General features: G+C 36.3%; 42 protein-coding genes (1 of these 42 running past the window's edge). 27 read left to right on the top strand and 15 right to left on the bottom strand.

Annotation, left to right across the window (positions count from 1 at the left end):
* Positions 1-397: 397 nt before the first annotated feature.
* From FBT53_RS01005 to FBT53_RS00990, 4 genes are all read right to left on the bottom strand, one after another.
* Complete coding sequence (locus tag FBT53_RS01005; protein WP_240729731.1) at positions 398-1,015, bottom strand: flavin reductase family protein; 618 nt, start codon at positions 1,013-1,015, stop codon at positions 398-400.
* A gap of 362 nt (positions 1,016-1,377) precedes the next feature.
* Positions 1,378-3,357 (bottom strand): DUF3352 domain-containing protein, encoded by a 1,980-nt coding sequence (locus FBT53_RS01000; protein ID WP_136949310.1) that lies wholly within the window; start codon positions 3,355-3,357, stop codon positions 1,378-1,380.
* A gap of 47 nt (positions 3,358-3,404) precedes the next feature.
* Entirely contained in the window at positions 3,405-4,064 is a 660-nt protein-coding gene (locus tag FBT53_RS00995; protein WP_136949309.1) for an aspartate kinase, read from the bottom strand.
* A 52-nt stretch (positions 4,065-4,116) separates the two neighbouring features.
* Positions 4,117-4,476: a YraN family protein gene (locus FBT53_RS00990; protein ID WP_136949308.1), complete on the bottom strand. Its 360-nt coding sequence runs from the start codon at positions 4,474-4,476 to the stop codon at positions 4,117-4,119.
* A 166-nt stretch (positions 4,477-4,642) separates the two neighbouring features.
* Here FBT53_RS00990 and FBT53_RS00985 point away from each other — a divergent pair, with 166 nt between their 5' ends.
* Both FBT53_RS00985 and FBT53_RS00980 read left to right on the top strand, forming a co-directional pair.
* On the top strand, positions 4,643-6,142 hold the full coding sequence (locus FBT53_RS00985) for a DUF1800 domain-containing protein (RefSeq protein ID WP_136949307.1): 1,500 nt from the start codon (positions 4,643-4,645) through the stop codon (positions 6,140-6,142).
* 10 nt (positions 6,143-6,152) lie between these two features.
* A complete protein-coding gene (locus FBT53_RS00980) occupies positions 6,153-7,859 on the top strand; it encodes a DUF1501 domain-containing protein (protein WP_136949306.1) in 1,707 nt (568 codons plus the stop codon).
* Between the two features lie 81 nt (positions 7,860-7,940).
* On the opposite strand, the gene FBT53_RS16025 is transcribed toward FBT53_RS00980, so the two are convergent.
* Positions 7,941-8,117, bottom strand: coding sequence for a hypothetical protein (locus FBT53_RS16025; protein ID WP_169630298.1), 177 nt, complete (start codon positions 8,115-8,117; stop codon positions 7,941-7,943).
* Positions 8,118-8,283: 166 nt separating this feature from the next.
* Here FBT53_RS16025 and metG point away from each other — a divergent pair, with 166 nt between their 5' ends.
* The 8 genes from metG (at position 8,284) to FBT53_RS16020 (ending at position 17,273) form a co-directional block, all read left to right on the top strand.
* Positions 8,284-10,356 (top strand): methionine--tRNA ligase, encoded by a 2,073-nt coding sequence (metG, locus tag FBT53_RS00975; RefSeq protein WP_136949305.1) that lies wholly within the window; start codon positions 8,284-8,286, stop codon positions 10,354-10,356.
* A gap of 250 nt (positions 10,357-10,606) precedes the next feature.
* A complete protein-coding gene (locus FBT53_RS00970; RefSeq protein WP_136949304.1) occupies positions 10,607-12,064 on the top strand; it encodes a hypothetical protein in 1,458 nt (485 codons plus the stop codon).
* Positions 12,065-12,111: 47 nt separating this feature from the next.
* Positions 12,112-14,244, top strand: coding sequence for a Tex family protein (locus FBT53_RS00965; RefSeq protein ID WP_136949303.1), 2,133 nt, complete (start codon positions 12,112-12,114; stop codon positions 14,242-14,244).
* Positions 14,245-14,328: 84 nt separating this feature from the next.
* Complete coding sequence (locus FBT53_RS00960) at positions 14,329-14,703, top strand: response regulator (protein WP_136949302.1); 375 nt, start codon at positions 14,329-14,331, stop codon at positions 14,701-14,703.
* A gap of 7 nt (positions 14,704-14,710) precedes the next feature.
* Positions 14,711-15,613 carry a histone deacetylase gene (locus tag FBT53_RS00955; protein ID WP_136949301.1) on the top strand — a complete coding sequence of 301 codons (903 nt, stop codon included), beginning with the start codon at positions 14,711-14,713 and terminating at the stop codon, positions 15,611-15,613.
* Positions 15,614-15,632: 19 nt separating this feature from the next.
* Positions 15,633-16,475, top strand: a complete 843-nt coding sequence (locus tag FBT53_RS00950) for a phosphatase PAP2 family protein (protein WP_136949300.1) — start codon at positions 15,633-15,635, stop codon at positions 16,473-16,475.
* Positions 16,476-16,523: 48 nt separating this feature from the next.
* A complete protein-coding gene (locus tag FBT53_RS00945) occupies positions 16,524-17,045 on the top strand; it encodes a ferritin (RefSeq protein ID WP_136949299.1) in 522 nt (173 codons plus the stop codon).
* A 66-nt stretch (positions 17,046-17,111) separates the two neighbouring features.
* On the top strand, positions 17,112-17,273 hold the full coding sequence (locus FBT53_RS16020) for a hypothetical protein (RefSeq protein ID WP_169630297.1): 162 nt from the start codon (positions 17,112-17,114) through the stop codon (positions 17,271-17,273).
* Position 17,274: 1 nt separating this feature from the next.
* Here FBT53_RS16020 and FBT53_RS00940 read toward each other — a convergent pair whose 3' ends face one another.
* Positions 17,275-17,655 (bottom strand): hypothetical protein, encoded by a 381-nt coding sequence (locus FBT53_RS00940; protein WP_136949298.1) that lies wholly within the window; start codon positions 17,653-17,655, stop codon positions 17,275-17,277.
* A 140-nt stretch (positions 17,656-17,795) separates the two neighbouring features.
* A complete protein-coding gene (locus tag FBT53_RS00935) occupies positions 17,796-18,128 on the bottom strand; it encodes a single-stranded DNA-binding protein (protein ID WP_136949297.1) in 333 nt (110 codons plus the stop codon).
* A 238-nt stretch (positions 18,129-18,366) separates the two neighbouring features.
* Between FBT53_RS00935 and FBT53_RS00930 the strand changes: the two genes are divergently transcribed.
* From FBT53_RS00930 to FBT53_RS00880, 11 genes are all read left to right on the top strand, one after another.
* Positions 18,367-18,729, top strand: coding sequence for a DUF2200 domain-containing protein (locus FBT53_RS00930; protein WP_136949296.1), 363 nt, complete (start codon positions 18,367-18,369; stop codon positions 18,727-18,729).
* 80 nt (positions 18,730-18,809) lie between these two features.
* Positions 18,810-19,814, top strand: coding sequence for an ATP-binding protein (locus FBT53_RS00925; RefSeq protein WP_136949295.1), 1,005 nt, complete (start codon positions 18,810-18,812; stop codon positions 19,812-19,814).
* Between the two features lie 67 nt (positions 19,815-19,881).
* On the top strand, positions 19,882-20,445 hold the full coding sequence (locus FBT53_RS00920; RefSeq protein ID WP_136949294.1) for a TetR/AcrR family transcriptional regulator: 564 nt from the start codon (positions 19,882-19,884) through the stop codon (positions 20,443-20,445).
* 50 nt (positions 20,446-20,495) lie between these two features.
* Positions 20,496-20,906 carry a nuclear transport factor 2 family protein gene (locus FBT53_RS00915; protein WP_169630296.1) on the top strand — a complete coding sequence of 137 codons (411 nt, stop codon included), beginning with the start codon at positions 20,496-20,498 and terminating at the stop codon, positions 20,904-20,906.
* A gap of 4 nt (positions 20,907-20,910) precedes the next feature.
* On the top strand, positions 20,911-21,879 hold the full coding sequence (locus FBT53_RS00910; RefSeq protein ID WP_136949293.1) for an alpha/beta fold hydrolase: 969 nt from the start codon (positions 20,911-20,913) through the stop codon (positions 21,877-21,879).
* 105 nt (positions 21,880-21,984) lie between these two features.
* Positions 21,985-23,652 (top strand): amidohydrolase, encoded by a 1,668-nt coding sequence (locus tag FBT53_RS00905; RefSeq protein WP_136949292.1) that lies wholly within the window; start codon positions 21,985-21,987, stop codon positions 23,650-23,652.
* Between the two features lie 36 nt (positions 23,653-23,688).
* Positions 23,689-24,750: an FAD-dependent oxidoreductase gene (locus FBT53_RS00900; RefSeq protein ID WP_136949291.1), complete on the top strand. Its 1,062-nt coding sequence runs from the start codon at positions 23,689-23,691 to the stop codon at positions 24,748-24,750.
* Between the two features lie 239 nt (positions 24,751-24,989).
* Complete coding sequence (locus tag FBT53_RS00895; RefSeq protein WP_136949290.1) at positions 24,990-25,676, top strand: SIMPL domain-containing protein; 687 nt, start codon at positions 24,990-24,992, stop codon at positions 25,674-25,676.
* 12 nt (positions 25,677-25,688) lie between these two features.
* Positions 25,689-26,198: a DUF6265 family protein gene (locus FBT53_RS00890; RefSeq protein WP_169630295.1), complete on the top strand. Its 510-nt coding sequence runs from the start codon at positions 25,689-25,691 to the stop codon at positions 26,196-26,198.
* On the top strand, positions 26,195-26,770 hold the full coding sequence (locus FBT53_RS00885) for a pentapeptide repeat-containing protein (RefSeq protein WP_136949289.1): 576 nt from the start codon (positions 26,195-26,197) through the stop codon (positions 26,768-26,770). The genes FBT53_RS00890 and FBT53_RS00885 overlap by 4 nt, the downstream gene beginning before the upstream one ends.
* A 3-nt stretch (positions 26,771-26,773) precedes the next feature.
* Positions 26,774-27,130: a hypothetical protein gene (locus tag FBT53_RS00880; protein ID WP_136949288.1), complete on the top strand. Its 357-nt coding sequence runs from the start codon at positions 26,774-26,776 to the stop codon at positions 27,128-27,130.
* Between the two features lie 43 nt (positions 27,131-27,173).
* Here FBT53_RS00880 and FBT53_RS00875 read toward each other — a convergent pair whose 3' ends face one another.
* Positions 27,174-27,656 (bottom strand): CBS domain-containing protein, encoded by a 483-nt coding sequence (locus tag FBT53_RS00875; RefSeq protein WP_136949287.1) that lies wholly within the window; start codon positions 27,654-27,656, stop codon positions 27,174-27,176.
* A 123-nt stretch (positions 27,657-27,779) separates the two neighbouring features.
* Here FBT53_RS00875 and FBT53_RS00870 point away from each other — a divergent pair, with 123 nt between their 5' ends.
* The 4 genes from FBT53_RS00870 to FBT53_RS00855 all read left to right on the top strand — a co-directional run bounded on the left by FBT53_RS00870 (position 27,780) and on the right by FBT53_RS00855 (position 32,177).
* Positions 27,780-30,062 carry a M20/M25/M40 family metallo-hydrolase gene (locus tag FBT53_RS00870; RefSeq protein ID WP_136949286.1) on the top strand — a complete coding sequence of 761 codons (2,283 nt, stop codon included), beginning with the start codon at positions 27,780-27,782 and terminating at the stop codon, positions 30,060-30,062.
* A complete protein-coding gene (locus tag FBT53_RS00865; RefSeq protein ID WP_136949285.1) occupies positions 30,055-30,864 on the top strand; it encodes an SDR family NAD(P)-dependent oxidoreductase in 810 nt (269 codons plus the stop codon). The genes FBT53_RS00870 and FBT53_RS00865 overlap by 8 nt, the downstream gene beginning before the upstream one ends.
* A gap of 119 nt (positions 30,865-30,983) precedes the next feature.
* Positions 30,984-31,358, top strand: coding sequence for a hypothetical protein (locus FBT53_RS00860; protein ID WP_136949284.1), 375 nt, complete (start codon positions 30,984-30,986; stop codon positions 31,356-31,358).
* A 120-nt stretch (positions 31,359-31,478) separates the two neighbouring features.
* Complete coding sequence (locus tag FBT53_RS00855) at positions 31,479-32,177, top strand: hypothetical protein (protein ID WP_136949283.1); 699 nt, start codon at positions 31,479-31,481, stop codon at positions 32,175-32,177.
* Between the two features lie 3 nt (positions 32,178-32,180).
* Here the strand turns inward: FBT53_RS00855 and FBT53_RS00850 are convergent, their stop codons facing one another.
* The gene (locus FBT53_RS00850; RefSeq protein WP_136949282.1) at positions 32,181-32,681 is read right to left on the bottom strand and encodes a nuclear transport factor 2 family protein; all 501 of its coding nucleotides are present in this window, start codon (positions 32,679-32,681) and stop codon (positions 32,181-32,183) included.
* The gene (locus tag FBT53_RS00845; protein WP_136949281.1) at positions 32,678-33,169 is read right to left on the bottom strand and encodes a hypothetical protein; all 492 of its coding nucleotides are present in this window, start codon (positions 33,167-33,169) and stop codon (positions 32,678-32,680) included. The genes FBT53_RS00850 and FBT53_RS00845 overlap by 4 nt, the downstream gene beginning before the upstream one ends.
* 63 nt (positions 33,170-33,232) lie before the next feature.
* Between FBT53_RS00845 and FBT53_RS00840 the strand changes: the two genes are divergently transcribed.
* The gene (locus FBT53_RS00840) at positions 33,233-34,171 is read left to right on the top strand and encodes an NAD-dependent epimerase/dehydratase family protein (protein WP_136949280.1); all 939 of its coding nucleotides are present in this window, start codon (positions 33,233-33,235) and stop codon (positions 34,169-34,171) included.
* Positions 34,172-34,174: 3 nt separating this feature from the next.
* On the opposite strand, the gene FBT53_RS00835 is transcribed toward FBT53_RS00840, so the two are convergent.
* From FBT53_RS00835 to FBT53_RS00825, 3 genes are all read right to left on the bottom strand, one after another.
* The gene (locus tag FBT53_RS00835; RefSeq protein ID WP_136949279.1) at positions 34,175-34,489 is read right to left on the bottom strand and encodes a hypothetical protein; all 315 of its coding nucleotides are present in this window, start codon (positions 34,487-34,489) and stop codon (positions 34,175-34,177) included.
* 61 nt (positions 34,490-34,550) lie between these two features.
* Positions 34,551-34,976: a cyclic pyranopterin monophosphate synthase MoaC gene (locus FBT53_RS00830; protein WP_136949278.1), complete on the bottom strand. Its 426-nt coding sequence runs from the start codon at positions 34,974-34,976 to the stop codon at positions 34,551-34,553.
* A gap of 4 nt (positions 34,977-34,980) precedes the next feature.
* Positions 34,981-35,421 carry a molybdenum cofactor biosynthesis protein MoaE gene (locus FBT53_RS00825; RefSeq protein ID WP_136949277.1) on the bottom strand — a complete coding sequence of 147 codons (441 nt, stop codon included), beginning with the start codon at positions 35,419-35,421 and terminating at the stop codon, positions 34,981-34,983.
* Positions 35,422-35,536: 115 nt separating this feature from the next.
* Here FBT53_RS00825 and FBT53_RS00820 point away from each other — a divergent pair, with 115 nt between their 5' ends.
* Entirely contained in the window at positions 35,537-36,472 is a 936-nt protein-coding gene (locus FBT53_RS00820) for a YeiH family protein (protein ID WP_136949276.1), read from the top strand.
* Here FBT53_RS00820 and FBT53_RS00815 read toward each other — a convergent pair.
* Together FBT53_RS00815 and FBT53_RS00810 are read right to left on the bottom strand one after the other, a co-directional pair.
* Positions 36,469-39,711 (bottom strand): VCBS repeat-containing protein, encoded by a 3,243-nt coding sequence (locus FBT53_RS00815; protein WP_169630294.1) that lies wholly within the window; start codon positions 39,709-39,711, stop codon positions 36,469-36,471. The genes FBT53_RS00820 and FBT53_RS00815 overlap by 4 nt on opposite strands.
* A 104-nt stretch (positions 39,712-39,815) precedes the next feature.
* Positions 39,816-40,540: the 3' portion of a RagB/SusD family nutrient uptake outer membrane protein gene (locus FBT53_RS00810; RefSeq protein ID WP_136949274.1), read on the bottom strand. The gene runs 946 nt beyond the window's last position; only the last 725 of its 1,671 coding nucleotides appear in the window; its start codon lies beyond the right edge, outside the window — the gene reads right to left on this strand; it ends in the stop codon at positions 39,816-39,818.

Genomic DNA, 40,540 nt, shown 5'->3' with positions numbered 1-40,540 from the left:
TGATGGTTGATGGTTGATGGTTGATGGTTGATGGTTGATGGTTGATGGTTGATGGTTGATGGTTGATGGTTGATGGTTGATGGTAAGGTGTGCTTTTTGTGCATTGAAAAAAATACAACATACTCAAAGTTATCAGATAAAAAGTAAAATTGGTTTTGGTTCACATCATTTCGATAGTTGTAGCGAAGCTACTACTGAGAAATCTTTCTAAAGTAGAAAGCATAAAGTACTTGGCACATAGATTTATACATCCTGTCATGCTGAACTTGTTTCAGCATCTTCTCCACTTTTCATAAAATCTCCAATAAACTACAGCATTTCCCTTGAGTTAAGGGAACTGTTCGCAGGACTGAGGGGTCTAAAGTCTACCGTATTAAATTTTTTTTCGACATGAACCCTATTCCGGTTCGGCATAACCATAGCGCCCTAACTTATCTACAGCATAATAACTATCTAAACCGCCAATAGCAACACTACCCAAGCGTTCTAAAGCGATATCCCCCCCTTCTAATAGCACATCTTCTGGTAAAATTAAATGTTCTACTTTACCAATAATCAGCCGGGTATTATTAACCTTTATTAGTTGTTCTTCTACAAAAGAAAGACCAATTTTTATAGGGCTTTCGTAGACAAAAGGCGCCATAAAATCTTCATGATGGTAGGGAATTAAACCCACCGCATCAAACTCAGACACACCCTTGTCGTACTTAGCAGAAGTTTGGTGCCCTTGCTTGTGCATGGATTCTGTAATCTGATTGATGGTAAAAACTCCTGTCTCTTTTATGTTTTCGTATGTATGCCTTGCCACGGTAGTTGGTCTAAGAATAAAACCTATGTAAGGTGGATTGGCCCCTATGTGCACCACACTATTAAAAATAGCTAAGTTGGCATCGCCATTACTGGCTTGTGTGCCAATTAAATTTGCAGGTTTAAGGCCAGAAACCTTATTCATTAAGCGACCGCGATACCTACTCGGGAACGCCATAATATCATCAAAAGTAAATGTCTTTTCCATGTTACTAGAGAAAACGGTATTTGTAAGATTCTATTGCTATAAATTATAAAATGTAATTAAAGATTTATGGATTAGATTCCAGGGCAATGCCTTATAAAATCCACTATATCAATTTAACTGTAATTCATCGAAAAACAACCGTTACCAAAAAATAATTGTAATACTTTTCTTACTATTTCGTTGATTATAGTAAACCATCGCCATGATAACTAAAGCCAATACGAGTTCCATAAAATATAAAAGAAGAAAAAAATCGATTAAGTTCTTTCTAATTTTTCTATGTCTGTTTGCATTGCTTCGTACGCTATTATACTTACTTACTGAGTACAATTTAATGGTACATTTTAGATTAGAACAGTAGTTTAAAATCGTTTTTTGAGCACTAATTGTCCATCTGTATTGTAATAGCGCCAAGTACCCGCCTGTCTATCTTCTTTAAATTTACCCGTCATTTTACGGGTACCATCTGGATAGTACGCTTTATACCTACCATTTTTTTTGCCATCTGTTAAGCCCACCTGCATCTTAAGGGCCCCAGAAGCATATTTTATTTGGTAACTTTTTGCGTTTAGGTCTTTTGGGTACATGGGTTTTAAATTAAATACAGCTTCCGTAATTTCTTTTTCTACTTTACTTATAGGTTGATGTCTTTTGTTTACTTCTGGTTTACCATAATACTGGTTTTGTGCCACCATCCCTACGGGTTGGTAGGCGGTAACCAAGGTACTTTTAAAAAGTTCTTCTTCTGGTGTTAGCTGTATCCCTAATTGCGGAAAGCAAATAAAATAATCTTTATTGGTTGTTAATAATTTTTTTGTAGCATAGTCTGCTTCTTGGTAAATACCTTTATACAGCAATGGCACATTTGCATAAACATAGACACTAGATTCTTGCTCAAAGCGATTATTGAATGTGGTAAAATCTTGACTATTCTCCAAGGTACTCCCATCCAATACATCGGTTATTATGGATTTTAATGTATTTGGATTATCACTAAACACAACATAATCTTCAATTTGAGTAAAATAAGGTTTGTCAAACGCATTAAACCGATTTCCTAATAACAATTTAAAAAAACCTTTGATGGATAAAAAATGGATATAGTGATTTTTATAGTCAACTGATTTAAACTTAACGGGAGTTTTTTTTCGTATTTGCTGTAAAACAAAATCCAATTGTTCCTTAGCTAAAGCTGCATCTTTGGTTTTAATAAGCAGTGCCGTCTCATCCTTATCTTGCGTAAGATTAGAAGTCAATTGCAGCACAGCAATTTCATTCCCTATCCAACTTACAAACTGTTCTTGTACGTTAATTTTTAAAAAACGTTCTACCCTTTCAAGATTGTTTTTATACGATTGAAATTGCGTACTATCCGCCTTTAAAATATCTTCAAAATTGGCATAGAAGGTGGCAAAATCTTTAAATCCGTACCCAACGTATAAAGAAGTAGTTTTAGGAGCAATACTAGGTACGTTTCGTTCAGAAGTTCCAGAGGCCCTCAAAGCATTAAGGTATACTTCATTGGCTTCTGTAATATTAGAGAAACCTTCTGCGGTGAGTACTTCGTTTTCTAAATCTAAACTAAAGCCGGTGAACTTTAAATTCTTGTTTAATCGTTCTAAAGCATCTGGCACAGTGCTAAAATACTGCCCTAAATAATCGTCTAAATATTTATATTGAATGTATAATCTAAAATCATCTGCATAACCCACCTCTTCATTAACTCTTAAAAAATCTAAATTTCTACCAAGAAAAGGTTCTTTGTGTTGATCAATACTTGCCTCTACTAAAGTGTGCGTGTAAGAGGCAATGAGCTGATTTTTAATAAAACTGATATACATGGTTTTCTTGGTTCTTTTATCCAAAAGTTCCAAAATTTCTTGCCCGTGGTAATTTCTTTTACTCAACACATAATCGTCATTGAGTAGGGTATTTAAATAAGATTTAACTAATTTTAATTTTGCTAATTTCTTTAAATCTAGTACGTAAAATATTCCATAATCCTTTTTAGAAATCATGTGAATAGATATGTAAAGAGAGCGACCATCAAACTGCTTAAACAGGCGTTGCTGGTCTTTAAAAACCGTGTCTATTTTTTGAATACTTTCAGTTAGTTCAGAAAAATAACTGTTACTAGTTAAATGTTCCCATGCATCACTATCACTAACTTTTTGCCAACCTTCAACAGGTTTATCCGATTCAATTATAAAAACAGCATCCTTTGGAATAAGGTATATGGGTTGTAAATTGTTTTTAGGAGATAAAACAAACACATATAATAAATAACAAGCATAAAACCCCATAAGGGTAAAAATGGTCCAAAGAATTCGTTTTTTGGTCATGGATAACTACTATAACAACCAAACGAAAAAATTAGAAGCTTAGTCTTCTATAAGGTTTTTAAATCTTTAATAGTTCTAAACGCCACATCTACCTGCTCATCATTTACCAAAATGGTAAATTCGTTTGTAGTAGAAATAACCTCATATAGTACAATACCCTCCCAAGCCAAACGCTGAAAGATAAAATAGTATATTCCAGGAACAGAGACGTTTTCTGCTGGTAATTTTACCGTTACAGAAGAAAGATTAGTTGCCTTTTGTGTACAACGCTCGTTCTGAAACAACTCCTCTACCGTCTTATCTAAAATATTGCTTACTACGATATTTATCTCGTTTACTCCACGGCTAGAAGTATAAAAAATGTCTTGATTCTCGTGCACCTTTTCTAATAAATTGGCTTGTTTGGCCAAAATAGTTTCTGAATTTAAAAAAGTATAATCGGTGAGGTTAGATCGCACGGTAATTTCACCAATATTCTTTAGGACCTTAACAATTTTATGGGTTGCCCTAAACTCCAAATCGTCAGATAAGCGCTTTAAAGCCATAACAATAGCACCATTACGCACGTCTTTACCCAATTCTTCCTCTATTTCTGGTTTAACTATTCTAGATAAAGAGGTAAGGTTGATGATACCCTGCGCTAATGCACTTTGTAAAAATGGTTTCTTTTTAATGTAATGCTCTACAACAGACGATATTGTTTTCATGTTATTGGTATTTATGCCAAAATTAACACATTGTTACAAATAAAACAAATAGTTAAAAATGATAAAATGCATTTTCTAAATGCTCCAAAACATATTTATTCTGATTTTTAAGTATGGTAACGATATCAAATTGTACCTCTACATCCAAATCTAAACTTGTCACATAATAATCCGCAGCCTGTACCAAAAGTCGTTTTTTCTTTTCGTTTACCGTCTCTATTATTTCTTGTAAATAATTGGAAGAACGAGACTTAACCTCTACGATTACCAGTAAATTATTCACCTGAGCAATAATATCAATCTCTGCTTTAAGATATCTATAGTTTCGTTCTAGAATCTGATACCCCTTTTCTTGTAAAAAATTAACTGCCAGTTGCTCTCCAAGCTTTCCAAACTCGTTATGTTGCCCCATATTTTTTAAATGTAGCAAAAATTGTTTTGCATTTCGTCGAAAAATTTGGTAGTTCAACCTTAAAATTGCGTTAAGATTGTAATTTACGGGCTCAAAAGAACCACGCCTACCTAAAACACATAGTTTACCCAAAAGACTATGAGAAATTATAACGCCAAACAACGCTATGGAATTCTTTGTAAATTGTAATTCTGCAACCCTAGCGCCGTATACCACTCCCCTAGACAAGGAGAAGGCTGCGCATTTGTACAGAAGATTAGGCTTTAGTGCCTCTAACACAACTATTGAATCGGCCATTGGTCAAAATGCAAGTACTCTTGTAGATACCTTAGTTGACCAAGCCCTTGCTGCTGCTCCCCTTGCTGCTCCCCTTTGGGCCAATTGGACCAATGCAGACTATCCTGAGGATGATGATGCCAGAAGACAGGTACGCAGAGAGCAACTGCGTGAAATACGCGCTGCTTATGGCAACCAAATGTTGACCAACAACCTTAGAGAACGTCTTAGTTTTTTCTGGAGCAACCACGTGGTTACCCAATTGAGTGTGTACGATTGTAACACTTTTTTGTTTGAATATTTAGAGTGCCTACAACGCAATGCTATTGGCAACTTTAGAACTTTAATAAGTGAAGTTGGCCTTACCAGTGCCATGTTGTACTATTTAGATGGTGCTTTTAACAATGGCAATAACCCTAATGAAAATTACGCTCGTGAGCTGTATGAGCTATTTACCCTGGGTGATGGTAATGGCTATACAGAAGAAGATATTGTAGAAACCGCCAAGGCCTTAACAGGTTATGTAGAACGGGGTGAAGTTGGTTGTACTAAGGTTACTTTTAGAGCAGACCGCTTTGACCCGGGTCCCAAGACCATTCTTGGTCAAACGGGCAATTGGGGTTATGATGATGTTATTGAAATCTTATTTACCCAAAGGCAGAATGAGATTGCTACTTTTATCTGCACCAAACTCTACGAATATTTTGTGCATCCAGATAGTAATGACGCTTCAGGCAATGCACAAACTATAATTAGCGGCTTAGCTGCTACGTTTGTGAGTAGCAATTTTGAACTTGCTCCTGTACTAAGACAGTTATTTAAAAGTCAACACTTTTTTGACGATACCGCCATTGGTGTAATTATAAAATCACCTTTTGATTTATATCTGAATTTTACTAAGGAGACAGATTTTGGGTATACAGACGACTTAATCATTAACATGCTAGATGCCTGCGAGATGATTGGGCAAGAAGTTTTTGAGCCCGTAGATGTAGCCGGTTGGCAACGCGATAGACAATGGATAAACACCAACTATATTATTGGCAGGTGGTTAACTATGGAGGTTTTTATAGACTTGCATTTTCAAGAAGACGATGAAAAGTTTAGAGCCTTAGCCATGGATCTAGTTGGTGGCGATACCGGGAATCCGGAAGTGGTTACTCGGGCATTCGTAGATAAATTCACCCCAAAAGGACTCCTTACGGAACAAGATTTTCTGAATGCCGTTGATGCTTTTAAAACAGACGATGTGCCAAATGAGTATTACTCCCCAGACTATGTCGCTGGCGGATTAGGCTATTGGTCTTTATCCGTAAGTATGGAAGCCCCAAACCAAGTAAGACAGTTATTACGTTACTTAAGCAGACAACCAGAATTTCAACTAAAATAAACCTACCCTTATGTGCGATCATCACAACCACGATAATTCCCCTTTTAAAGGCTTACAGCACGAGGGGCACGACCAAGAACATAAAAATTGGAGTAGAAGGTCTTTTCTACAGGCCTTAGGTATAGCTGGCTCCGGGAGCATGCTATTAGGTGGCAATATGCTTTCTGCCTCCGCACCTTCTCCTTTAACTGCAGCTATTGCTGCTGCAGAAACAGATAACATTTTAATTTTAATTAGACTTAACGGTGGTAATGACGGTTTAAGCACCGTAATACCCATTCAACAATACGATACCTACGCAAATGCTAGACCTAACATTTACATTCCAGAAAGTAAGGTCTTAAAACTTACAGACGATTTTGGCATACCGTCTTATATGAATGCTTTGGAACCCTTGTGGGGTAACGGGCAGTTTAAAGCTGTACATGGTGTTGGGTATCAGAACCAGAGTTTGTCCCACTTTACAGGTTCTGATATCTACGCTAATACGGATTTAGCTACTACTGGCTTTAGTGGCTTAAATACCGGATGGATGGGGCGCTATTTTGAGGATATTTATCCGGACTATTTAGTAAACCCGCCTGCCTCCCCTGCTGCCATACAAATTGGAAGTATCTCTAACCTTGTTTTTCAGGGAGATGAAACTAACTATGCATTTGTCACCAACAATGTAGACCAGTTAGAAGAAATTGCAGAGACAGGCCAGTTTTACGATTTAGAAAATGCGCTGTTTGATGAGTGTATGTATGGCGACCAATTACGTTTTTTACGTGGCGTAGCTAATACTACTTATGAATATTCTGGAAAAATACACGAAGCCTATATGCGTGGTCAAAACCAGGTAGAATACCAAGACAATGGTTTTGCTAGACAATTGGCACTTCTAGCGCGTTTAATAAAAGGTAATCTAGGCACTAAAGTTTATATGATTTCTATGGGAGGTTTTGATACCCACGGCAATCAACCTTTGGCCCATGAGCGATTAATGTCTACTTTATCTATCGCCATAAATAATTTTTATGAGGACATTGCTTTTACCCAACAAGACGACAAGGTATTGAGCATGACTTTCTCCGAGTTTGGTCGCCGTATTTATGAGAATGGCTCTAATGGTACAGACCACGGAAAAGCAGCTCCTACTTTATTTTTTGGTTCTGGCCTTAGTGGTAGTGCTTTTGTTGGGGAACACCCTAGATTAGATGAACCTAATAATCGTGGTAATTTGGAGTACACCATGGATTTTAGAGACTTATATGCTACTGTTTTAGCAGAATGGATGTGTGTGCCTGTAGACAAAGTAGAAACACATTTACTAGACCACCCTTACAAACCGGTGAATCTTGGTTTTAATTGTAGTGGCGTAGATTTTGATGATATTGCCTATAGCGACGAACCACCGACACCACCAACACCAACGGACCCTGATAGCGAAACACCAGAAGAGGAAATACGCACAGAGGTAGTACACACGCCGTATTATCCCACAGAAAACAATCCACATATTCACTTAGAAATGCCATTCAGCGCCCATGTAGACATACAATTGTACAATATATTGGGGCAAAAGGTTGGCACTGTTTTCAACGAAATGGTTATGGAAGGATCGGCAGAAATCAACATACGAGAGCGCGTTAGAGGAAGCTTATCCACCGGAAAATACATTTATAGAATACAGGTTGCAGACCAGTTTATGAGTAAGTCTGTTATGATAATGTAACCAACCCCCGATTTTTCTAATCCTTCAATGGTACTCTTCTCACCCCATTCCAAAGAATAGTACCACTTGGGGGATTATTTTTTAAGCCCATTTGGGCTTATCTGCATCAGTTTTAAAGGTAAGCTCCTTTTTGGTTAAGTGATTTTTATCTATATACAGCTTAGCACTATCTCCACTCTCCTCCACGATTTCTGCATTCTTGGTGATTTTCTCTAGCTTTTTTAAGGCTTCAAACTTTTTTGGATTACCTATACTCATATCTCGCACTTGTAAGATTATACTTTCATTTTAATGCTTCACTATTAAAAACTTTCCTAAGCTTAATTTATTGTTAGCTTGTAAAGCTTTTACACCAATTGTTTGTGACAGTTTGTTCGCATGCTTGCGGTTAAATTCTTTATTTTTGACGCCTAAATTTGAATCCATGTCGCAGAACAATCCTTCTAGATATACCATAACAGCTGCTTTGCCTTATACCAACGGCCCTATCCACATTGGGCATTTAGCAGGCGTATATGTACCCGCAGATATTTACGCACGTTATCAGCGCTTGCAAGGCAAAGATGTTGCCTTTATTTGCGGTAGTGATGAGCATGGTGTGGCCATACCCATGAAAGCCAAAAAAGAAGGTGTTTCGCCACAAGAAATTATAGATAAGTATCATACCATTATCAAAGATTCTTTTGCAGAATTTGGGATTAGCTTTGATAACTATTCCAGAACTTCTGCGCCAATTCACCATCAAACCGCATCTGATTTCTTTAAAAAACTATACGAACAAGACGATTTTATAGAAGAAACTACAGAGCAGTTGTATGATGCGGAGGCCAACCAGTTTTTAGCAGACCGTTTTGTTACTGGTACTTGCCCAAAATGTGGTAATCCAGAAGCGTACGGCGATCAGTGCGAAAATTGTGGTACATCTTTAAACGCTACGGATTTAATCAATCCAAAATCTACCATTACTGGTGCAGTACCCACTCTTAAAGAAACCAAACATTGGTTTTTACCTTTAGACCGCTATGAAGACTTTTTAAAAGAATGGATTCTTAAAGGGCATAAGAACGATTGGAAACCTAATGTGTACGGGCAATGTAAATCTTGGATAGACGATGGTTTAAAACCACGTGCCGTTACCAGAGATTTAGACTGGGGTATTCCCGTTCCTGTAGCTGGTGCAGACGGAAAAGTATTGTATGTTTGGTTTGATGCTCCTATCGGTTACATATCTTCTACCAAAGAATGGGCCGCTAGAGAAAATAAAGATTGGGAGCCTTACTGGAAAGACCAAGACACCAAAATGTTGCACTTTATTGGTAAAGACAATATTGTTTTTCACTGTATTATTTTCCCAAGTATGCTTAAAGCGCATGGCGATTTTATATTACCAGAAAATGTACCTGCAAACGAGTTTCTAAATTTGGAAGGCAACAAATTATCCACTTCTAAAAACTGGGCAGTTTGGTTGCACGAATATTTGCAAGAATTTCCAGACATGCAAGATGTATTGCGCTATACATTAACGGCAAACGCACCAGAGACCAAGGATAACGATTTTACGTGGAAAGATTTTCAAGCGCGCAATAACAACGAGTTGGTAGCCATTTTTGGCAACTTTATCAACCGCGTTGCCGTATTAACGCACAAATATTACAACGGCGTGGTGCCTAGCCCTTCAGAATTTACTGAATTAGATTCGCAAACCTTAAAAACCATGCGTACCTATCCTCAAATCTTAACCGATTCTTTGGAACGTTACCGTTTTAGGGAAGCGAGTCAAGAATTGATGAATTTAGCCCGCTTAGGGAACAAATATTTGGCAGATGAGGAACCTTGGAAATTAATAAAGACCGATGAAGCCCGTACCCAAACCGTAATGTATGTTGCCCTACAGATAGCTTCTGCCCTTGCGGTGTTAAGTGAGCCTTTCCTACCTTTTACTTCCGCTAAATTAAAAGGCATTCTTGATATTAGTTCAAGCGATAGCGCATTAGATTGGAAAGCTATTAGCTCTAAAGAAGTGTTACTGGCTGCCGGCCACACTATCAATAAAAGTGAACTCCTTTTCCGCAAAATAGAAGACAAAGAAATAGAAGCACAATTGGAAAAATTAGAAGCCACCAAGCTAAGTAATGCCAGTACCAATGCAGATGCTGCGCCTCAAAAAGAGACCATTACGTACGAAGATTTCACCAAGTTAGACATTCGTGTAGGTACCATTTTAGAAGCAGAAAAAATGCCGAAGGCAGATAAATTGTTGGTGCTTAAAGTAGATACAGGTATAGACGTGCGTACCATTGTTTCTGGTATTGCACAAAGTTTTAAACCAGAAGATATCGTTGGCAAAAAAGTAACCGTATTGGTGAACTTAGCACCCAGAAAATTAAGAGGTGTAGAAAGCCAAGGCATGATTTTGATGACGGAAAACTCCGATAACAAATTGGTTTTCGTTAACCCTGATGAAGATAGGGTTGCAAATGGGGAGGGAATTAGTTAAATTCATCGCTTACACGTAAGCGATATGAAAAAACACCACCTGTAGTAGTCCTTGTTTATATTGTTGGTCATAACAACTGTTTTGGACAAGAAGAGATTCTTCGTTTCCCTACAAAGTACCCCAATATCATTTCTAACATGAAAATTCATTTATTGAAGTGAATGAATATAGCGGAAATTCATTTTTCCAATAATTATCACTTTTTAAAAAAGTAAAACTACAATAGTACAAACCATATAAATAATTAGAATTGAAACATTTATTAATCACTATTTCTGTTTGCCTACCGTTTCTGTGCAATGCACAAAAAGAAATACTAAAACTAAACAACCATTTAAAAACGAATAAAAAAAAGATGCAAGGAACTTTTCCTGTAGTTGATAAAAATACTGGGGAGTACACGCTTTTTTTTGATGATAAAAAAAACTTCTATGCCTACCACATAGACAGTCAAAATAATGTAGAAAACAGCTTTTTGTCCGAAGGTTTACCGAAAAAATACAATGAAGTCATTGGACATTACAAGAATGGAGATAAAACAATGCTTTTCTTAAAAGACAAGGGTAACAAAAAATTTGGCAGTATTCTTTTTGATTTTGATAAACAAACCTCTAAAGAAATTGTTTATGATTTTAAATTACAAAAAGAAAGCTACGTTACTAGTTACTCTAATGAAGATAACTTTTATTTAGTAACAATAGTAAATAAATCTAGTGTACTTAACTTATATACCTTTGATTTTGAGGGGCAATACAAAAAAGAATCAATTGATTTACAAGGTGAAACTTTTTTAAGCACACAAGGGAAAGCAATAGACTTACATAAATTAATGTTATCTGAAGGGCCTAAAGGAACAGGTACCTACACATCAAATTTAGATGTCGTAGAAATTTCACCAGAATCTCCAAACACTATTGAAATTACTTCTGAATCTACCAAAATGTATTCAAAAGACTCCTCATTTATAATTTCCTTAGATGGTGGCTTAGACACCTACCTATTGCAAATAGACCCAAAAGCCATTTCCTATAAGCTTACTGCAATAGCGAGACCAAGTCTAACAGGAGAGAAAATTAATAGCAACTCTTTCATTCTTGATGATAACATACACCTTATTGCTGCAACTGTCGATGCTTTGAAATATGAAGTAAAGGCGTTAAACACAAAAAAAATTATTAAAAGCTACACTGTTAAAGAAGATGAAGAAATTTCTTTTAAAAACACACCCATAATTCAAGAAGGCGGTAGGATTAAGGATTATAGAGAAATGGAAAAAACGGCAAAGCTGCTACGTAGATTAGGAAAAGAATATATTGGTATAGCTGTAGAAAAACTAGATGACAATTATGTGGTTACAATTGGTTCTAAAAAAGAAATATCTACAGGCGGCGGCCCAGGAGTTTCCTTTGTAGGGGTTGGTGGAGCTGCAGGCGCGTTCACTGTTGGTGTGATAGTTCCCTCATATAATCCAGTTTTTAACTCCTTTAACTCTTACACAAAAACCAAGGCAACTAGAATAGAATGTCTTTTTGATGCTAATTTCAATCATCTAGATGGAAATATAAAGAATAATGTTTTTGAGAAAATCAACCAAGATTCAGAAGAAATAAAATCTAAAAGTGGAGAAACTATTTTTATTTTGAATAATAAGTTTATTTGGGGTTACTATGACAAGGCATCCAATAATTACTTACTTTATGAATATTGATTTTTACTAAAACACAATATTTAAAAAATCCTGAAGCAATAATTTCTATGAATTCCCTTTTACAATTCATCACCCAAAACACGCAGCTAGACAGCAAAAGTGTGGCCAACACGGTTAGTCTTTTAGAAGAAGATTGCACCGTACCTTTTATTGCCCGTTACCGTAAAGAACGCACAGGCAATTTAGATGAGCTGCAAATTGGTGAAATTGTAAAGTTCAAAGAAGCTTTTGAGACCTTAGAGATACGCAAGGCTACCATTTTAAAAGCTATTGAAGAGCAAGATGCTTTAACGCCAGAACTAAAAAGCAAAATAGAACAAACGGTAGACGCTACCGTCTTAGAAGATATTTACCTTCCTTTTAAGAAAAGTAGAAAGACCAAAGCTGAAAAAGCACGCAAAAATGGATTAGAGCCTTTGGCTAAAATTATCATGGCACAGCGTACTACAGATTTGGATTTCACCGCGGGTAAATACGCCAACGCCAATGTCCCTGATGAAGCTGCAGCACTAGAAGGTGCCAGACATATTATTGCGGAATGGATTAATGAGCGTACAGATATTCGAAACCAGATTAGAACGCAATTAGAAAGATACGCCCAGTTAGAAACCAAAGTAATTGGCACCAAAAAAGACGATGAAAAGGCACAGAAATATCAAGATTATTTTGATTGGAACGAGTCCCTTTCCCGCTGTCCGTCCCACCGATTATTAGCTATATTACGTGCAGAGAGCGAAGGATTTATTCGTGTAAAAATTAGTATTGATGACGACCGCGCTTTAGACCGAATAGATCAAAAAGTGATAAAGAGCAATAATGCTTGTGCAGACCAAATTGCTATGGCTGTAGAAGATGCATATAAAAGATTGCTGCTACCCTCTTTATCTAACGAAATTTTAAAGCAAGCTAAAGAAAAAGCAGATGAGGCGGCCATTGCCGTATTCACCAAAAATTTAAGGCAATTACTATTAGCACCACCCCTAGGGGAGAAACGAATTTTGGCCATTGACCCTGGCTTCCGAACAGGTTGCAAATTGGTTTGTTTAGATGCCAATGGCAATTTGTTACATAACGAAACTATTTATCCACACCCGCCACAGAAACAGTTTAGAGAAGCTAGTAAAAAGATAGCTTCTTTAGTAGATGCCTATAAAATTGAAGCCATAGCCATTGGTAACGGCACGGCATCTAGAGAGACCGAAAATCTGGTAAAAAACACGCCATTTAAACGCGATTTGGAAGTGTTTGTGGTAAGCGAAGCCGGAGCCAGTATATATTCTGCGTCTAAAATTGCCCGGGACGAGTTTCCAAATTATGATGTTACCGTACGTGGCGCTGTTTCTATAGGCAGACGTTTAGCAGACCCCTTGGCAGAATTGGTTAAGATTGATGCTAAAAGTATTGGCGTTGGGCAATACCAACACGATGTTGACCAAACCAAATTAAAAACGGCTTTAGATACCGTAGTAGAAAGCTGTGTGAACTCCGTTGGTGTAAACGTGAATACGGCGAGTGAATCGCTTTTGAGTTATGTATCTGGCATTGGTCCCAAACTAGCGGAAAATATTGTAAACCATAGAGCAGAAAATGGTGCTTTCACCTCTAGAGAAGCCATAAAAAAAGTGCCTCGATTAGGTGGTAAAGCTTTTGAGCAAGCAGCTGGATTTTTACGTATTCGTGATGCGGAGAACCCACTAGACGATTCGGCCGTGCATCCAGAGAGTTATGGTATAGTAAAGCAAATGGCAAAAGACCAAGGTATACCACTAACCAAGATTGTTCGTAATACCACAGTGTTAAAGAACATCGACCTTAAAAAATACCAAACAGAAACTATAGGTTTGCCCACCCTGCAAGATATTTTAGAAGAACTAGAAAAACCAGGGCTAGACCGTAGGGAAAAGGCCAAAGCCTTTACGTTTGACCAAAATATTAGAACTATAGAAGATTTGAGGTCAGGCCAATTACTACCAGGTATTGTTAACAACATTACTAACTTTGGTTGTTTTGTAGATGTAGGTATCAAAGAAAGTGGGTTGATTCATGTATCTAATTTATCGGACAGTTACGTGAGTGATGTCAATAGTATTGTGAGTTTACATCAGCAGGTAATTGTAAAAGTTTTAGAGGTTGATGCAAAACGAAAACGGATACAATTAGCTCTTCACAGTAAAGCATAAGAAAAAATAACACTACTTAACAAATTGTTGTGTGTATATTTTTGTTCTACACCTCTAAATTAAATAGCTTAGAGCCGTTTAGCTATGGAGGAAAAAAAATATACCCTATTGGTTGCAGATGATGAACAAGTAAATTTTTACTTGTTAGAAATGTGGCTTAAAGAAAAATACAATCTAGCACATGTTACAGATGGTACAGAAGTACTTTCTTATCTTAAAAAATACCCTAACCAAGTAGACTTAATTGTGATGGATTTAAATATGCCTATTTTAAACGGTAAAGCTACAATAGCACAACTAAGAAAGGAGGGTTTCACCTTACCAATTATAGTACAATCTGCCTTTATATTGGAAGAGGAATTAGAGGAATTAAAAGCTTTAGGTTGCGATGATGTCATAGAAAAACCTTTACATCAAAAGGAATTAGAGCGTTTATTAGTTACTATCTTAAAAAAGTAGATGAGTAATGCTAAAAATAGCCTATCACCCTATTTACAAACATCCGTTGCCAGATGGGCATCGTTTTCCTATGATAAAGTACGAGCTCCTTCCACAACAATTACAACTAGAGGGTATTTGTACAGCGGCTAACTTTTTTGCACCTACACTAGCGTCTAAAGTAGATATTATTCGAGCACATGAGGAAACCTATTACAATAGGCTCATCAATTTAGAGTTGACCCCCAAAGAAATAAGAAAAAGTGGATTTCCACTATCTGATGTTTTAGTAAAACGAGAGCGTATTATTGCTCAAGGTACTATAAACAACTGCCATTATGCGCTAGAATATGGTGTTAGTATAAATATTGCTGGTGGAACCCACCATGCCTACACCAATAGAGCGGAAGCATTTTGTTTACTAAATGACCAAGCCATAGCTGCTCATTATTTACTTTTTCATCAACTAGCTAAAAAAATACTCATAATAGATTTAGATGTGCACCAAGGCAATGGTACTGCAGAAATATTCAGCAATGAGCCGCGCGTTTTCACTTTCTCAATGCATGGTGAAGGTAACTACCCTTTTAAAAAAGAAACATCGGACTTAGATATTGCGTTAGCCAAAAACACAGATGATGCTACTTATTTAAAGCTACTTTCAAATATTCTTCCTAATTTGATAGAAGAAGAACAACCAGATTTTATTTTTTATCTATCTGGTGTAGATGTATTGGCTACAGATAAATTAGGCACCCTAGGGATGAGTATAGAGGGTTGTGCAAAAAGAGATGCCTTAGTATTTAAAATTGCTAAGGAAAATAATATCCCAATACAATGTAGTATGGGCGGCGGTTACTCCCCAGATATTAAGATTATCTTAAAAGCCCATGTAAATACTTATAAGCTAGCTCAAGAGTTCTATTTTTGACGGCTAAAAAAAATTGAATATGGAAAAGTTGGCATCAATACTAGTATTACTTTGTTTTAGTTTTAATGCATTGGCTCAGGACGTTCCCGGACCTAAGAAGGACAAACTTTGGAATGAATTTACCTATGACATGGGCAACGTATTTAATGGCATGGGTTATAGCTACAGTAGACCTGCACATTGGCAAGGGGAGCAATGGGGTAATTTTGGCATGTTAACCGCCGGAACCCTAGCCTTGTTTTTAGTAGATGATGAAGTATATAATTGGACCCAAGAGTGGGAAGAAGATGTGCCGCAATCAATTAAAGACTATGGTCATAAATACGGTAATCCAAACAACAATTATATGTTCACTGGGGCTGTTTACTTAACTGGCCTATTCACCAAAAATGAAAAATTAAGAAGAACTGGTGTTCTTTTAATCTCCTCTGCCACTGCAGGTGGGCTACTGCAACAAGTTAGCAAACGTATTGTGGGTAGAGCAAGACCAAAAAGCGGCGATTCCTCGGGAACGTTTGACCCCATACATTTAGACCGTGTATTTAATTACGATTCTTTCCCTTCTGGCCATGCTATGTTAGCTTTCAGCAATGCTTACGCCATTGGCAAACAATTTAAAAGCCCTTGGATTAAAGCTGGTTTGTATACCGTAGGTATGATTCCCGGAATGGTACGTGTTTTAGATGGTTTTCACTGGATTTCTGACGTGGCCTTTAGTACTGCACTTAGTATTTTTATTGTAGAATCTATAGATAAATATTTAGATAAAAAATATAGCGAAAAATACAATGACACCCGTAAAGAAGTTGATTGGAGCTTACAATTTGGTTTAAATACGGTAGGTGTTAGCGTAAGTTTTTAACTTTATTCTTAATTATCCGATTTGTAACTTTAGTTTAAAATAAAACCTATGTTATCTAAAAAATTAGAAGAAGCATTAAATACGCAAATCCGTATAGAAGCAGAATCTAGCCAAGTATATTTATCTATGGCTTGCTGGGCAGAAGTTAAAGGCTTAGAAGGTGTTGCAAAATTTATGTATGGCCATTCTGATGAAGAGCGAATGCATATGCTTAAATTGATTAAATATGTAAACGAGCGTGGTGGTCATGCGCATATCTCTGACCTAAAGGCACCAGATACCGAGTTTGGAAGTTTTCAAAAAATGTTTGAGCAATTGTACCAGCACGAAATTTATGTAAGTAAGAGTATTAATGAGTTAGTGCACATAACTTTAGAAGAAAAGGACTATGCTACCCATAACTTTTTACAATGGTATGTGGCAGAACAATTAGAAGAAGAGGCGCTGGCGAGAACAGTATTAGATAAGATAAATTTAATTGGTAATGATAAAGGCGGCTTGTATTTGTTTGATAGAGATATACAGCAACTTACCGTAGAGAGTGCTGCATCAGAAACAGGCCAGTTATAATATTTAACTTATAGTTTATTTAGATTTATTTAAAATAATATATTTTTGCCCATATTCATTCGCAGTATGGGCAAGAAAAAATCGGCTGTTAAAGAACTTAAACAAGCGCATTTAGAAAAGCTAAATCCTAAAAAGTGTAAGACTAAATGTTGTGATAAGTTTAAAAAAGGAGAACACAAACGCTGCAAACGTTGTCCTTGTTTTGATTTATTACAAAAAGTTGCCTAATCTATTGAGCCACAAGTTCGCTCCCTTTGGTATCGTGTAATATGTAAATACTAGCTTGTTTTAGATATAATTCGGTATGGTCACAAGCATTATCCTCACAATATTTTTGATGTGCTAGATACTCCGTACGTTTCTGCCTCATATACACAGCATATAAATCTGGACGTTGTTTTTCTAAGATAGCCTCGTAACTTTTCTGGTCGCTCCAGAAATCTTGTTCATCTTCTAATTTATTGTAAGAAAGTTGATGCTCATTATTGGCATCTTTAACCGCTAAGTGGGTATAAAAATTTACTTCTTTGGTGGTCGCCTCTTGTTGTGCCATTAATCCAATGGGTGTTCCTAAAAGGAATATAGCGATATAACAAGATAGCTTTTTCATTACTTTAATATACGTAAAGTTAGACGATATGGATGCTAGTTAATAACCCCATTACTATTAAGCTATTGTTAAAGTTTAAAAAACACAAAAAAAGAGGGTAAATAACCCTCTTTCCTAGTTAAATTTATCAATTTAATGTGCTATTTTCCAAGAAGTAATAACTCATTACACCTTACTTCCGTAATGTATCTTTTCTCTCCGTTACTCGTTTCATAGTTTCTATGAGTTAATTTGCCCTCAATAGCTACCTGTTTTCCTTTAACTAAATAACTTTCTACTAAATCTGCCAGCTTACCCCATGCCACGATATTGTGCCATTGTACATCTTCTACACGTTCTCCTTTATTGTTTTTATAACTTTCGCTTGTAGCGATAGAAAAGCGGGCTAATTTGCCGCCGCCATCTAAATTTAGAACTTCTGGATCTGTTCCTAAATTACCAATCAACTGTACTTTGTTTTTTAATGCGTTCATTTTACTAATTTTTATATGTTAAACAGTTAATACTAGTGCTGTACCTATCAACACCGAGGCAAACTTAGGGGCTGGTTCCATAAGTAATCGGTAACAAAGTATTTAATTTCGATTGTAGTCGTTTGTAATCATTTATAAATGAATAAAAAAAGGAATACCAACTTAAAAAAATGCTATACCATTGTCATTCTGGGTATTTAAAAAGAATTCAATATCTTAAACAGACAAACCTATGTCTATGAAAGCTACACCTGAACATAATGAACGTATTGCCAAACTTACATTTAGCGCCGTTTATCCTCATTACCGAACTAAAGTTGTTAAAAAAGGGCGCACAGAAGAAGAATTACAGCAAGTCATTACATGGTTAACGGGGTATAGTTCAGAAGAAATTAGACAATTACTCCGAGATAAAATCACCTTTAAAACATTTTTTGAAAAAGCAACCCTGCATCCGAATGCACATTTGATTAAAGGAGTCATATGCGGCTATCGCATTGAAGAACTAGAAAACCCTATTACAAGACAAACTCGATATTTAGACAAATTAGTGGATGAATTAGCTAAGGGGAGAAAGATGGAAAAAATATTAAGACAATAATTATAACATAATAAGCATTTAAGAATTTTCGTTTTATGTCCGTCGTTTAGAAAGTAATTCTAATAACTGAACAATTATAAATGGTACTAACCAATTACATAATTGCCATACTTATTTTGCTAGGAGCATTTATTCTGTTCTTAAGTGCGCGGTACACCACTAAAATCTTTAGGATACTCCCAGATAATAAACTTAAAACAAATTGGAAAAAATTACGCCTACTCATGATTCTATTTTTAGTAGGTTATTTAGGCGTTGCGCTTGCCGTTATTTTAGGGAACACCAACCTACTCACCTACCTATCTGGTGGCATTTTTTTTATGGGTTCTCTTTTTGTTTTTATAGTAGTGGGCACAGGTTTAGATAGTTTTAAAAAATTGAATGAGCTACACCAAAATTTAGATGACACCGAACTTAAGAATAAGGAATTAGAACAATTTGCTTACATTACCTCTCATGACTTAAAAGCACCACTCAGGGGTATTTCTAGCTTAACTACATTTGCTAAGGAAGATTTAAAAGCTGGTAATACCGCTAGCTTACTAAACCACCTTATTTTAATGGAGGGCCGTATTGAGCGTTTAGAAGATTTAATTAATGGCATTTTACTCTATTCTAAAATAGGTAAAATAAAGGCAGAACAGTTAGACTTGCATGCCCTAGTAGAAGATGAATTTAAGAACTACAAAAATCAGAAACACATTCATTTTAAAATAATAGGTAGGTTACCCATTATTAAAGGTGATAAAACCCAAATAAGTCAGGTGATAGCAAACCTTATTAGCAACGCCATTAAATACAACGATAAAGAATTTTGCCAAGTAACTATAGCGAGCATTGAACGGTCTGATTATTATGAAATAAGCTTTGAAGATAATGGCCCTGGCATTGCACCCCAATACCATGAGAAGATTTTTGATGTTTTCCAAACCCTTACTGAAGACCAAACCATGGAAAGCACAGGACTAGGATTGTCCATCGTAAAAAAAATAATTGAAAAACATGAAGGAGGAATACACTTGCACTCTGATGGCGAATTGGGAAGCAAATTTGTCTTGAGCTATCCCAAACGGCTTAGCCGGTAAATCATAATTCTAATTTAGTTTTTTACCGAATGTTTGGTTATTAGTAATTTTTTTGTACATTTGCTTCATGAGACCACAAAAAGTATCTGAAGAAGAAATATTAATTAGCCTAACTAAAGTATTTAGAGCAAAAGGATATGAAGGTGCTAGTTTACAAGACTTAGCAGCAGCTACTGGCTTAAAAAAGGCAAGCCTATATCACAGGTTTCCAGAAGGTAAAAAAGAAATGGCAGAAGCCGTACTCCAGTATATAAATGATTGGGTAGACCTGCATGTATTTAAGCCTTTGGATGACACAAATGATACCCCAACACAACGATTAACTAAAGCTCTTTCCGGTATACGACAGCTTTATGATGGTGGCAAAGAAACTTGCCTTTTTAGAGCATTGTCTATGCAAGCAAGTCTTGCCCTTTTTGAACAACAAATAGTAGCTGGTTTACATACCTGGCGTACTAAATTTGCCAGCTTAGCTAGTGCTTTTGGGTTTGATTCAGACAAGGCTTCTCAATTGGGTTTAGAAACATTAATAGCCATTCAAGGTAGTCTTATTGTGGCTAAAGGTCTTAATGACATTACCGTTTTTGAGCAAACACTAACTAAAATTGAAAATTCATTTATAACAGATTAAAAAAATTTAAATTATTAATTTACCGAATGTTCGGTTTTTTATTAAGAATTATGGAAAAAAAATACCCATTACCTCCTTTTAACAAGGAAACCGCTTTAGAAAAAATACAATTAGCCGAAGACGCATGGAATAGTCAAGACCCTATAAGAGTATCCATGGCATATGCTACAGATACCGAATGGCGTAACAGAAATCAATTTATCAATGGCCGAGCCGAAGTGCAAGCCTTCTTAGCCGACAAATGGAAAAAGGAGCTTAACTATAAGCTTAAAAAAGAATTATGGGCCTATCAAGACAATAGGATTGCGGTGCGCTTTGAGTATGAATACCGCACCAAAGAAGGACAGTGGTTCAGAGCTTATGGCAATGAAAATTGGGAATTTGACGCTGATGGTTATATGATAAAACGCTACGCCAGCATCAACGACTTAGCCATTAACGAAACAGACAGAAAATTATAATACAATGAAAAAAATAATCGGTATTGCTCTTGGGATTACCTTAGTAATGGGTGCTTGCAAGAATGGAAAAACTATTCCTGAAAATGAAAAAACAACAGAAAATAAAGTAACTATGAATCCTATTTATTACAAAAAATTAGACGTTAACGGAGTACACATTGCATACAGAGAAGCTGGGAATCCAGAAAATCCTGCTATAGTATTACTCCATGGATTTCCCTCTTCATCACATCAATATAGAAAAGTATTAAACGCCTTAGCAGACAACTATTACTTAATTGCCCCGGATTATCCAGGATTTGGCAATAGTGATTTTCCTTCTACAGACACTTACACTTATACCTTTGACAATCTTGCAAAAACTATAGACCAGTTTTTAGAACTTAAAGGACTCTCTGAATATGCACTAATGATACAAGATTATGGAGCTCCAGTTGGTTTTAGGATTGCCACAGCCCATCCAGAACGCATAACAGCAATAGTAAACCAAAATGGCAATGCCTATGAAGAAGGCCTAGGAGAAGCTTGGGCAACCACAAAAGAATTATGGAAAAATAGAAATGCAGAAACCGAAAAAGCAATGCTACCTGTCTTTTCCTTAGAAGGATTAGAATGGCAATACACCCATGGTGTACGTAATCCAGAAGTGGTAAATCCAGATACATGGCATTTAGATTATTTGCGTTTATCTAGACCTAATGCCCATAAGGTAAATTTAGATTTATTCTATGATTACCAGAATAATGTAAAACTCTACCCAAAATGGCAGCAGTATTTAAGAGAACATCAGCCCCCTATGCTGATAGTTTGGGGTAAAAACGATGCTTTCTTCCCCGCAAGTGGTGCAGAAGCCTACAAAAAAGATGTAAAAGACATCGACTTTAATATCTATGATACAGGTCATTTTGCATTAGAAGAAGAGGGAGAGGCTATATTGAAAAAAATGAGAAGCTTTTTAAATCAACATCTTTAGTAAAGACCTTCTAGCCAAAGATAGAAAGGCGCCCTTAAAAGGGCGCTTTTGGTATTCTGTTACTCCTCTAGCTTTTTGATTATCTTTAGTTTTTTAAATCAATCTATGACCGGTTTATTTCCTTTTCGCTACAGCTTCTTATATTTACTCCTCAACTTATTTCTTTTATCATCCTGCAATAAAAAGCAGCAAATCTATGCCGATACTGTAGTTGTAAATGCCACATTTTGGACTCCAGATGTAGCCATGGACACCATAGAAGCCATGGCCATTAAAGGAGATACCATCCTTGCCATAGGCAAAAGAAAAACGCTCAACGAGCATATCAATGCTACTACTACCGTAATTGATGCAAAAGGAAAAATGGTTGTCCCTGGTTTCATAGATGCTCATGTACACTTACTCATGGGAGGTAATAGTCTTTTAAATGTAGCGCTTAGAGATGTAGATAACAAACAAGAATTTATCACTAAAATTGAGGATTTTGCCAAGACACTTGATTCGGACGAATGGATTGTAGAAGGGAATTGGGACCATACGCTTTGGGGCGGTGAGCTCCCTAATAAAAGTTGGATTGATTCCGTAACACCCAACACCCCTGTTGCTATTTATCGTATGGATGGTCATATGATTCTCGCTAATTCCGCAGCTTTAAAAATTGCAGGCATTGACACCTCTACTTTAAACCCAGCTAAAGGAGAGATTGTAAAAGATGCTGAAGGCGAACCTACTGGTATTTTAAAGAGTGAAGCCATGTACTTAGTGTTAGATAAAATACCACCATTATCGCCAGAAAAAAAGATAGATGCTATTTTAAAAGCACAAAACTATTTTTTAAGTCAAGGGGTTACGAGTGTTCATGATGTTGATAGTCTAGGAGGGTTTTCTGTTTTGCAAAAAATGTATGCTAGTAATCAATTGAAAGTAAGGGTGTATTCTGCAGACCCACTACCACAATACCGCACTATAGACCCAAATACCCTTGTGGCAAACAAGTGGATTAAAAATGGTTTATTAAAAGGCTTTATGGATGGTTCTTTGGGCTCACATACGGCAGCGTTTAATAATCCCTATTCCGATAGTCCAAAAGACAAAGGGATTCTAATGCTAAATAATGATACTATTTTTAAATGGATAGAAGAAGCTGATATGGCTGGGTTTAAAATAACTGTTCATGCTATAGGTGATAAAGCAAATACTACATTACTGAACGCATATGAATCTGTACTCAGGAAAAACCCAGAGAAAGAACCTAGGTTTAGAATAGAGCACGCTCAACATTTAGACCCAAAAGATATTCCAAGATTTTCTTCGCTTAAAGTAATTGCTAGCATGCAACCCTACCATGCTATAGACGATGGTAGATGGGCAGAAGAATTAATTGGTAAAGAAAGAGCAAAAACAACATATGCTTTTAATTCCTTATTACAAGCTAATGCTTTACTAGCGTTTGGTAGCGATTGGCCTGTTGCACCTGCATCACCCTTATATGGTATTTATGCTGCAACAACCAGAAGAACCTTAGATGACAATAATCCTGATGGTTGGTATCCTGCAGAAAAAATAGGTGTAACGGATGCTCTCAAAGCTTATACGATTAATGCTGCGTACAGCGAATTTTCTGAAAATATAAAAGGAAGCCTTGCTGTTGGCAAACTAGCAGACTTTGTTATTTTAAGTGAAGACCTTACTAAAATAAAACCAGAACAAATAAAAGATGTTAACGTTATGGCGACTTATGTTGGTGGTAAGCTTGAATATTCTAAGGATTAAAACACAACGTAATTTTATCCGCAAATTTAAGTACTCATGGCAGAACATAAACCTATCCTTATCATTGGTGGTGGCTTAAGCGGTCTGTATTTGGCCTATCGTTTACATAAAGCTAACATACCTTTTAAACTCCTAGAGGCATCTCCTAGACTGGGTGGACGCATTTACACTTTACAAGGACTTTTAGGTACACCCTTAGAATTAGGTGCTACTTGGTTTGCCGATATACACACCGATTTTAATACATTACTTGAGGAGCTACGTTTAAATAAATTTCCGCAGTTTGATACAGGCCTATCACTTTTTCAAACGAAATCTTTTGAACCTCCTCAAAAATTTTACGTTCCTGAAAACGAAACACCATCTTATAGAATCGAAGGTGGCACGGCAAGCTTAATTAACGCATTAACCAAAGCCATACCTAAAGACGCTATTTGTTTAAATACAGCAGTCACTAAAATTCAACGCAATAAAAATGATGTTACTGCTACCACACTTAATGGAGATATTTACCGAGGTACTAAACTGTGTTTAGCAATTCCGCCTGCTCTTGTAGAAACTTTAGACTTTAATCCTCCTTTACCAGAAAATCTTATGTCCATATTACCAAAAGTGCAAACATGGATGTTGGGCAGTATAAAATTTGTGATAGAATACCGTAAACCCTTCTGGAGAGAGCAGGGATACTCCGGAATGTTGTTTAGCCACTCTGGTATTATTACAGAAATGTACGACCATACAGATTTTACAGCGCAAAAGTTTGGTTTTACAGGGTTTTTAAATGCAGGTGCATCCGAATTCACTAAAGAAGTGCGTAAAGATTATGCCCTGAAACAGTTGGTAGAGCTTTTAGGAAAAGAGGCTTTAGACTACATCCACTATCAAGATAAAGTATGGAATCACCAATGGATTAGTAATGGAGCACAAAATATTCTTAGACCACATCAAAATAATGGTCATACCCTATTACAGAAAGCATATTTAAATGATTGTGTTTACTTTGTAAATACGGAGGCAGCTACAGCGTTTTCTGGTTATATGGAAGGTGCTATCCGAGCAGTGTATACTTATTTAAGAAAGACAGAGATTTTGCCATAAATAGGTAGCAAAGGTAGACATCTAGGCTATTATTTTTAAAAACCAGTAATTTACTTCTCAAAATGCTATAACTTATTAATTTGGATATGGCCAAGATACCTTTCTGTTTTACTCCTCCTTTTCTCTATTAAATCCTATTCCCTAACCCAAAACACCTCTTTCCTTAACGGCACATCCTCTTAGCATAATACCGACTTGATGTGGCATAAGAATTGTTACCTTTAACTAAAATCTTAATCATGAAAAAACAACTCATTTATTTATTATTCTTAATTCCATTGACCACTATGGCACAAAGTAAAAATTTCTTAGATGTTGCCTATTTAGAAACCTCTGCACAAGTAGACACATTGGTGGCACCAGACCGCATATATCTGAGCATAACTATTAAAGAGCAAGATTCTAAAGGCAGGAAATCTGTAGAAGAACAAGAAAACAAAATGGCAAAAGAATTAAAAGCTCTTGGTATAAATATAGACAAGCAACTAAAAATTAAAGATGTTAGCAGCAACTTTAAAAATTATTTTTTACGCTCCAAAACGGTTTTAAAAAGCAAACAGTTTTCACTCTTGGTTTATGATGGTTTAACCGCGGGTAAAACTATGGCCGCTTTAGAAGATATTGGTATAGCCAATACCTATCTAGAACGCACAGAATATTCTAAAATGGATGAGCTAGAATTAGAGCTTAAAGGAAATGCTGTGAAAAAAGCGAAACAAAAAGCCATAGCCCTAACCAAGCCTTTAGACCAAAAAATAGGTGCCGCAATCCATATACAAGATAACTCACAACCCTACTACCGTGCTATGGCCACCCCTAGAATGGAAATGAAATCTATGGCGATGGATAGTGCAGAACCTTTAGATATTGGTTTTGAGAAAATAAAAGTAGAAAGTACAGTAAAAGTTACCTTTAAACTATTATAAAAAACGAACCTTATGAGCACCAGATTAAGCATAATTCCAGTAATTGTATGTATCTTTTTCGGCACTACTATAAAAGCTCAAAAAACCAAACAATTAGGTGAAGGTGATGCACCCGCTCCGGCTTTATTATCAGAAATAACATGGTTAGAAGGGCACTGGCGTGGCGAGGCTTTTGGTGGTATTGCAGAAGAAATATGGAGTCCTCCGTTGGGGGACTCCATGTTTTTTTCTTTTAGATTGATAGATGATGAAGGTGTGCAGTTTTATGAACTTGGCCATATAATACAGCAAGAAAATAGCCTTCTATTGCAACTAAAACATTTTTCTAAAGATTTAAAAGGCTGGGAAACCAAGGACGAAACCGTAGATTTTAAATTGGTAGATAAAGATGAAAATGCCTTTTACTTTGAAGGTTTTACGATTGAACGTATAGATAAAAACCACATAAATATGTATGTGCTTATAGACGAAGGAGATTTAAGAGAAGAAACTGTTTTTAGCTATAAAAAATACCGTCCATGAACAAACCCTATGTAATAGATACTACTTTTACCAAAGTTAATTACCAAGAAAAAGCTTTAATAAAAGCAGATTACGAGGCTTGTACATTTATAGAGTGTAACTTCTCTAATACATTCTTAGACAACCAGAACTTTGTAGACTGTGAATTTATTGGTTGTGATTTAACTAATGCTAACATAGCGCATACTACCTTTAATGTGGCCACATTCACTAAATGTAAGCTACTGGGATTAAACTTTTTTACGTGCAACCCTATGTTTCTAAGTTTATATTTTAAGGATTGTAATCTTAGCTTGAGTAATTTTTCCCAGATGGATTTAAATAACATCCACTTTATAGATTGCTCTCTGGAACAAGTAGATTTTACCAACACCCAACTTATTAGTAGTGTTTTTAAGGGTAGTAATTTAAAAAATTGCATATTCAGCAATACCAATTTAGATAAAGCAGACCTTACTACCGTTACTAATTTGATGCTGAATCCAGAAGAAAATAGCTTAAAAAAAACACGCATCAACTTACATAGCCTACCTGGTTTATTAAAAAAATACGATATTGTTGTGGAATACTAATCCATGGAAACTAAAAAATGTCTGGAATGTGGTACGCTGATAAAAGGCCGTGCCGATAAAAAATTCTGTACGGACCATTGTCGTAATGCCCATAACAACAGGCTAAATAAGGATAGCAAAAACCTGATTCGTAATATTAACAACAGGCTTCGTAAGAACTATAGAATTTTAGACAGTTTTCCACTACGCGATAATAAAACCAATACCAGTCGCACTAAATTAATAGACAAGGGTTTTGATTTTGAATATTTTACCAGTACATACACCACTAAAAAAGGTGCAACCTATTTCTTTGTGTACAATTTGGGTTATTTACCACTAGAGGGTGGTGAGTATTACATGATTGTAAAAAGAGAATAAAAAAACCCCGCATTTGCGAGGTTTTTTCAAGTTATTGACTAGGTTAAACCCTACTCATCTTCCAATTGGCACCGGTTAACTTCAGGGCTGCAATAACAATATCTTTTCTACTAATCTGGCCTACTAAAATACCATTTTTTAATACAGGTAATCTTCTACGGTTATGCTGTACAAATACTCCTGCAGCATCAAAAATGGTCATATCATGCGGAATAGTTTCCACGTTTTTTGTCATGTATTTTTCAACACTTTTATCTAAAATAGGCTGATTAAAATAACGACTTTCAGATATCTGCTTCATACAATCTGCTTCAGAAATTATACCAACTAAAAAGCCATTGTTGTCCAAAACAGGTCCACCAGAGATTTTAAACTTGGCAAAAGCCTCCATTACTTCTAAAATAGATTGGTCTGGCGCAAAAGTTACTAGTTTTTTAGTCATGTAATCAGAAACCAAGATGGGGCGGTTATCTCCTTTTGTAGGACTTATCTTAGCCCTAGCCCCTTGAAAACTTTTAATAGCCATATGAGTTAATTTATAGGTTGCCTTCTAAATATAGTGATTATTAATTAATTAGGTAATTTTATTGTCATATTAATCAACAAACTGTTATTATTTTATACATTTAGGAACCAATCTTAATTCCTTATGAAATTTTCTAGGACCCTAAGCTTAATTCTTCTATGTATTGCAGCGTATTACAGTATTTCATCCTTAATGCCAAAATACCATGAAGACAGCCATGCAGAGCAAACCGAATTTTCTGTAGACAAAGCTTTAAAACACGTTAAAGAGCTAAGTAAAGAAACACACAGTGTAGGGTTCATTGGACATAAACACGTACGTTCTTATCTAGTCAAAGCCTTAAAAGAATTGGGCTTAGAAACCTATACGCAAGAAGGCCAGACTGTTGGGGATTGGGGTAATTTAAGTACAGCTATAAATATTATGGCCAAAATTCCAGGGTCAGACCCAAACGGCAAATCATTAGTGTTACTTTCGCATTACGATAGCAATCCACATTCATCTTTAGGTGCTAGTGATGCTGCCAGTGGTGTTGCCACCATATTAGAAGGCGTAAGGGCGTATTTAGCCAGCAATAAAAAAGCTAAGAATGATATTATTTTGCTATTTACAGATGCAGAAGAATTGGGACTTAATGGTGCGGACCTTTTTGTAAGAGAACATCCGTGGGCAAAAAATGTAGGTCTCGTTTTAAATTTTGAAGCCCGTGGTAGTGGTGGCCCAAGCTACATGCTTATAGAGACCAATAGAGGTAACGCTAAATTGATACAAGAATTTACTAAAGCTCACCCTAAATATCCCGTAACCAATTCTCTAGCCTATAGTATTTACAAATTATTACCTAATGATACTGACCTTACCGTTTTCCGGGAAAAAGGAGATATTGATGGATTTAACTTTGCTTTTATAGATGACCATTTTGACTACCATACAGCGCTAGACACTTACGAGCGTTTAGATAAAAAAACACTAAAACACCAAGGTACTTATCTAATGCCGCTGCTAGACCATTTTAGCAATGCAGACCTTACCAATGTTAAAAGTCTTACAGATTATGTCTATTTCAATTTTCCACTTTACAACATGGTGTCCTATCCTTTTGATTGGATATGGCCCTTATTCCTTGGAGGTGTATTTATATTCTTTATTGTTCTCACCATAGGATTTAAAAAATCTACCCTAAATGCTTTAGAAATAGCAAAAGGATTTCTACCCATGCTTATCACACTACTTGTCAACGGTGCCATAGGTTATTTTACTTGGAGTGCACTGCAATGGTGGTATCCTTGGTATAGAGATATACTACATGGCTTTACCTATAACGGGCATGATTACATCTGGGTAGTTGCGCTGTTAGCTTTAACCGTTTGTTTTTTTGTGTATAATCGATTTAAATTTTTAAAAACACAAAATCTTTTAATAGCCCCAATTGCACTATGGTTAGTTTTATGTGGCTTAACGGCATATTACTTAAAAGGAGCTAGTTTTTTTATTTTACCAGTCTTTGGAGCAATAGCATCATTATACGTATTAATTAATCAAGAAAAGCCATCGCCTTTTATCTTGTTATTTTTAGCATTACCTGCGGTATTTTTATATGTTCCCTTTATTAAAATGTTTCCTGTTGGTTTGGGATTAAAAATGTTAGTAGCTGCAACGGTTTTTGTCACCCTATTGTATTTTCTCTTAGTGCCCTTATTTGGTAACAGTGGCCATAAAATGAGATTTGCAGTTTTAAGCGTAACCCTATTTCTAATTTTTAGTATTAAAGCCCATTTAAACTCTAGTTATTCCCCAGAACATCCTAAACCAAGTAGCTTATTGTACGTTTTAAACAGTGACACTCAACAAGCACAATGGGCTACTTATGATAACGTCCTAACCCATTGGAACTCGCAATTTGTGAAAGATAAAAATGATAGTCCCGAAACAGGATTAAAAACCATAAGTAGTAAATACAACACAAGTTTCACATATGTTACTCCTACCGAAGTTAAAGCCATCCCAGCACCAGAAATACTAGTAACACAAGATTCAATTATAGAAAATACCAAGCAGGTAACCTTGTGTATTTATCCCAATAGAAATGTAAATAGACTAGAACTCTTTACTAATGATGTAAAAATTACTAGGGCTATAGTAAATGACCAAGAACTTACGGAAGCTTATTTGGCACAGCGCAATGGAGGGCGATTATTTACACATCATATTACTGATAATGCATATACAGAGGTGAAAATAGAATACAATGCCTCTTCCAAGCTAGAAGTAACCTTATATGAAGCTTCTAATGATTTATTAGAACATGAGCTATTTACGGTTCCCGATAGGCCAATTGATGAAATACCTATGCCCTTTGTCCTAAACGATGCTATCTTAGTTGTAAAAAAGATAAAGATTGAATAAGAAAATAAGCATAATTGGTTGTGGGTGGCTAGGTACACCAACAGCATTAAACCTACAAGAACTAGGATACCATGTAAAAGGAAGCACTACCAAGGCAAACAAAGTAGCTTCTTTACAAGCTTTAGGCATAGCACCCTACATAGTACGTTTACATGAGGATAAAATAGAAGGAGATATTACTGCTTTTTTAGAAGACAGTGCTATTGCTCTAATCAATGTACCGCCAAAACTAAGAGGACCTAATAAGGAAAACTATGTTGCTAAAATGCAGTTGCTTTATCAAGAACTGATTAACGCCCAATGCAAATGGGTACTTTTTGTAAGCAGCACCTCGGTTTATGGCAATGCAGAAGGTATTATAACAGAAGATACCCCAACCCAACCTATTACCGAATCGGGAAAACAATTGGTCCAAGCAGAAGCTCTTTTTAAAAAGGGTCCATGGAAAACTACTGTTATTAGATTTGGCGGTTTAATTGGACCCAACCGCCACCCAGTAAATCATTTAAGTGGTAAGAGCAATTTAACCAATGGTGATGAGCTAGTGAATCTTATTCATTTAGATGATTGCATCCATATGATCACCACAATTTTACTTCATGAATATGCGGAAATTACCTTTAACGGCGTTTATCCGAATCATCCTACAAAAAGAGAATACTACACGCAAGAGGCTGTAAGAAAGGGGCTTAAACCACCGGGATTTTCACAAAAAATTAAGAATTTTCCTCAAAAAAAAATATTATGTAGGAATTTTCTCAATAAAAATCATTTCCTACAAACCACTCTAAAAAGCACCTAAACCACAGGTTTTTTACTGTTCACAACATTTACCTTAAACTGGTGTTAATTACCCTGCGTAAAGTTTACGAAATCATTTTCGGCTGTCTAACTTTGTATCATAATATTTAAACTACAGGCATGGAAAATCTGATTTTAAAAACTAGAATTTTATCGGAAATGGAGCGCTTAATTGACCTACACAGCTCTCCTAGAAAATTATCCGATGAAGGAAAAACAATACATGAAAGTATTGTAAAACAATGTTACAACGCTGCAGACGTGCAAATGGATTACCATAGACGCAGAATTAATATGCATTTGGTCATGGATGATGCACTTTATAGTCCGGAGAAACTTAATGTTAATTTACCCGTACTACCTATGAATCTCTATTATATAGATTTAAGAGATTTTCTAAAGTCGTGTCTACAAGAAGACACTAAAAGCCTAGCACTTTACGCCCGTATTCTTAGAGACCATTCCTCCATTTCTTTAGAAGAACTTTCTGCCTAACTACCATATATACCACCAAACAAAAAGGCTCCAATTATGGGGCCTTTTTGTTTTACTAAGGCTTCTTTAACAAGGGGATACACAAGATTTTTTTAGCTTTGCCCACCTAACTTAAGTATGATGAAAAAACTTCTTGTTTTATTGACCCTTTGCTCCGTTTTCCAAACGGCTGCTCAAAACAGTACAGAACTTACCAAACATTATGAAGCGTATTATAAAGAAATGCGCACACAAGGCGATGTCAATGGAATTATTGGAGCCTTAACACATTTAAACATTTTACAACCCTCTAAAGCTCGTAAAGACACTTTAGCCTTTGTATACATGAATAGCAACCAACACCTACAAGCATTAAATACCATAGGCATAGAGAAAAACAACACCGATTCTGATTTAGCGGTACAAGTAAAAGCCGTAAGTCTAAAATCGCTTGGGCAACCTCAACGTGCAGTAGAACAGTTTGAAATTTTATATGAAAGAAATAAAAATCCGATGTTGGCTTATGAGATAGCCGATTTAAAAATTCAGTTAGGCGATGGTTCTGGGGCGTCTAGCTATATTGAATACGGCATAGCAAATGCTACTGACCAAATGAAGCATGCCTTCTTTGAGCGTCAACAACCTTATGAAGTTTCTCTAAAAGCTGCATTTTTACATTTAAAAGGACTTCTGATTTTTAATAATGATAAGACCAAAATTGATGAATCTATTGCCTTTATGGACCAAGCATTAGCAATAGCGCCTAATTTTAACCTAGCAAGCCTTAGCAAACAAGCTTTAGAGAGCCGCAAAAACGAAACCAGTACAGAAGAAAAGTAACTATTACTTTTTAATATTTTTTAATTGTAAGAGCAGAAGGCTATCCTTCTGCTTTTTTATGGACACAAGTTCATCCACGTGTTCATTAGGTACTGCAATAGAAAGTACATAGTGCGCAATTTTCCAATCGTTATTTACCTTTTTTAATACCCCAGAACCACGGCAAATTTCCATTTGGGTGTCTAATAACTCATCAAACCAAGCAAAAGATTTATCATCAGAAACATATATATTGCGCTCCACCGCAGTAAAACTCCAGGCTTTCCCTTTATCAAAATAAGGTTTGGAAAACGTACGGAATTCATCATTCTGCCAATTTTCCATAGCGTCTGTACCAATAAAAACACCGTCTGTAGTCATCTTACTAAAATAAGCATCAAAATCCGCTTGGCTAGCCGCCATATGCCAGCTATCTAAAACTGAATTAATGGCGTTAATCTCTTTTTTTTGCGCAAAACCAAGTGTAATATAAAATGCAGCTATGATACCTATGTATTTCTTCATTCCAAAATAGATTTAGTGTCTAGGGTGTCCTTAAGAATTCTATTAAATTGATTGCGCATAGCGTTTCTTGCCAGCAACAACTCTTTCACAGGCTCTTTAACTTCTTGTTGATTGTCTAAATGCCCTTTAATCTTCAGTAAAAAGGTTTTTAAAATCAACTGTCTACTTTTTATCTGTGCAATATTATAAGCCTCTGGATAATCACTCTTTTCCAATGCTGTTTCTTTTTCTATCAAATCTGTTACAGCCAACTTTAAATCTTCCGTATTACGAGCTCTACGGAATACATCAAAACTTTTTTCAAAATCCTGATAAGCTGTCCAAGGTTTCAATTTTTCTGTTGCCTTATCGGTCAACGGTATTGGGTTAGGCATGTTTTTAAAAGAAAACTCTGCTGCTACAGCATTTTGTTGCTCTTGTATTGGTGCTTTTTCCTTACAAGCAAAACATACCAAAAAAAATGTACAGATGATTAGTAATTTTTGCATTTAACGAAAGTACAAATTTTAAGAACAGCTATATTTGTTGACAATGCAACAAACGACTAATTCATGGCTAAATCTATCTTAATTTTAGGTGCCTGTGGGCAAATAGGAACAGAACTAACCTATGCACTAAGACAAAAACACGGAAAAGACTGTGTGGTGGCAAGTGACATTAGAGAAGGCGATGCTACTCTTATGGCTTCTGGCCCATTTGAACTGCTGGACGCAACCAATTATAGTGCCTTAGAAGATGTGGTAATGCATTATGAAATAGAAGAGGTTTATTTAATGGCTGCCATGCTTAGCGCTACTGCAGAAAAATTCCCCATGAGAGCTTGGAATTTAAACATGAATTCTCTTTTTAACGTGCTCAATCTTGCCAAGGAAAAAAAGATTAGCAAAATATTTTGGCCTTCTAGCATAGCTGTATTTGGACCCAATACACCTAAGGAGGCTACAGAACAACATACCATAATGGAACCTAGTACCGTTTATGGAATTAGCAAGCAATCTGGAGAACGTTGGTGCCAATATTACTATGAAAAATACGGAGTAGACGTGCGTAGCGTGCGCTACCCAGGGCTTATAAGTTGGAAAACACAACCTGGTGGTGGCACCACCGATTATGCTGTAGAAATTTACCACAAGGCTATAGAAACACAAACTTACACCTGTTTTTTAAAAAAAGGAACTACCCTGCCCATGATGTTTATGGATGATGCTATAAAAGCAACCTTGGCCATTATGGAAGCACCAGAAACACAAATAAAAATACGCTCCTCTTACAATCTTGCCGCTATAAGTTTTGCTCCTGAAGAGATTGCGGCTAGTATAGCACTACACATTACCAATTTTAAGATGAAATACGAGCCAGATTTTAGACAACAGATTGCTGATTCTTGGCCCAGCAGTATAAACGATGATTCTGCTAGGAAAGATTGGGGTTGGCAACACTCCTTTGATTTGGAAAAAACAACAAAAGAGATGTTGACCAACCTTGGCTAAGCCTTAATCGTTGTCGCCGTCCTCAGATTCAGAAATTTCGTCTGGGTCTACAACAGCAGTAGGGTCGTCGTCGTCATAATCCTCATAGTCTTCTTCGTCATAATTGGCCATAGTTTTCTCTAATTTGGAAGAAATCTTGACCAAGTATTTGGTGTCTTCTGTAAGGACCTCTACACACTCCACTTTTTCTCCAGCTGCATTTCTAAAGCTGATAATGTCTGTATAATCATACCCGTCTGGGTAAGCCTCTACTAACAACTTAAGCACCTCTGGGGTAAGCTTTTTAAAATCTACGATTACTCGCTTTAGGTTGTTCATTTTACATAAAAGATTATGAGGCTAAATTAGAAAAATAATGAGCTGACGCTTGCAAAAATTGTTAAAATTTCAAATCAGATTTTCCTCCTGTTTTCTCTAGTAATTTTATATTTAAAATAGACACTTTTTTGTCTATCGGTTTTAACATATCATACATATTTAAGGCTACGATACTAGCTCCGTGCATAGCCTCTACTTCTACTCCCGTTTTATAAAAAGTTTGTACTAAAACCTTAATGGTAATAGTTAAACCATCTATTTGATATTCTACTTTTGCATGTTCAATAGGCAGCGGATGACAGTCTGGCAACAATTCTGGTGTCTTTTTTATACCCAAAAAACCCGCTGCTTTACTCATTTCAAAAACATCGCCTTTTGGCACAGTATTATTTTTTATAGCTGTAATAGTTGCCACATTCCCAACTTGTACCACTGCCTGCGCAATTGCGGTTCTATGTGTATTCTTTTTTTGTGTAATATCTACCATTTTTCTATGTATTCACTTTCCATTGGTAACTGTCGCCTGCAAAAACTTCTTTGCCAAATACTGGCACTTCTTTTTTTATAGCCTCTACCACAAATTCTAATGCTTCAAATACCACTTTTCTATGGGGAGAAGAAACAAAAACAAACAAACATAGTTCACCTACGCCAACTATACCTAAACTATGATAAATGTGCATACAGGTGAGATTAAATTTAGAAAAGGTAGCTTCTCTTATCTCATCAAACTTCTGCTCTGCCATGGACTCATAAGCTGTATATTCTATTGCAGTAACCGTCTTACCGTCTATCTCATCTGCCCTTACCTGTCCTAAAAAAATATCGTGCGCTCCTATAGTTGTTTTGGATTGGTGCTTGGCAATAGCATCTGCAATAAAGCTAGGTGCTATAGGCCCCTCTACAAACACTTTTTTCTTCTTTTTCTCCATAGTATAAAGGTAAACATCTCTCTAAAAAAAGTTGGTATTTACCGTGTTATATTCCCATATTATCACACCAGAATATAAATTTTGATTATAAAATGTAAACGTTTACATTTGTTGTATGAGTCGTTTTTATCTACCTGTTGGCATTACGCTTACTGTTTTAGTAGCGGTATTCTTCAACAAAATTTCTGCTCCCATAGCTTTAACTTTGGGATTACTTATTGGCCTTTCTGGACTCATTAAAAAGAAGCCTGTACCTTACCACGCCCCAATACAGAAAAAATTATTGAAGCTATCTGTTATCGGCTTAGGTTTTGGTATTAACTTAAGTACTGCTATTGCTGTAGGCAGTGATAGTTTTGGCATTAGTTTATTTGGAATAACCTTAACATTTTTAATTGCGTTTGGATTAGCACTTCTTTTAAAATCTGATAAAACAATCACTTTTTTAGTGGCTTCTGGCACTGCAATCTGTGGTGGCAGTGCTATTGCTGCAGTTAGTACGGGGATTAAGGCCAAACCTCATCAAACAAGTATCGCACTAGCCGTTGTCTTTTTGCTTAATTCCGTAGCCTTATTTCTATTCCCGCCTATTGCTCATTTTTTTGAGCTTTCTCAAAATCAATTTGGAGTTTGGTGTGCTTTAGCTATACATGATACAAGCTCGGTAATTGGAGCGAGCAATTCTTACGGAGAAGATGCCCTTTTAGTAGCTACTACCACCAAATTGGTCCGAGCCTTATGGATTGTGCCTTTAGTAGTTTTAGTTTCATTTAAATCTAAAGAATTCAACAAAAAGAGTTTTCCTTATTTTATCCTAGCTTTTTTAGCCGCAATTCTCTTAAACACCTATTTACCAAACTTTGAAACCGTTTCTATAATTTTAGTATGGATTTCTAAACGTTTGTTAGTCTTTACCCTCTTTTTAATTGGCCTTAGTATAAACATGGCCCAGATTAAACAATTAGGCTCACAAACTTTTTTAATTGGACTTTTTACATGGCTAATACTGGCCTTAGTTTCTTTTGGATACGTAACTAAATTCGTGAGTTAATATAGTCGGAATGCTTCTGGAAACGAATTGTTTTTGAGAATCAATAACAAATTTCCATCTTTCTGTTTGACGGATTTTACCCTACGTGCATCACCACTAATTTTAAATCCAGAATGGTTTATCACCTTATACCCTCCACTTTCAAAACCAAGAACAGCTCCTTTTGAAGCATCAAACCTTATGGTTTCTACTTCTACAGGAAAGTGATTGCCCACCACAATAACTTCTAACGTGCCATCGCCATCTATATCTATTATTTCAAAATCTGTGATTGGACTTATTTGTACCTCATTTGGTAAAACGTGTTGTATAAAACCTTTATCTCCTAAATTTTCTAGCCAAACGCTAGCTAAATTATTGGCTTTATAATGGATAGCCTCTGCCAACGCTTCTATTCCATAGACCTCTTCTACAGAAGCATTAGCAAATGCCTCATAGGTAGAAAATTTTTGGCTGATAAATGGTATCTGTTCACTGGAACACTGTTTACCTCTCACTGGTACTAATTTATCTTTGTATTGGTTTACTAAGACAATATCAAAACTGCCAGAATCATCAAAATCGTCACCGTATACCTCAAAAACATGAGATGCACCGGCCTTGTATTTTGTATTTAGCCCAAGATTCCCCACCAGATAATCCACGTCCCCATCTCCATCCACATCCGCAGCTTCTACAGCAGACCACAATCCTGTACTTTCTTCCAAACCTACACTATCTTGAGATTTAAAGATGCCGTTGTCATTTTGCAAAATTGTAATTGGCATCCATTCACCTACCACCAACAAGTCTTTGTCACCATCATCATCTACATCTGTAAACAAAGCATCCGTAACCATGCCTAAAGGCTGCTGTAGCTTTAAACTATTATCGCTAATTTCTGTGAACCTATTACCATCATTTCTCAAGATTAAAGATTTTGGTGTGGATGGATACGCCCAAGGCACATGCCTACCGCCTACAAATAAATCCAAATCACCATCATTATCTATGTCTGCCGTTTTTACCACCTGTCCTGCTATTGAAATTTTTGGAAGGACTCCAATAGTTTTGCTAAAATTTCCCAGACCATCATTATTGTATAGTCTATCTTGATAAAAGTCCGCATTTGCCTTTTTCTCATTACCTCCACTAACCACATAGAGGTCTAAGTCTCCATCCTTATCATAATCAAAAAAGAGGCTTTCTAAATCTTCAAACATAGCATCTTTAATAAAGGCTTGCTGAATTTGTTTTTTAAAACTTCCGTCGGTTAATTGTATATATAAACTAGCTTCTTGCCCTTGGGCACCCCCAACATAGAGGTCTTCTAAGCCGTCTGCATTTACATCTGCCACTGCCATATATGGGCCACTTTGAGACATTTTATAAGGGAGTAATAACTGTTGAGCGTAATCATTATAGGGCTGCTCTTGATGCTGGTAGTCCAAACCATTTGTTTTTAAGTCCACCTTATTTAAATGATGATGTTCTTGCTTTTGATTCTCCTTACTGAACCTAGCCTCCGCATACGCTATTTTTAGCACTTGGTTGGCTTGCACCTTGCCCAGTTCTTGTTTTTTACCATCTGGCCAAGACACCATTACATTCTCTATTGATGCGTCTCCTAAACCAAAGTGAAGCTTAGTACTTACGGAAGATTGAAAGCCTCTATTGGCATATATCTGTTGTATCTGTTGCCCCTTATTTGTTGTTACGACCACCTGAACCCCTAAGCCTAGTGGATTATTTTTAGGACCTGTTATTTGCAATTGTAAAAAGTTGCCTTCTGTATTATTGCGGTAAACAAAGGCTGAATCATCTAAATTATTTACTACAATATCCAAATCGCCATCATTATCTAGATCTGCATAAGCGGCTCCATTAGAAAATGATGGGGTGCCAAATCCCCAATCTTCTTGGACCTTAGAAAAGGTTAAGTCTCCCTGGTTATGAAACACATAATTGGGTATTTTACTTGCAGGAACCATATCCAAAACACTGTTTAAAGACATGGGCTCTTTATTTTTAACTTTAGAATTAAGGGTGTTTCTAAAATCTACGTTACCAACATCTTTTTTAATACCATTAGTCACCAAGAGGTCTTTTAGTCCATCATTATCCAAATCTGCAAAAAGGGGCGCCCAACTCCAATCTGTCTTAGCAACATGTGCCATATGTCCAATCTCAGAAAAGGTAGCCCCTCCTCTGTTCCATTGCAACATATTAAACATGTATTGGTAATGGTAGCCTTTTGCTACAGCATTTTCAAAAGCTTCTGTACTCATAGAGGGCATGTTTGTTTTACTACGAACGTGGTCCTCTGCAGACATATCCAAGACCATTATATCCAACATACCATCGTTATCAAAATCTGCAACATCAGACCCCATACTATTGAAACTTATATGGTCCATGGTTTTTAATATTTGGTCCGTGAACCCACCTTTTTGGTTATTGATGTACAGAAAGTCTGGCTCAGAAAAATCATTACACACATAAACATCTGGCCAACCATCTTCGTTAAAATCGGCTATAGCTGCACTTAAGCCCCATGCCTTATTTTGTATTCCAGAAGTTTTTGACACATTGATGAATTGGCCATTATCATTACGGTACAACTGATCTGAAGCTTCTTGTATAATGGTAGCTGTACTTTTTAGATTACCAAAATCTGGTCGGTGATTTACTATGTATACATCTATATCTTGATCTAAATCGTAATCTAAAAAATAAGCTTGTGTACCAAAACCTGTATCTGCCAAGCCGTATTCTTTTGCTGCTTCTGTAAAAGTTAAATCACCATTATTGATATATAGCTTATTAGCACGCTGACTGGGAACGTCTATTTTACCAGATTTACATACGTAGATATCTAAATATCCGTCTGCATTTATATCTACCATTGAAATACCTGTGGTCCAACCAGTACTATCTTCTAGCCCTGCTTTTTTAGTAACCTCTTTAAACTTAAAATTGCCCTGATTAAGATAGAGGGCATTGCTGTTTTGATTGGCGCTTAAGTATACATCTTCCAAGCCGTCGTTATTAATATCGCCAATAGCTACACCACCACCATTGTAGATGTAAGGATAATTTAAGAAATTAAACTGATTGGTGCTGGTAATTTCATTTTTAAAATCTATCCCAGTAACGGAACTAGAAAGTAAGGTAAAACGCTTTTCATCATTACCTTTTGTATCCCTTTCTGAGGAACAGCTTGCCACATATACTAAGGCAATCCAAACAATACTTTTCAAAAATTTTATTCCCATTTCATCTACCAATAAACAAAAAAATAGCAGAAGGAACCGACTTAACCCTCTGCTATCAAAATTTACTAAACTTAAACTATATGCGGTTTTTAATACCCTTGATTTTGGGTTAGCACAGAACTTGCTGCAAGAGCATTTCTAGGTATAGGGTACACTCTTACAAATGGTTCGGTAACTGGTTTTTCCGTATAAGCATCATTAAATTTACCAAACCTAATAAGGTCTGTTCTTCTTTGTTGCTCCCAGTAAAACTCAAACCCTCTTTCTGCCAATAGACCGTCTAAATCAATGGTTGTTAAACTAGCGCTACCTCTAGCGGCTCTTACGGTATTTACATCTTCTAGAGCACCTGCAGCATCACCATTTCTTAGTTTTGCTTCTGCACGCATTAAATAGGCATCTGCCAAGCGAATTAAAGGCACATTAATATCTGTATCCCATCTACCAGGGCCAGGAGTGTCATAGCCATATTTAAATACTCTTGCCCCTTGTTCTTGGTTTGCTTGTAAGCCTACTTCTTTAGTGTGATTGATAACATCATTATCTCTTAAGAAATTCCGTAATTCTTGAATAACAATGTTCCCCTCTTCATCCTTTCTAAAGTTACCCCCTTCTGTAGGCACATCATTTTGATCCACAGGGACCGCTCCATATTGTACGCCTACTATAATTCCTCTATTTAATTCATAATCCTCTGGAGCAATTGTTCCAGGTTCTTGTGGTATATTTTCTTCAAAATATCTAGGGTCTGTAGTATCCCAAGAATCTACAAAGTCTGGTGTGGTTGCAAAACCATTCCACCCTCTAAAACTAC

Origin of the sequence: Flavobacterium sp. ASW18X, assembly GCF_005144745.1 — a bacterium.
GTDB lineage: Bacteria > Bacteroidota > Bacteroidia > Flavobacteriales > Flavobacteriaceae > Croceivirga.
This window is presented reverse-complemented; position numbering and strand designations above follow the sequence as displayed.

Coding starts and splice junctions, on each gene's coding strand:
- FBT53_RS01005 (WP_240729731.1), bottom strand. CDS start 1,015: ATGGAAAAGACATTTACTTTTGATGATATTATGGCGTTCCCGAGTAGG.
- FBT53_RS01000 (WP_136949310.1), bottom strand. CDS start 3,357: ATGACCAAAAAACGAATTCTTTGGACCATTTTTACCCTTATGGGGTTT.
- FBT53_RS00995 (WP_136949309.1), bottom strand. CDS start 4,064: ATGAAAACAATATCGTCTGTTGTAGAGCATTACATTAAAAAGAAACCA.
- FBT53_RS00990 (WP_136949308.1), bottom strand. CDS start 4,476: ATGGGGCAACATAACGAGTTTGGAAAGCTTGGAGAGCAACTGGCAGTT.
- FBT53_RS00985 (WP_136949307.1), top strand. CDS start 4,643: ATGGAATTCTTTGTAAATTGTAATTCTGCAACCCTAGCGCCGTATACC.
- FBT53_RS00980 (WP_136949306.1), top strand. CDS start 6,153: ATGTGCGATCATCACAACCACGATAATTCCCCTTTTAAAGGCTTACAG.
- FBT53_RS16025 (WP_169630298.1), bottom strand. CDS start 8,117: ATGAGTATAGGTAATCCAAAAAAGTTTGAAGCCTTAAAAAAGCTAGAG.
- metG (WP_136949305.1), top strand. CDS start 8,284: ATGTCGCAGAACAATCCTTCTAGATATACCATAACAGCTGCTTTGCCT.
- FBT53_RS00965 (WP_136949303.1), top strand. CDS start 12,112: ATGAATTCCCTTTTACAATTCATCACCCAAAACACGCAGCTAGACAGC.
- FBT53_RS00960 (WP_136949302.1), top strand. CDS start 14,329: ATGGAGGAAAAAAAATATACCCTATTGGTTGCAGATGATGAACAAGTA.
- FBT53_RS00955 (WP_136949301.1), top strand. CDS start 14,711: ATGCTAAAAATAGCCTATCACCCTATTTACAAACATCCGTTGCCAGAT.
- FBT53_RS00950 (WP_136949300.1), top strand. CDS start 15,633: ATGGAAAAGTTGGCATCAATACTAGTATTACTTTGTTTTAGTTTTAAT.
- FBT53_RS00945 (WP_136949299.1), top strand. CDS start 16,524: ATGTTATCTAAAAAATTAGAAGAAGCATTAAATACGCAAATCCGTATA.
- FBT53_RS16020 (WP_169630297.1), top strand. CDS start 17,112: ATGGGCAAGAAAAAATCGGCTGTTAAAGAACTTAAACAAGCGCATTTA.
- FBT53_RS00940 (WP_136949298.1), bottom strand. CDS start 17,655: ATGAAAAAGCTATCTTGTTATATCGCTATATTCCTTTTAGGAACACCC.
- FBT53_RS00935 (WP_136949297.1), bottom strand. CDS start 18,128: ATGAACGCATTAAAAAACAAAGTACAGTTGATTGGTAATTTAGGAACA.
- FBT53_RS00930 (WP_136949296.1), top strand. CDS start 18,367: ATGAAAGCTACACCTGAACATAATGAACGTATTGCCAAACTTACATTT.
- FBT53_RS00925 (WP_136949295.1), top strand. CDS start 18,810: ATGGTACTAACCAATTACATAATTGCCATACTTATTTTGCTAGGAGCA.
- FBT53_RS00920 (WP_136949294.1), top strand. CDS start 19,882: ATGAGACCACAAAAAGTATCTGAAGAAGAAATATTAATTAGCCTAACT.
- FBT53_RS00915 (WP_169630296.1), top strand. CDS start 20,496: ATGGAAAAAAAATACCCATTACCTCCTTTTAACAAGGAAACCGCTTTA.
- FBT53_RS00910 (WP_136949293.1), top strand. CDS start 20,911: ATGAAAAAAATAATCGGTATTGCTCTTGGGATTACCTTAGTAATGGGT.
- FBT53_RS00905 (WP_136949292.1), top strand. CDS start 21,985: ATGACCGGTTTATTTCCTTTTCGCTACAGCTTCTTATATTTACTCCTC.
- FBT53_RS00900 (WP_136949291.1), top strand. CDS start 23,689: ATGGCAGAACATAAACCTATCCTTATCATTGGTGGTGGCTTAAGCGGT.
- FBT53_RS00895 (WP_136949290.1), top strand. CDS start 24,990: ATGAAAAAACAACTCATTTATTTATTATTCTTAATTCCATTGACCACT.
- FBT53_RS00890 (WP_169630295.1), top strand. CDS start 25,689: ATGAGCACCAGATTAAGCATAATTCCAGTAATTGTATGTATCTTTTTC.
- FBT53_RS00885 (WP_136949289.1), top strand. CDS start 26,195: ATGAACAAACCCTATGTAATAGATACTACTTTTACCAAAGTTAATTAC.
- FBT53_RS00880 (WP_136949288.1), top strand. CDS start 26,774: ATGGAAACTAAAAAATGTCTGGAATGTGGTACGCTGATAAAAGGCCGT.
- FBT53_RS00875 (WP_136949287.1), bottom strand. CDS start 27,656: ATGGCTATTAAAAGTTTTCAAGGGGCTAGGGCTAAGATAAGTCCTACA.
- FBT53_RS00870 (WP_136949286.1), top strand. CDS start 27,780: ATGAAATTTTCTAGGACCCTAAGCTTAATTCTTCTATGTATTGCAGCG.
- FBT53_RS00860 (WP_136949284.1), top strand. CDS start 30,984: ATGGAAAATCTGATTTTAAAAACTAGAATTTTATCGGAAATGGAGCGC.
- FBT53_RS00855 (WP_136949283.1), top strand. CDS start 31,479: ATGAAAAAACTTCTTGTTTTATTGACCCTTTGCTCCGTTTTCCAAACG.
- FBT53_RS00850 (WP_136949282.1), bottom strand. CDS start 32,681: ATGAAGAAATACATAGGTATCATAGCTGCATTTTATATTACACTTGGT.
- FBT53_RS00845 (WP_136949281.1), bottom strand. CDS start 33,169: ATGCAAAAATTACTAATCATCTGTACATTTTTTTTGGTATGTTTTGCT.
- FBT53_RS00840 (WP_136949280.1), top strand. CDS start 33,233: ATGGCTAAATCTATCTTAATTTTAGGTGCCTGTGGGCAAATAGGAACA.
- FBT53_RS00835 (WP_136949279.1), bottom strand. CDS start 34,489: ATGAACAACCTAAAGCGAGTAATCGTAGATTTTAAAAAGCTTACCCCA.
- FBT53_RS00830 (WP_136949278.1), bottom strand. CDS start 34,976: ATGGTAGATATTACACAAAAAAAGAATACACATAGAACCGCAATTGCG.
- FBT53_RS00825 (WP_136949277.1), bottom strand. CDS start 35,421: ATGGAGAAAAAGAAGAAAAAAGTGTTTGTAGAGGGGCCTATAGCACCT.
- FBT53_RS00820 (WP_136949276.1), top strand. CDS start 35,537: ATGAGTCGTTTTTATCTACCTGTTGGCATTACGCTTACTGTTTTAGTA.